Source organism: Streptomyces sp. NPDC043878, from assembly GCF_056435735.1.
This window is the reverse complement of record NZ_JBWKDW010000013.1, coordinates 79,111-122,712: the sequence shown is the minus strand read 5'-3', so window position 1 is coordinate 122,712 and position 43,602 is coordinate 79,111. Positions and strand designations below refer to the sequence as shown.

The 43,602-nt window shown below is 71.3% G+C and carries 35 protein-coding genes, 1 tRNA gene and 2 pseudogenes (1 of these 38 only partly in view); 19 read left to right on the top strand and 19 right to left on the bottom strand.

What is annotated here, in order from left to right:
- Nucleotides 1-636: 636 nt before the first annotated feature.
- Both AC07AZ_RS19605 and AC07AZ_RS19600 read left to right on the top strand, forming a co-directional pair.
- Nucleotides 637-1,995 carry a pyridoxal phosphate-dependent decarboxylase family protein gene (locus AC07AZ_RS19605; protein WP_478849330.1) on the top strand — a complete coding sequence of 453 codons (1,359 nt, stop codon included), beginning with the start codon at nucleotides 637-639 and terminating at the stop codon, nucleotides 1,993-1,995.
- On the top strand, nucleotides 1,992-3,428 hold the full coding sequence (locus AC07AZ_RS19600) for a lysine N(6)-hydroxylase/L-ornithine N(5)-oxygenase family protein (RefSeq protein WP_478849328.1): 1,437 nt from the start codon (nucleotides 1,992-1,994) through the stop codon (nucleotides 3,426-3,428). Before AC07AZ_RS19605 ends, AC07AZ_RS19600 begins: the two co-directional genes overlap by 4 nt.
- 63 nt (nucleotides 3,429-3,491) lie before the next feature.
- Here AC07AZ_RS19600 and AC07AZ_RS19595 read toward each other — a convergent pair whose 3' ends face one another.
- Nucleotides 3,492-5,297 carry a bifunctional metallophosphatase/5'-nucleotidase gene (locus tag AC07AZ_RS19595; RefSeq protein ID WP_478849550.1) on the bottom strand — a complete coding sequence of 602 codons (1,806 nt, stop codon included), beginning with the start codon at nucleotides 5,295-5,297 and terminating at the stop codon, nucleotides 3,492-3,494.
- A gap of 149 nt (nucleotides 5,298-5,446) precedes the next feature.
- Here AC07AZ_RS19595 and AC07AZ_RS19590 point away from each other — a divergent pair, with 149 nt between their 5' ends.
- The gene (locus tag AC07AZ_RS19590; RefSeq protein WP_478849326.1) at nucleotides 5,447-6,163 is read left to right on the top strand and encodes an SIMPL domain-containing protein; all 717 of its coding nucleotides are present in this window, start codon (nucleotides 5,447-5,449) and stop codon (nucleotides 6,161-6,163) included.
- 196 nt (nucleotides 6,164-6,359) lie between these two features.
- Nucleotides 6,360-7,796, top strand: coding sequence for a pyruvate kinase (gene pyk, locus AC07AZ_RS19585; RefSeq protein WP_478849324.1), 1,437 nt, complete (start codon nucleotides 6,360-6,362; stop codon nucleotides 7,794-7,796).
- A gap of 16 nt (nucleotides 7,797-7,812) precedes the next feature.
- Here pyk and AC07AZ_RS19580 read toward each other — a convergent pair whose 3' ends face one another.
- Entirely contained in the window at nucleotides 7,813-8,601 is a 789-nt protein-coding gene (locus AC07AZ_RS19580; RefSeq protein WP_478849322.1) for a helix-turn-helix domain-containing protein, read from the bottom strand.
- 82 nt (nucleotides 8,602-8,683) lie between these two features.
- Nucleotides 8,684-8,767: transfer RNA gene (locus tag AC07AZ_RS19575), tRNA-Leu, on the bottom strand.
- Nucleotides 8,768-8,869: 102 nt separating this feature from the next.
- On the opposite strand from AC07AZ_RS19575, the gene AC07AZ_RS19570 reads away from it, so the two are divergent.
- Complete coding sequence (locus AC07AZ_RS19570) at nucleotides 8,870-9,526, top strand: ANTAR domain-containing response regulator (RefSeq protein ID WP_371672180.1); 657 nt, start codon at nucleotides 8,870-8,872, stop codon at nucleotides 9,524-9,526.
- Nucleotides 9,527-9,608: 82 nt separating this feature from the next.
- On the opposite strand, the gene AC07AZ_RS19565 is transcribed toward AC07AZ_RS19570, so the two are convergent.
- The 9 genes from AC07AZ_RS19565 to AC07AZ_RS19525 all read right to left on the bottom strand — a co-directional run bounded on the left by AC07AZ_RS19565 (nucleotide 9,609) and on the right by AC07AZ_RS19525 (nucleotide 19,615).
- On the bottom strand, nucleotides 9,609-10,325 hold the full coding sequence (locus AC07AZ_RS19565; protein ID WP_478849320.1) for an ABC transporter ATP-binding protein: 717 nt from the start codon (nucleotides 10,323-10,325) through the stop codon (nucleotides 9,609-9,611).
- On the bottom strand, nucleotides 10,322-11,233 hold the full coding sequence (locus tag AC07AZ_RS19560; protein ID WP_478849318.1) for an ABC transporter ATP-binding protein: 912 nt from the start codon (nucleotides 11,231-11,233) through the stop codon (nucleotides 10,322-10,324). Before AC07AZ_RS19560 ends, AC07AZ_RS19565 begins: the two co-directional genes overlap by 4 nt.
- Before the next feature lie 5 nt (nucleotides 11,234-11,238).
- Entirely contained in the window at nucleotides 11,239-13,065 is a 1,827-nt protein-coding gene (locus AC07AZ_RS19555) for a branched-chain amino acid ABC transporter permease (RefSeq protein WP_478849316.1), read from the bottom strand.
- A gap of 5 nt (nucleotides 13,066-13,070) precedes the next feature.
- Complete coding sequence (locus AC07AZ_RS19550; RefSeq protein WP_478849314.1) at nucleotides 13,071-14,003, bottom strand: branched-chain amino acid ABC transporter permease; 933 nt, start codon at nucleotides 14,001-14,003, stop codon at nucleotides 13,071-13,073.
- 110 nt (nucleotides 14,004-14,113) lie between these two features.
- Nucleotides 14,114-15,343, bottom strand: coding sequence for a branched-chain amino acid ABC transporter substrate-binding protein (locus AC07AZ_RS19545; RefSeq protein ID WP_478849312.1), 1,230 nt, complete (start codon nucleotides 15,341-15,343; stop codon nucleotides 14,114-14,116).
- A 271-nt stretch (nucleotides 15,344-15,614) separates the two neighbouring features.
- Complete coding sequence (locus AC07AZ_RS19540) at nucleotides 15,615-16,250, bottom strand: Tat pathway signal sequence domain protein (protein WP_478849548.1); 636 nt, start codon at nucleotides 16,248-16,250, stop codon at nucleotides 15,615-15,617.
- The gene (locus AC07AZ_RS19535) at nucleotides 16,247-16,681 is read right to left on the bottom strand and encodes a hypothetical protein (protein WP_478849310.1); all 435 of its coding nucleotides are present in this window, start codon (nucleotides 16,679-16,681) and stop codon (nucleotides 16,247-16,249) included. Before AC07AZ_RS19535 ends, AC07AZ_RS19540 begins: the two co-directional genes overlap by 4 nt.
- Before the next feature lie 110 nt (nucleotides 16,682-16,791).
- Nucleotides 16,792-17,280 (bottom strand): PaaI family thioesterase, encoded by a 489-nt coding sequence (locus AC07AZ_RS19530; protein WP_478849308.1) that lies wholly within the window; start codon nucleotides 17,278-17,280, stop codon nucleotides 16,792-16,794.
- A 55-nt stretch (nucleotides 17,281-17,335) separates the two neighbouring features.
- Nucleotides 17,336-19,615: an FdhF/YdeP family oxidoreductase gene (locus AC07AZ_RS19525; protein WP_478849306.1), complete on the bottom strand. Its 2,280-nt coding sequence runs from the start codon at nucleotides 19,613-19,615 to the stop codon at nucleotides 17,336-17,338.
- A 231-nt stretch (nucleotides 19,616-19,846) separates the two neighbouring features.
- Here AC07AZ_RS19525 and polA point away from each other — a divergent pair, with 231 nt between their 5' ends.
- On the top strand, nucleotides 19,847-22,573 hold the full coding sequence (gene polA, locus AC07AZ_RS19520) for a DNA polymerase I (RefSeq protein ID WP_478849304.1): 2,727 nt from the start codon (nucleotides 19,847-19,849) through the stop codon (nucleotides 22,571-22,573).
- Nucleotides 22,574-23,587: 1,014 nt separating this feature from the next.
- Here the strand turns inward: polA and AC07AZ_RS19515 are convergent.
- The gene (locus tag AC07AZ_RS19515) at nucleotides 23,588-24,448 is read right to left on the bottom strand and encodes a DUF4184 family protein (RefSeq protein ID WP_478849302.1); all 861 of its coding nucleotides are present in this window, start codon (nucleotides 24,446-24,448) and stop codon (nucleotides 23,588-23,590) included.
- A 385-nt stretch (nucleotides 24,449-24,833) separates the two neighbouring features.
- Between AC07AZ_RS19515 and AC07AZ_RS19510 the strand changes: the two genes are divergently transcribed.
- The 3 genes from AC07AZ_RS19510 to pgfA all read left to right on the top strand — a co-directional run bounded on the left by AC07AZ_RS19510 (nucleotide 24,834) and on the right by pgfA (nucleotide 27,930).
- Nucleotides 24,834-26,594: a lytic transglycosylase domain-containing protein gene (locus AC07AZ_RS19510; protein ID WP_478849300.1), complete on the top strand. Its 1,761-nt coding sequence runs from the start codon at nucleotides 24,834-24,836 to the stop codon at nucleotides 26,592-26,594.
- Nucleotides 26,595-26,742: 148 nt separating this feature from the next.
- Entirely contained in the window at nucleotides 26,743-26,877 is a 135-nt protein-coding gene (locus tag AC07AZ_RS19505; protein WP_478849298.1) for an SPW_0924 family protein, read from the top strand.
- A 63-nt stretch (nucleotides 26,878-26,940) separates the two neighbouring features.
- Nucleotides 26,941-27,930, top strand: coding sequence for a cell envelope lipid trafficking protein PgfA (gene pgfA / locus AC07AZ_RS19500; protein ID WP_478849296.1), 990 nt, complete (start codon nucleotides 26,941-26,943; stop codon nucleotides 27,928-27,930).
- Here the strand turns inward: pgfA and AC07AZ_RS19495 are convergent.
- A complete protein-coding gene (locus tag AC07AZ_RS19495; RefSeq protein WP_478849294.1) occupies nucleotides 27,920-30,679 on the bottom strand; it encodes an ATP-dependent RNA helicase in 2,760 nt (919 codons plus the stop codon). The genes pgfA and AC07AZ_RS19495 overlap by 11 nt on opposite strands.
- Nucleotides 30,680-30,683: 4 nt before the next feature.
- Nucleotides 30,684-31,544, bottom strand: coding sequence for a class I SAM-dependent methyltransferase (locus tag AC07AZ_RS19490; protein WP_478849292.1), 861 nt, complete (start codon nucleotides 31,542-31,544; stop codon nucleotides 30,684-30,686).
- Nucleotides 31,545-31,861: 317 nt separating this feature from the next.
- Between AC07AZ_RS19490 and rpsA the strand changes: the two genes are divergently transcribed.
- The 4 genes from rpsA to AC07AZ_RS19470 all read left to right on the top strand — a co-directional run bounded on the left by rpsA (nucleotide 31,862) and on the right by AC07AZ_RS19470 (nucleotide 35,828).
- Nucleotides 31,862-33,370: a 30S ribosomal protein S1 gene (rpsA, locus tag AC07AZ_RS19485; RefSeq protein ID WP_478849290.1), complete on the top strand. Its 1,509-nt coding sequence runs from the start codon at nucleotides 31,862-31,864 to the stop codon at nucleotides 33,368-33,370.
- Between the two features lie 427 nt (nucleotides 33,371-33,797).
- Entirely contained in the window at nucleotides 33,798-34,736 is a 939-nt protein-coding gene (locus tag AC07AZ_RS19480; protein ID WP_356047266.1) for a PAC2 family protein, read from the top strand.
- A gap of 31 nt (nucleotides 34,737-34,767) precedes the next feature.
- Complete coding sequence (gene coaE / locus AC07AZ_RS19475; RefSeq protein ID WP_478849288.1) at nucleotides 34,768-35,397, top strand: dephospho-CoA kinase; 630 nt, start codon at nucleotides 34,768-34,770, stop codon at nucleotides 35,395-35,397.
- A gap of 50 nt (nucleotides 35,398-35,447) precedes the next feature.
- Nucleotides 35,448-35,828: a tetratricopeptide repeat protein gene (locus AC07AZ_RS19470; protein ID WP_478849286.1), complete on the top strand. Its 381-nt coding sequence runs from the start codon at nucleotides 35,448-35,450 to the stop codon at nucleotides 35,826-35,828.
- A 209-nt stretch (nucleotides 35,829-36,037) separates the two neighbouring features.
- Here the strand turns inward: AC07AZ_RS19470 and AC07AZ_RS19465 are convergent, their stop codons facing one another.
- Entirely contained in the window at nucleotides 36,038-36,343 is a 306-nt protein-coding gene (locus AC07AZ_RS19465) for a DUF6343 family protein (protein ID WP_478849284.1), read from the bottom strand.
- Between the two features lie 80 nt (nucleotides 36,344-36,423).
- Between AC07AZ_RS19465 and AC07AZ_RS19460 the strand changes: the two genes are divergently transcribed.
- The 3 genes from AC07AZ_RS19460 to AC07AZ_RS19450 all read left to right on the top strand — a co-directional run bounded on the left by AC07AZ_RS19460 (nucleotide 36,424) and on the right by AC07AZ_RS19450 (nucleotide 38,666).
- Complete coding sequence (locus AC07AZ_RS19460; protein ID WP_478849282.1) at nucleotides 36,424-37,323, top strand: acyltransferase domain-containing protein; 900 nt, start codon at nucleotides 36,424-36,426, stop codon at nucleotides 37,321-37,323.
- Between the two features lie 177 nt (nucleotides 37,324-37,500).
- Nucleotides 37,501-38,115 (top strand): class I SAM-dependent methyltransferase, encoded by a 615-nt coding sequence (locus AC07AZ_RS19455; RefSeq protein WP_478849280.1) that lies wholly within the window; start codon nucleotides 37,501-37,503, stop codon nucleotides 38,113-38,115.
- A 101-nt stretch (nucleotides 38,116-38,216) separates the two neighbouring features.
- A complete protein-coding gene (locus AC07AZ_RS19450) occupies nucleotides 38,217-38,666 on the top strand; it encodes a DoxX family protein (protein WP_478849278.1) in 450 nt (149 codons plus the stop codon).
- A gap of 314 nt (nucleotides 38,667-38,980) precedes the next feature.
- Here AC07AZ_RS19450 and AC07AZ_RS19445 read toward each other — a convergent pair whose 3' ends face one another.
- The gene (locus AC07AZ_RS19445; RefSeq protein WP_478849276.1) at nucleotides 38,981-39,727 is read right to left on the bottom strand and encodes an RNA-binding S4 domain-containing protein; all 747 of its coding nucleotides are present in this window, start codon (nucleotides 39,725-39,727) and stop codon (nucleotides 38,981-38,983) included.
- Between the two features lie 134 nt (nucleotides 39,728-39,861).
- Here AC07AZ_RS19445 and AC07AZ_RS19440 point away from each other — a divergent pair.
- Nucleotides 39,862-40,542 (top strand): annotated as a pseudogene (locus tag AC07AZ_RS19440) (uracil-DNA glycosylase); the annotation flags it as partial.
- A gap of 54 nt (nucleotides 40,543-40,596) precedes the next feature.
- Nucleotides 40,597-41,577, top strand: coding sequence for a prolyl aminopeptidase (gene pip / locus AC07AZ_RS19435; protein ID WP_478849546.1), 981 nt, complete (start codon nucleotides 40,597-40,599; stop codon nucleotides 41,575-41,577).
- Nucleotides 41,578-41,648: 71 nt separating this feature from the next.
- On the opposite strand, the pseudogene AC07AZ_RS19430 reads toward pip, so the two are convergent.
- A pseudogene (locus AC07AZ_RS19430) lies at nucleotides 41,649-41,825 on the bottom strand (FCD domain-containing protein); the annotation flags it as partial.
- A gap of 91 nt (nucleotides 41,826-41,916) precedes the next feature.
- Nucleotides 41,917-42,381: a GNAT family N-acetyltransferase gene (locus AC07AZ_RS19425; protein WP_478849274.1), complete on the bottom strand. Its 465-nt coding sequence runs from the start codon at nucleotides 42,379-42,381 to the stop codon at nucleotides 41,917-41,919.
- Nucleotides 42,382-42,730: 349 nt separating this feature from the next.
- Here AC07AZ_RS19425 and AC07AZ_RS19420 point away from each other — a divergent pair, with 349 nt between their 5' ends.
- Nucleotides 42,731-43,602 carry the beginning of an FUSC family protein gene (locus AC07AZ_RS19420; RefSeq protein ID WP_478849272.1) on the top strand. The gene runs 1,009 nt beyond the window's last position, so only the first 872 of its 1,881 coding nucleotides appear in the window; it begins with the start codon at nucleotides 42,731-42,733; its stop codon lies beyond the right edge, outside the window.

Genomic DNA, 43,602 nt, shown 5'->3' with positions numbered 1-43,602 from the left:
GCCCGGCCGGGGCCGACGCCGCACGCGCCGAAGACGATCCGCCGCCTCCGGTCCGTCCGCCCGGACGCCGTCGGCGCGGCCGGTCCGGCCCACCGCGCTGAACCAGGGCTTGCCCGAGCCGCGCGCGGATCTTGCCGAGCCGCGTGCGGACCCTGCCGAGCCGCGTGCGGGCCCTGCCGAGCCGCGTGCGGCGCCTGTTCCGAGCCCGAAGCCCCGGCCCCGCCCAGCGGCCCGCAGGGGCGGGCCGACGAGCCCCGCCGGGGTTCGCCCGAACTCCCACCCGGGGTCGCGGGAGTTGGGCCAAGGAGCCCGGTCGGGGTTCGCCGGAACTCCCTGCCCGGGGTCGCGGGAGCTGGGCCAAGGAGCCCCGCCGGGGTTCGTCCGAACTCCCCGCCCGGGGTCCGCAGGGGCAGCCCAAGGGGCCCCGCCGGGGTTCACCCGAACTCCCCGCCCGGGTCCGTCGGAGTGGCCCGAACGCCGCTCAGCGGGCGACGGCAGCGGGACGGCGCGCACGTCCCACACGCAATCCCCCCCCACCGACGTACCCCCTTCGAGTGCCGATCGTTCGACTGGCGGGCACGACACCGCATCCACGTACAAGCTGGAACTCCCTCTGCCCGCGCCCCGGAGGACACCATGAGCACGCCGCCCCTCGCCTCCGGCCCCCAAGGCCCCCACACCCTGCGGCCGTTGCTCGACACGGTGCTCGACGCACTCGGCGACGGCACCCGCGCCCGCGGAGGACCCCTGCCCGCCGGCGGACCGGACACCGTCGCCGCACGTCTGCGGGACGCCGTAGGAGACGTCCTGCCCGAGAACGGCCACCCGGACGCCCTCTACACCCTGGTCCGCGCGCTCGCCGAGGGCGCCGCCGACCCCGCGGACCCGCTGTGCGCCGCCCACCTGCACTGCCCGCCCCTCGCCGTCGCCACCGCCGCCGACCTGGCCGCCTCCGTCCTCAACCAGTCCCTCGACTCCTGGGACCAGGCCCCGGCCGCCTCCGCCCTGGAAGCCCTCGTCACCCGCGCCCTCGCCCGATACACCGGCGCGGCGGACGCCCTCGTCACCACCGGCGGCACCGAATCCAACCAACTCGCCCTGCTGCTCGCCCGCGAGAGACACGGAGCCGGCGTACGCCTCGTCCACGGCGCGGGCGCCCACCACTCACTGCCCCGCGCCGCCTGGACACTCGGCCTGCCCGACCCCGTCGTCGTCCCCGCCCCCGCCGGCACCCTCGACCCCGCCGCCCTCGACGAAGCCCTCACCACCCTCCCCGGCCCCCACCTGGTCGCCGCCACCGCCGGCACCACCGACGCCGGCCTCATCGACCCACTCCCCGAGATCGCCGCCCGCTGCGCGGCCCACGGCGCCCGCCTGCACGTCGACGCCGCCTACGGCGGGGGCCTCCTCTTCAGCGACCGCCACCGCGCCGCGCTCGCCGGCCTCGAAGCCGCCGACACCGTCACCCTCGACCTGCACAAACTCGGCTGGCAGCCGATCGCCGCCGGACTCCTCACCGTCCGCGACCCCCGCGACCTCGCCGCCCTCACCCAGCGCGCCGACTACCTCAACGCCGACGACGACACCGACGCCGGCCTCCCCGACCTCCTCGGCCGCTCCCCACGCACCAGCCGCCGCCCCGACATCCTCAAGATCGCCGTCACGCTGCGCACCCTCGGCCGCAGCGGCCTCGGCCGGCTCGTCGACCAGGTCTGCGACCACGCCCGCACGTTCGCCGCCCTCATCGACGACCACCCCCGCTTCGAACTCCACGCACAGCCCACCATCAGCACGGTCCTCTTCCGGCCCGCCCACGCCCACGACGACACCGTCGCCACCGTCCGCCGCACCCTGCTCACCGGCGGCCACGCCGTCCTGGGCCGCGCCCGCCCCGACGGCCGGCTCTGGCTCAAGGCCACCCTCCTCAACCCCCACATCCGGCCCGACGACCTGGCCGCCCTCCTGAACCTGGTGGAAGGACACACCCCCCGATGAACCACCCCCCGACCCCCCACCCCCCACACCGCCGACCCGATGCACCCCGCGACCTCGTCGGCATCGGCATCGGACCGTTCAACCTCTCCCTCGCCGCCCTCGCCCACCCCCTCACCGAACTCGACACCGTCTTCTACGACCAGCGCCCCGCCTTCGACTGGCACCCGGGGCTCCTCATCGACGGCGCCACCGTCCAAGTCCCCTTCCTCGCCGACCTCGTGACCCTCGTAGACCCCGCCAGCCCCTGGACCTACCTCAACCACCTCAGAGCCCGCGACCGACTCTTCCCCTTCTACTTCGGCGAGCGCTTCCACATCCGGCGCACCGAATACGACGCCTACTGCCGCTGGGTGTCCGAACAACTCCCCGGCCTGCACTTCTCCCACCAGGCCGACGCCATCCGCTGGAACCCCGAACGCGATCTGTTCGAGGTCGACTTCACCCAACTCGACGCCGACGGCGAAGCCGAAGCCCTCGGCCGCACCCACACCAGGAACATCGTCCTCGGCATCGGCACCGAACCCCACGTGCCCGAACCCCTCAAACCCCTCGTCGAAGCACCCGGCGTACCCGTCATCCACGCCTCCGACTACCTCGCCCACCGCGACGCGTTCCTCGCCGCCGGACACGTCACCGTCATCGGCTCCGGACAGTCAGGCGCCGAAGTCTTCCTCGACCTGCTGCGCGCCCGCCCCGCCGGCCGCGAAAAGCTCCACTGGCTCGGCCGCACCGAGGCGTTCGCCCCCATGGAGTACTCCAAACTCGGCCTCGAACACTTCACCCCCGACTACACGCGCTACTTCCACGCCCTCGCCGAACCCGTCCGCGACCGCCTCGTCCCCTCCCAGTGGCAACTCCACAAAGGCATCGACGCCGGCACCCTCGCCGCCATCCACGACGAGCTCTACCACCGCACCCTCCACGGCGACTGGCCCGACACCGTCCTCACCCCCGGCGTCCACGTCCGCACCGCCGGCCGCATCGCCACCACCAGGATCGAACTACACCTGGAACACCTCCAGCAAAGCACCCGCTCCCGCCTCACCACCGACGCCGTCGTCCTCGCCACCGGCTACCGCGAACGCCCCCTGGACCGCGTCCTCGCCGGACTCGACCCCTACCTACGCCGCGACAACAGCGAACGCCCCCGCGTCGACGAGCAGTTCCGCCTCATCCTCGACCCGTCCGTCTCCGCCACCGGCTGCCACGTCTACGTCCAGAACGCCGAACGCCACACCCACGGCATCGGCACCCCCGACCTCGGCCTCGCCGCCTGGCGCAGCGCCACCATCCTCAACTCCGTGACCGGCAAGGACACCTACCCCCTCCCCGCCCGCACCGCCTTCACCGCCTTCGGCCTCCAACAGCAACCACACATCCCCACCACCAGACGCCCAGCCCCCGTCCTCACCCCCCTGGCCGAAGGCCCCTGAACCACGCCGGCAAACACCGAGGGCCGGCAGCACACCGCCGCCGGCCCCCGAACCCCGCACCCCCTAGAACACCGGCGTACCGTCCCGCGTCAGCCTCCAGTCCACCGACGCGAAGTCCGCCGGATCCAGCACACCCTTCGCCGTCACCCACTCCGCGATCCGCGTCCGGATCTCCGTCGACTCCGACCACACCTGCGTCGCCGAAGCGACGAACGGGAACGCGCCACCGCCATTCGCCCGATAGTTGTTCACCGCCAGCACGAACCTCTGCGCGTCGTCCAGCGCCGCACCCCGATACGTCAGATTCCTGATCCGCGAACCCGCCGCCTGCGCGATGTCGATGTCGTACGACAACCCCGACACATAGTCGTAGTTGTAGTCCGGACGACCACCCGCGTTCGTCAGCTTCTCCACGTCGACCACCGCACCCGCCGCCGTCTGCACGAAGTACTCCGCCGAATACTCCAGGTACGCCCGCACCTGCGCACCCGTCATCAACTTCGCCACCAGCGTGTTGTCATACACATACAGACCCGACAGATCCCGGATCGACACATCCCCCGCCGGAATCTCCGACGTCCGCGAGAACGGCGACGCCTGCGCGATCACCGGCACCGACGCGTACTCCGTACCCGCCAACGCCGCCCTGACCACATCCTCCTGCACCCGCGTGATCAGATCGATGATCGGCGCGTCCTTGTACCGCGCCTCCACCGTCGTCAGCGTCTCCGTCGCCGAACCCACCACCTGGTTGACGTACTCCACGACCTTCGCGTGCTCGTCACCCAACAACTTCACGATCTTCGGATCGTCCGCAACCGCATTCGAGTTCAACACCTTCGACGACACCGACGCGACCGCCCACCGGCCCCTCTCGAACACCAACTCCACATCGAACACCGACAACCGCTCCGCGAACGCCAACGGCTCCGACAACACCACCGTCTTCCCGGTCTTCACGTTGACGACCCTCAACTCCGGGATCTCCAGATGCGCGTGCCCCACCAGAACCGCGTCGATGTCCGGCACCTGCTGCGCCACCAGCGCCGCCGAGTTCTCCACATACGGCAACTGATCACCGTACGACGACGTACCCGACGAACCCGAGTGCGCCGACACGATCACCACGTCCGCACCCAGCGACTTCAGCTTCGGCACCCACTTCGCCGCCTGCTCCTCCAACCCCGGGAACGCTAGCTTGCCCTGCACAAACGCCTTGTCCCAGATCGCGATACCCGGGTTGGTGAGCCCCAGCACCGCCACCTTCACCGGCGGCGCACCCTTCACACAGAACGTCTTCATGACATACGGCTGGAACGCCGGCCGCAGCGTCCGCGCGTCCACCGCGTTCGCCCCCAGCAACGGGAAACGCAGCTGCGACTCGAACTTCCGCAGCGTCTCGATCCCGTAGTTGAACTCGTGGTTGCCCAACGCCGCCGCGTCGTACCCGATCGCGTTCATCGCCTGCGCCATCGGATGCACCGGACCACCCTCCGCGGTGATCGGATCCACCTTCGCGTAGTAGTACGTCAGCGGCGTGCCCTGGATCGTGTCACCCGCGTCCACCAACAGCGTGTTCTCGCGCCCCTTCTCCTTGCGGATCTGGTTCACCAGGGTCGAGATCCGCGCCAGCCCCTGCGCGTTGCCCGCCGCGTCCTTGTACTCCGCGTCCTTGAAGTAGTCCCAGTTGAAGACATGACCGTGCAGGTCGGTCGTCCCCATCACCGTCAGCGCGTACCGCTTCGCCGGCCTCCCCGGCCGCTTCCCCTCCGCGGCCTCGGCCACCGGAGCCCCCGCGGCCCCCACCAGCGCGACCCCCGCCCCGGTCACAGCGGACTTCTTCAGGAACTTCCGGCGATTCAACGGCATGTCTGCTTCTCCTCGGGACAAGGCCAACAACGCGCGTAGATTCTGACCCGGACAGGACAGACGGCAACAGGTCCACGAGGTTGCGATCTGATGACCTCACCCCCCATCAGCACCGCTGCAACCAGGTATGACATGACAGAGTGGGACGTATGACCACCCCCACCACCCCCGACCCCCACCCCGCCGTCCCCTACGGCACCCCCGACGCACCCCGCATCGCCGTCCGCGGCGAAGCACACCTCGAAGTCGACCCCGAAATAGCCCGCATCGGCATCACCATCACCTCCCGCGGCAAAGACCGCCGCACCGCACTCGACGACCTCACCCGCCGCAACACCACCGCCCTCGACCTCATCAAGACCTACGGCGACGCCGTCGAACACCTCGAAACCGGCGCCTTCTCCCTCACCCCCCAACTCAGGGAACACGGCCGCGGCGAACGCGTCCACGCCCACCACGGCCACGTCCACATCACCGCCGAACTCACCGACTTCACCGCACTCGGAGAACTCACCACCCGCCTCGCCGACCTCGAACTCACCCGCGTCGACGGACCCTGGTGGGCCCTGCGCCCCGACTCACCCGCCCACCGCCAGGCCCGCCGGCAAGCCGTCCACGAAGCGGTCCAGCGCGCCCGCGAATACGCCGAAGCCCTCGGCACCACCCTCGCCGCCCTCGTCGAACTCGCCGACATCGACGCAGAGGCGCCCCGCCCCCACCCCGCCGCGGCCCCCGGCGCCCGCATGCGGTCCATGACCCGCACCGCCGCCGAGGACACCGCCGCCGCCCTCGACCTCGAACCCCAGCGCCAGCACGTCCACGCCCAGGTCAACGCCCGCTTCACCATGGCACCGCCCCGACTCTGACGGCCTACGGCGAAACAGATTCGACTATCGAATAAAAAGGCGAATTCTCTCGCTCCCCACCCACCCGGACAGCGGAATGCTCATCCGAGCGTCCCGGCGCACAATTCAACACCTGTCAACAATGCTTCACCCAGAGGTTGTCGGGTCGTCATTCCCCACCAATTCCCTACCCGCCGGTAAGTCTTAGGCTCAAACCATGCGCCGAGCAAAAATCGTCTGCACCCTGGGCCCCGCCACCGACTCGTACGACCAGATCAAAGCACTGGTCGACGCCGGAATGGACGTCGCCCGCCTCAACCTCAGCCACGGCACCCACGCCGAACACGACGAGCGCTACCAGCGCGTGCGCAAAGCCTCCGACGAAACCGGCCGCAGCGTCGGAATCCTCGCCGACCTCCAAGGCCCGAAGATCCGCCTCGGCCACTTCACCGAAGGCCCCGTACTCCTCGAACGCGGCGACACCTTCACCATCACCGTCGAAGAAGGCGCCGAAGGCGACCGCCAACAATGCGGAACCACCTACGCCGGCCTCGCAGCCGACGTCACCACCGGCGAACGCATCCTCGTCGACGACGGCAAGGTCTGCCTCGAAGTCACCGAGATCGACGGACCACGCGTCCACACCCGCGTCATCGAAGGCGGCATGATCTCCGACCACAAGGGGCTCAACCTCCCCGGCGTCGCAGTCTCCGTCCCCGCCCTGTCCAAAAAAGACGAAGACGACCTGCGCTGGGCACTCCGCACCGGCTGCGACGTCATCGCCCTCTCCTTCGTCCGCAACGGCAGAGACATCCTGGACGTCCACCGGATCATGGACGACGAAGGCCGCCGACTGCCGGTCATCGCCAAGGTCGAGAAACCCCAGGCCGTCGACAACATCGACGACATCGTCGCCGCCTTCGACGGCATCATGGTCGCCCGAGGAGACCTCGGCGTCGAAATGCCCCTCGAACAGGTCCCCCTCGTACAGAAACGCGCCATCAAACTGGCGAAACGCAACGCCAAACCGGTCATCGTCGCCACCCAGATGCTCGACTCCATGATCGAGAACTCCCGCCCCACCAGGGCAGAGGCCAGCGACGTCGCCAACGCCGTCATCGACGGCACCGACGCGGTGATGCTCTCCGGCGAGACGAGCGTGGGCAAGTACGCGGTCCAGACCGTCCTCACCATGGCGAAGATCGTGGAAGCGGCGGAGGAGGACATCCTCGCCAAAGGCCTCCCCGACCTGACCGAAAGCAACAAACCCCGCACCCAGGGCGGCGCCATCGCCCGCGCCGCAGCCGAACTGGGCGACTTCCTCGGCGCCAGGTTCCTCGTCGCCTTCACCCAGTCAGGCGACACCGTCCGCCGCCTCTCCCGCTACCGCTCCCCGATCCCCCTCCTCGCCTTCACCCCGGAACCGGCGACCCGCTCCCAGCTGAACCTGACCTGGGGCGTCGAGACGTTCCTCGGTCCACAGGTGAACTCCACGGACGCGATGGTCGACCAGGTGGACGAACTCCTCCTCAGGTACGGCCGCTGCCGGAAGGGCGACGTGGTGGTGATCACGGCCGGCTCACCCCCCGGGGTATCGGGCTCGACCAACCTGGTCCGCGTCCACCACGTCGGAGAGGACGACAGCCCCAAGTAGGGGACTGTCGTCCGGGTCAGTGCTTGGGGCCTACGTGGGTGTCGAGTAGGGCTACGGAGGCTTTGCGGGCGATTGAGATGTTGAACGGGTCGCTGCCGCGAGCAAGCGTGGTCCACTCGACGCTGACCTTGTCGAGGGTGTCGGTGAAGAGCTTCCGGATGTCGTCCGACTTGTTGGCGAAGAAGTAGCGCGGATATTCGTAGCGCTTGCGCTCACCGCCGACGGATTTCTCGGTCCAGTTGGTAATGCGACATCCGTCGGAGTGGATGAGTCCGCGGATGAACTCCCAGGGGCGCGCATCGACGATGGCCTGCTGCCAGGGGTCGAAAGTGATGCGACGTTCGTGCTTCTTACCAGGGCCGTGCTGGGGGAAGAGGCAGTGCAGGTGCTTCGAGTAGACCTTCACATTGCGGCAGCCCGTCCTGCGGACCCGGCAGACGGAGTTATCGGGGAAGACTGCGCGCATGGCTTGCTCGCATTCATCCATGAGGCCGGGCCATGATTCGGCGCAGGTGATCATGAGGTTGGGCACGCGGTGTTCTGAGTAGTGGCTGATGTGGCCGTCGCCGAGGTAGAGCCCGAGGAGGTAGCTGTATGCCGACTCGTTGAGTTCCCTCCCGTCGCACCAGGGGCACTTCGGATCATGCGAGCCAGGACATTCGCCGCGTTTTGCGCGGTCCATGTGCTTCCAGTAGCCGACTGTTCCAAGCGGAATGTTGAGGCCCCGGGCTACGGTTGCGTTGCTCACGCCGTCGCGCAGGAGAGTCAGGGCTTTCTGTCGCACTTCAGTGCCATGGAAGTTCATGCGGCCACTGTGTGTCACCGATGATGACCGCGTGTAGAAAAAAGCGGATGTTCACGAGAACGTGAACATCCGCTTTTCAGAGTGCCCGGTGTGGGATTCGAACCCACATGCCCGAAGGCACGGTGGTTTGAGCACCGCGAGTCTGACCAGATTCCTCCAACCGGGCAGGCCGTGGAACTCTGGGAAGTGTACCGGGTGACCACGTGATGCTGCAGCTGGGTAGGCTCTAGGTCAGCAGCACATGCCCGGCCCGTAACAAGGAGCCCCCGTGACCGCCCCCGAGTCGCCCCAGCCCGTAGACGCGCCCGACGACGACAAGTCGCACGTGCCTCCGCTGACGACCCGTGTCGTCATCGCCGAGGACGAGGCCCTGATCCGGCTCGACCTCAAGGAGATGCTGGAGGAGGAGGGCTACAGCGTCGTCGGCGAGGCCGGTGACGGCGAGGCGGCCGTCGAGCTCGCCCGTGAGCACAAGCCCGACCTGGTGATCCTCGATGTGAAGATGCCGAAGCTGGACGGCATCTCGGCGGCCGAGAAGATCGCCGAGGAGCGTATCGCGCCGGTGCTGATGCTGACCGCCTTCTCGCAGCGCGACCTGGTCGAGCGGGCGCGGGACGCCGGTGCGATGGCGTATCTGGTGAAGCCCTTCAGCAAGAGTGACGTCGTGCCGGCGATCGAGATGGCCGTGTCGCGGTTCACGGAGCTGCGGGAGCTGGAGAACGAGGTCGCGGATCTGACGCTGCGGCTGGAGACGCGCAAGCTGGTGGACCGGGCGAAGTCGATTCTGCAGACGGAGTACGGGCTGACGGAGCCGGCGGCGTTCCGGTGGATCCAGAAGACGTCGATGGATCGGCGGATGTCGATGCAGCAGGTGGCGGAGGCGGTCATTCAGGATGCCGACGAGAAGAAGGCGTCGAAGGGCTGAGCCGCAGCGCCTGACCCGGACATGCGTGAGGCCCGCGTCCCCTGAGCAGGGGGCGCGGGCCTCGTCGTTGCCGGGGTGTCGCTCAGTCCTCGCCGAGGTACGCCTTGCGTACGGATTCGTCGTGGAGGAGGTCCTGTCCGCTGCCGGAGAGGACGATGTTGCCGATCTCCATGACGTGGCCGTGGTCGGCGAGGGAGAGGGCTGCCTGGGCGTTCTGCTCGACGAGCAGGATGGTGGTGCCCTGGGACTTGAGTTCGGCGATGGTCGCCATGATCTTCTGCATCATGATCGGGGAGAGGCCCATGGAGGGCTCGTCGAGCATGAGGAGTTTGGGCTGGGACATGAGTGCGCGGCCCATGGCGAGCATCTGCTGTTCGCCGCCGGAGAGGGTGCCGGCGGCTTGTTTGCGGCGTTCTCCGAGGATGGGGAAGAGGTCGTAGGAGCGCTGGATGTCCTTCTCGATGCCGGCTCTGTCGTTGCGGAGGAAGGCGCCGAGGCGGAGGTTGTCCTCGATGGTCATGCGGGGGAAGATGTGCCGGCCCTCGGGGGAGTGGGCGAGTCCGAGGGAGACGATCTGGTGGGCGGGGGTCTTCTTGAGTGACTTGCCGTTGAACTTGATCTGGCCGCCGACGGGCTTGAGGAGGCCGGAGAGGGTGCGCAGGGTGGTGGTCTTGCCGGCGCCGTTGGTGCCGATGAGGGTGACGACCTCGCCTGCTTCGACCTTGAAGGAGATTCCCTTGACGGCTTCGATCTTGCCGTAGGCGACGCGGAGGTCCTCGACCTCGAGGAGTGCGGTCATCGGTCGTTCTCCTTGCCGGGCGCGGCGTCCGTCGTGGTGTCGGCGGTCGCTTCGGCGGCTTCGACTTCGGTGGTCTCGTCGGTGGCGGGGGTTTCTTCGAAGGGTTCGCCGAGGTAGGCGGCGATGACGCGTTCGTCGCCCTGGACGGTGGCGCTGTCGCCTTCGATGAGTTTTTCGCCCTGGACGAGGACGGCGACGCGGTCGCAGAGGTTGAAGATGAACCGCATGTCGTGCTCGATGACGAGGACGGCGATGCCCTTGTCGCGGATGGCGAAGACGAGTTCCTCGGTGGCGCGGGTTTCCTGCGGGTTCATGCCGGCGGTGGGTTCGTCGAGCAGCAGGAGGCCGGGGTCGCTGGCGAGGGCGCGGGCGATTTCCAGCTTGCGCTGTTCGCCGTAGGGGAGGTTGCGGGAGAGGTGTTCGGCTTTGCCTGCGAGGCCGACGAACTCGAGGAGTTCCATGGCGCGTTCGCGGGAGGCGTTTTCTGCGCGGTGGAAGCTGGGGAGGCGCAGGATGGCCGACCAGAAGCCTTCCTTGGTGCGGGTGTGGCGGCCGACGAGGACGTTTTCCAGGACCGTCATGTTGGCGAACAGGCGGATGTTCTGGAAGGTGCGGGCGATGCCGGCGGCGGTGACCTTGAATGATTTGGGTGGCAGGACGTTGCCTTTGTAGCGGACTTCTCCCTCGGTGGGGATGTAGAGGCCGGTGAGGCAGTTGAAGAAGGTGGTCTTGCCGGCGCCGTTGGGGCCGATGAGGCCGACGATCTCGCCGCTGTTGACGGTGAGGTTGACGTTGCGTACGGCGGTGAGGCCGCCGAAGCGCATGGTGACGCCGCGGGCGTCGAGGACGGTTTCGCCGGGGGCGGTGGCGCCCGGGGTGGCGTCCTTGGTGGTGGTGTCGGTGGTCATCGGTGTCAGGCCCCCGTCTTGCTCAGGACTGTGGGTGCTTCGGCGTCTTCGTGGAATTCGAGTTGGCGTCGCCGGTTGGGGATGAGGCCTTCTGGGCGGAAGCGCATCAGGAGGATGAGGGCGAGGCCGAAGGCGAAGAGTTGGTAGTCGCCGAGGAACTGGAGCTTGTTGGGGATGAGGAAGAGCAGGGAGGCGCCGATGAGGGGGCCGCTGATGGTGCCCATGCCGCCGAGGACGACGGCGGCGAGCAGGAAGGCGGAGTTGGGGGGGATGGGGCCGGCGAAGACGTATTGCTCGGGGGTCACGGTGTAGGTGACGTGGGCTTGTACGGTGCCGGCGAGGCCGGCGAGGGAGGCGCCGACGGCGAAGGCGATGAGTTTGACGCGGAAGCCGTTGATGCCCATGGCGAGGGCGGCGGTCTCGTCCTCGCGGATGGCGACCCAGGCGCGGCCGATGCGGGAGTCGCCGCTGCGTCGGAACACGGTCACGACGATGGCGGTGATGATCAGCATCAGGAAGAAGTAGTTGGCGAAGCGGCCGATGGAGAAGCCGGCGATGTCGTGGACGGCGCCGAAGTCGAATCCGAGGATGTCGAGGTTCGGGATGGAGGAGATGCCGTTGGAGCCGTTGGTGATGTCGGGGCCGGAGGTGCCGTCGAGGTTGTTGGCGGTGATGCGGAAGATTTCGCCGAAGCCGAGGGTGACGATGGCGAGGTAGTCGCCGCGCAGTCGCAGGGTGGGGGCGCCGATGAGGACGCCGAAGATGAGGGATGCGCCGGTGCCGACGAGGGCGGCTGCCCAGAAGGGGAAGTGGACGCCGAAGGGGGAGCTGGGGGAGCCGGAGACGAGTGAGGCGGCGTAGGCGCCGACGCCGAGGAAGGCGACGTAGCCGAGGTCGAGGAGTCCGGCGAGGCCGACGACGATGTTCAGGCCGAGGGCGACGGTGGCGAAGATGAGGATGTAGACGCCTACGGTCGCGTACTGGTCGTCGGTCTGGGTGAAGGGGAACATCGCGGCGGCGACGAACGCGCCGCAGGTGGTGATGTTCTGGTGGCGGGCGGTGATCTGGCTTGCCTGGGCGACGAGGCCGGACTTGTTGAGGGCGGCGAAGCCGAGGCCGGCGGTGATGAGGAAGCCGACGAACAGTTCGTCGTACTCGGTGCCGATGCCGTAGGTGAAGACGGTGAGGCCGAGGGCGAGGACCGCGACGATGACGAGGATCTCGGCGTAGGAGGGGAGCTTGCCGACGGGTCGGGCTGGGCCGGCGGCGAAGGCTGCCTTGACGGTCTCCCACTGGTGGGCGGCCCGGTGCTTGGTGTGCTCCCACGAGGTGTCGTCGGGGTCGATCGGGTCGGGGGCGGGGTGCTCGAAGGGCAGGGCGAGGGCGCCGAGGAGGGCGAGGAGGCTGCCGATGGCGACGATGAAGCCGCCGGGTTCGAGGTTGACGACGCCGCCGAGGTTGGTGGTGATCGCGATGACCGTGTACCAGCTGGTGGCGAAGGTGGCGAGGGCGGCGAACTTGATGGCGCCGTCGGCGCCGGCGGGGATGAGCCAGCCGAGGCCCTTGATGCCGTAGGAGGCGAGGGCGAAGAGGGTGGTGAGGGCGGCGCCTATGAGGACGAGGACTTGGAGGCCGCCGGGGTAGCCGTAGACGGTGAGGTCACCGGGGAAGGCGGAGGTCCAGGTCCAGGCGAGGAAGGTGGAGATGATGGTGAGGATGCCGCCGCCGGTGGCGAGGGCGCGGCCGATGTGCGCCGGGATGCCGATGAGGCCGGCGGGTGCGGAGGCGGTGTTGCCGAGCGGCGCTTCGGGTGCGGTGGTCTGTGTCGTCATCGGTGTCACGCCCTGTCGGCGACGCGCTCGCCCAGCAGGCCCTGGGGGCGCAGTAGGAGTACGAGGATGAGGAGTACGAAGGCCCAGACGTCGGCCCAGGCGTTGCTGCCGAACTGGCTCATGCCGGGGATGTCTGCGATGTAGGCGGTGGCGAGGGTTTCGACGACGCCGAGGACGATGCCGCCGATCATGGCTCCGTAGATGTTGCCGATGCCGCCGAGGACGGCTGCGGTGAAGGCCTTGAGTCCGAGGAGGAAGCCCATGGTGAAGGAGATCTGGCCGTATTTGAGGCCGTAGGCGACGCCTCCGATGGCGGCGAAGGCGGCGCCGAGGGCGAAGGCGATCACGATGATGCGGTCGGTGTTGACGCCCATGAGTTTGGCGGTGTCGGGGTCCTGGGCGGTGGCCTGCATGCCGCGTCCGGTGCGGGTCTTCATGACGAAGTAGCCGAGGAAGGCCATGCTGATGGGGGCGGCGATGAGGAGGAAGACGTCGCCGGTCTGGATGGTGACGTTTCCGATGTCGAAGGGGCCGCCGTCGATCTGGGGGAAGACGCGGGCGGACTTGGCTTCGGGGTACCAGGCCCAGACGGCCTGCTGGAGGGCGAGGGAGAGGCCGATGGCGGTGATGAGGGGGGCGAGGCGTGGTGCGTTTCGGAGGGGACGGTAGGCGAATCGTTCCGCTCCCACGGCGACGGTCACGGAGACCATCACGGCTCCGACGAGCATCAGGGGCAGGGCTATCGCCATGGAGGTGCCGTCGGGCAGTACGTACGCGTAGACCGTGAGAGCGCCGAACGCTCCGGTCATGAAGATCTCGCCGTGGGCGAAGTTGATGAGCTGGACAATGCCATAGACCATTGTGTAGCCGATGGCGACAAGGCCGTACATGGATCCCAGTAGCAGGCCGTTGACCAGCTGCTGCGGCAGTTCGTTCACCGCATGTCCTCCGAGACGGTTCGGATGTTCGACGGGGGGCCGGATGTGAGTCCGCGCGGGGCGCCTGTGGAACAGCGCCCCGCGCGGCTCAGTTGTGGTGCGGGTGGGTGTCAGCCGGTGTAGGTGCCGGACTTGACGGCCTTCCAGGCACCGTTCTCGATGGCGTAGACGGTGAGCTGCTTGTTGGTGGCGTCGCCGTACTCGTCGAAGGAGACCTTGCCGGTCACGCCGTCGAAGGAGACGTTCTGGACGGCGGCGGTGATCTTCGCGCGGGCGTCGTCGGGGAGCTTGCCGCTGTTGTCGTCGACGACCTTCTTGACGGCTTCGATGATCGACCAGGCGGAGTCGTAGGAGTAGCCGCCGTAGGCGCCGTACTCCTCCTTGTAGCCGCCGGCCTTGTAGTCGGCGACGAACTTCTTGGCGGAGGCGAGGGTCTCGACGGGTGCGCCGACCGAGGTGGCGAGGTCGCCGGTGGCGGAGGTGCCGGCCAGCTTGATGTAGTCCTCGGCGTAGATGCCGTCGCCACCGACGACGGGGATCTTGGAGCCGGCGGCCTTGATCTGCTTGCTGAGGGGGCCGGCCTGCGGGTACTCGCCGCCGTAGTAGACGACGTCGGCGCCGGAGTTCTTCACCTGGGTGGCGACGGCGGAGAAGTCCTTGCTGTCCGGGTTGATGTGCTGGGTGCCGGCGATCTTGCCGCCGAGCTTCTTGAACTCCGCGGTGAAGGTGCCTGCGAGGCCGGCGCCGTAGGTCTTCTTGTCGTCGATGACGAAGACCTTCTTCTTCTTGGCGTCGTTGAAGACGTACTGGGCGGCGAACGGGCCCTGGATGGCGTCCGTGGTCGCGGTACGGAAGTACGACGAGTAGGTGCGCTTCTTCGCGGTCGCCCAGTCGGTGCCCTGGGTGAGCGCCGGGTTGGTGTTGGCCGGGGAGACCTCGACCAGCTTGGCGTCGTCGAAGACCTTCTGCATCGACTCGGCGACGGAGGAGTTCAGCGGGCCGACGACGCCGAGGACGCTCTTGTCGGCGACCAGGGCGGTGGCGTTCTGCTGGCCCGCGGAGGGCTGTGCCTGGTCGTCCTTGGCGATGATCTTGAAGGTGACGCCGTCGACGTACTTCTGCTTGTTGGCCGTCTTGGCGGCGAGGTCGACGGAGTTCTTGATGCCGAGGCCCAGCGCGGACAGGTCGCCGGTCAGCGGGGCGTCGACGCCGATGGTGACGGTGGTGCCGCCGCCGGAGTCGGAGCCCTTGTCGTCGCTGTTACGCGAGCCGCAGGCGGTGAGGGTGAGAGCTCCCGCAGACAGCGCGGCGGTAATGGCGATGAGCGAACGTTGACGCACGTTCCAGTCCTTTCCCTGGGCGGCCCTCCCCCCTGGAAGAGGCCGAGTCGAGCGCTGAACCGAAGGGGTATTCCAGCTGCGCGGTGACTGGGCGTGACTCTAAGCGGGCGAAGGTGACAGGGAGGAGGGTCTGACCCATGCTGTGACGCTCTTGTTATGACACGAGGTAATGCAGAGCGGTACTTGGTGGGTGGAACGGCAGAATTCAGGCCGGTTCGCCCTGTCCGCATGTTGAGAACGTGCAGGACGGCCCCGGGTGGGTTCAGGCGTCTCAGGCGTTTTGGTGATTACCTGAATCGTTGCCGCAGGCTACATGTACGGCCTCGGAGAGATCGTGCGCGTAACGTGTGCCCAGGATGTAACTCTGAACTTGTATTGCGCGTGCATTACGTAGAGTTACGTCAAGAAAAGGAAGCCCGGCGTCTTTCGGGGCTCTACGGCAGTCCGTCACGTGCATGGTGACGACGATCTTCCGGCTGGTGCCCGCCTTCGTCCGGAACGGGGCCAGGGGGGCCGAGGTCAGGGAAATTCCGGCGTAGGGCTGCGACACATGGGTCACCGTGACCGGCGGGCCGGACTCCATGCTCAGCAGGACCGCGAAGCTGAAGCTCCTCGGCCGCACCCCTTTCGGCGTGGCCACGCCGTCGAGGTAGGTGATGTCGACGACCTGGGAAGGGTACGCCGCCTCGGGCGGCGGCGGCTTCCGCGGCCGGGTCGCGTAGAGCCAGCCGCCGCCGGCGAGGAGGATCACGGCCAGTGCCGCGGCGAGGACGGGGCGACGGTGCCCGGTGTACCAGCGGACGAGACGCCCGTCCGAACGGCGGCGCGGCGCCGAGGAGTTGGGCGGGCCCGTGATGTCCTGTGCGCGCGTGCCCTCGCCCGGCTCGACCGGGCCGACGCCGCTCACTGCCACGGCCCGTCGCCCGGGCCGCCGCCGCGGTACCACGCCGTGCAGCCCGCGCGCGCCTGACGGTCGATCAACTCGTCGGCCGCCCGGGGGCCTTGGCGTTTCCTCTCGGTCCGTGCCGCGTCCACCACGTCCCGCAGGATCTCGTACTGGCCGTTGGACAGGCCCATCGACTGGTAGTCGCCATAGGTGTGTTGGTTGAGCATCTCGCGCGACCAGTGGCCGACGATCCGCGCGCACAGGTCCTCGGGGGAGGTGGTGGCGGACGCGGACGCGCCGGGTGTCCCGGTCGCGGGGGTGGTGCGCCGGGCCGTCGTGGTGTCCGTGCCGGCCGGTCCCGCGCATCCGGTGGCCAGGGCGGCCGTCGTCAGCGCCAGCGCCAGGGCGAAGCCGCGCGCGGCCCCCGGTCGCGGGGGTCCTCCGGTGTCCATACGCATGACGCTAGGGCCTGTCCGGGGGATCGGGCCAGGGGCAGGGCCGCGCGGCGCGCCGGTGGTCCGGTGCCGCCGCCGCGGGGAGCGGGGCCGGCCGCCGTGTCCGGTCAGCCGGTCGTGGCCACCCGCTGCTCGTCGCTCGAGGTCACGTCCCGCAGGAGGCAGGTGAGCCGGGCGCTGCACACGCGCCGGCCCTCCTCGTCGCTGATCACGATCTCGTACGTCGCCGTGGAGCGCCCCCGGTGCACGGGGGTGGCCACTCCGGTGACCAGGCCGGAGCGGGCCCCGCGGTGGTGGGTGCAGTTCAGGTCGACGCCGACGGCGATCTTGGAGCTGCCGCCGTGCAGCATCGAGCCGACCGAGCCCAGCGTCTCCGCCAGCACCGCGGAGGCGCCGCCGTGCAGCAGGCCGTAGGGCTGGGTGTTGCCCTCGACCGGCATGGTGCCGACCACGCGCTCCGCGGACGCCTCCACGATCTGCACGCCCATGCGCGTCCCGAGATGCCCCGCGGAGAACAGGGCGGGCAGGTCGACGCCGAGCGCGGCGTACTCCTCGACGACCTCTTGCGGGAACTTCACGTGGTGCTGCTCGCCCATGGGTCCGGCTCCGTTTCTCGTGACCAGTACGGCTGCTCGTCCACTGAGCGAACGCTCAGTCGGTCGCCGATTGTTCCAGACGCACCACCACGGACTTGCTGGCCGGGGTGTTGCTGGTGTCGGCGGTGGCGTCCAGCGGGACCAGCACGTTGGTCTCGGGGTAGTACGCGGCGGCGCAGCCCCGGGCGGTCGGGTAGTGCACGACGCGGAAACCGGGCGCCCGCCGCTCCACGCCGTCCTTCCACTCGCTCACCAGGTCGACGTACGAGCCCTCGGCCACCTGCAGCGCGCGGGCGTCCTCCGGGTTCACGAGGACCACCCGGCGGCCGTTGGTGATGCCCCGGTAGCGGTCGTCGAGGCCGTAGATCGTGGTGTTGTACTGGTCGTGCGAGCGCAGCGTCTGCAGCAGCAGCCGGCCCTCGGGCAGCGCGGGGTACTCGACCGGGGCGGCGGTGAAGTTGGCCTTCCCGGTCGCGGTCGGGAAGCGGCGCTCGTCGCGCGGGGCGTGCGGCAGGGCGAAGCCGCCCGGATCGGCCACGCGCGCGTTGAAGTCCTCGAAGCCCGGGATCACCCGCGCGATGCGGTCGCGGATCGTGGCGTAGTCCTTCTCGAACTCCTCCCAGCCGACCTTGCTGTTCGCGCCGAGCACCCGGCGCGCCAGCCGGCAGACGATGGCCGGCTCGGACAGCAGGTGCGTGCTCGCCGGCTCCAGGCGGCCCCGGGAGGCGTGCACCATGCCCATGGAGTCCTCGACGGTCACGAACTGCTCGCCGCCGCTCTGGAGATCGCGCTCGGTGCGTCCGAGGGTCGGCAGGATCAGCGCGCGGGCGCCGGTGACGACGTGGGAGCGGTTGAGCTTGGTCGACACGTGCACGGTCAGCCGTGCGCGCCGCATGGCGGCCTCGGTGACCTCCGTGTCGGGGGAGGCGGAGACGAAGTTGCCGCCCATGGCGAAGAAGACCTTGGCGTCGCCGTCGCGCAGGGCGCGGATCGCGCCTACGACGTCGTAGCCGTGCTCGCGCGGCGGCGCGAAGCCGAACTCCTTCTCCAGGGCGTCCAGGAAGGCGGGGGCGGGGCGTTCGAAGATGCCCATCGTGCGGTCGCCCTGCACGTTGGAGTGGCCGCGCACCGGGCACACGCCCGCCCCCGGGCGGCCGATGTTGCCGCGCAGCAGAAGGAAGTTGACGACCTCGCGGATCGTCGGCACGGAGTGCTTGTGCTGGGTGAGGCCCATCGCCCAGCACACGATGGTGCGCCGCGAGGCGAGCACCATGCGCAGGGCCTCCTCGATCTCCGCGCGCGTGAGGCCGGTCGCGGTGAGGGTCTGGTCCCAGTCCGCCTCGCGGGCGCAAGCGGCGAACTCCTCGAAGCCGTGGGTGTGTTCGCGGACGAACTCCTCGTCCACCGCGCCCTCTGCCTCGAGGATCAGCTTGTTGAGGAGACGGAACAGGGCCTGGTCGCCGCCGATACGGATCTGCAGGAACAGGTCGGTGAGGGCGGCACCCCTGAGCATGCCCTGCGGGGTCTGCGGGTTCTTGAAGCGTTCCAGGCCCGCCTCGGGCAGCGGGTTGACGCTGATGATCCTCGCGCCGTTGGCCTTCGCCTTCTCCAGGGCGGACAGCATGCGCGGGTGGTTGGTGCCGGGGTTCTGGCCGGCGACGACGATCAGGTCGGCCTTGTAGAGGTCCTCCAGCAGGACGCTGCCCTTGCCGACGCCGATGGTCTCCGACAGGGCCGAGCCGGACGACTCGTGGCACATGTTCGAGCAGTCCGGCAGGTTGTTGGTGCCGAGCTCACGCGCGAACAGCTGGTAGAGGAAGGCGGCCTCGTTGCTGGTGCGTCCCGAGGTGTAGAACAGCGCCTCGTCGGGGGAGCCGAGGGCGGCGAGTTCCTCGGCGACGATGTCGAAGGCCCGCTCCCACGTCACCGGTTCGTAGTGCTCCGCCCCCTCGGGCAGGTACATGGGGTGTGTCAGGCGGCCCTGCTGGCCCAGCCAGTAGCCGCTGCGGCCGGCGAGGTCGGCGACGGGACGCGCGGCGAAGAACTCCGGGGTGACCCGGCGCAGCGTGGCCTCCTCCGCGACCGCCTTCGCGCCGTTCTCGCAGAACTCCGCCGCGTGCCGGTGCGCCGGCTCCGGCCAGGCGCAGCCCGGGCAGTCGAAGCCGTCCTTCTGGTTGACGCGCAGCAGGGTCAGCGCGGTGCGCTTCACCCCCATCTGCTGCTGGGCGATGCGCAGGGTGTGACCGATGGCCGGGAGCCCCGCCGCCGCGTGCTTGGGGCGGGTGACCTGCGGCGCGTCCTGAACCGGATCACCCTTGGGGGACTTGGCTGCCATCGGGGCGCTCTCCTTCGCATTCGCCGGCGCGTGTGCCGCGTCCTTCGGGGGGCACCCCGGGGACCTGCACGCCGTCGATACTCGCACGCGCCGGCGACATCGATCCCGGTCGGGCGGGCCCGGGACAGGGGCGACGACCGCGGTGCGCGGGCGGTGCGGCGGGGGGTGCGGGGCCCTGGTCGCGGGTGGGGCCGGGTCCGGCTGTCAGTGGGGCGTGGCAGGATCGGGGGCGTGGCAGAGACAGCATCGAAGAAGACGGACAGGCCCTCAGGAGACAGCCGCCCGCGGCTCATGCTCATGGACGGGCACTCGCTGGCCTACCGCGCGTTCTTCGCGCTGCCCGCGGAGAACTTCACCACCGCGACCGGCCAGCCGACGAACGCGATCTACGGCTTCGCGTCGATGCTGGCCAACACGCTGCGTGACGAGTCGCCCACGCACTTCGCGGTGGCCTTCGACGTGTCCCGCAAGACCTGGCGGTCCGAGGAGTTCACGGAGTACAAGGCCAACCGCTCCAAGACGCCGGACGAGTTCAAGGGCCAGGTCGAACTGATCGGAGAGCTCCTCGACGCGATGCACGTCTCGCGGTTCGCGATCGACGGCTTCGAGGCGGACGACGTCATCGCCACGCTCGCCACCCGGGCCGAGGCCGAGGGCTTCGACGTGCTGATCGTCACCGGCGACCGGGACTCCTTCCAGCTGGTGTCCGAGCACACCACGGTGCTGTATCCGACCAAGGGCGTCTCCGAGCTCACCCGGTTCACCCCGGAGAAGGTCTTCGAGAAGTACGGGTTGACGCCCGCCCAGTACCCCGACTTCGCGGCCCTGCGCGGCGACCCGTCCGACAACCTCCCCGGCATCCCCGGCGTCGGCGAGAAGACCGCCGCGAAGTGGATCAACCAGTTCGGGTCGTTCGCGGAACTCGTCGAGCGGGTCGAGGAGGTCAAGGGCAAGGCCGGGCAGAACCTCCGCGACCACCTGGAGTCCGTCAAGCTCAACCGGCGGCTGACCGAGATGGTGCGGACCGTGGAACTGCCCGGCACGGTCACCGACCTCCAGCGCGCCCCGTACGACCGCCAGGGCGTCGCGATGGTCCTCGACACCCTGGAGATCAGGAACCCCTCGCTGCGCGAACGGCTGCTGGCCGTCGACCCGGGCGCCGAGGAGGCCGAGGAGGCCCCGGTGCTCCTGGCCGGTGTCGAGCTCGACACCAGCGTCCTCGGCACCGGCGAGGTCGCGCCCTGGCTCGCCGAGCACGCCACCGAGCCTCTCGGGCTCGCCACGGTCGACACCTGGGCTCTCGGCACCGGCTCGGTCGCGGAGGTCGCGCTCGCCGCGGCGGGGGGAGCGGCGGCCTGGTTCGACCCCTCCCAGCTGGACGAGAGCGACGAGGGCGCGTTCGCCGCGTGGCTCGCCGACGACGCCAGTCCCAAGGTGCTGCACAACGCCAAGGCCGTGATGCGGGTCGCCGCCGAGCACGGCTGGCGCGTCGCCGGCGTCACCATGGACACCGCGCTCGCCGCCTATTTGGTCAAGCCCGGCCGCCGCTCCTTCGACCTGGACGCGCTGTCCACGGAGTACCTGGGCCGGGAGCTGGCGCCCGCCGCCACGGCCGACGGCCAGCTCGCCTTCGGAGCCGACGACGGCGCGGAGGCCGAGGCGCTGATGGTGCAGGCCCGCGCCGTCCTGGACCTCGGGGCGGCCTTCACGAGCCGTCTGGAGGAGGTCGGCGCGGCGGACCTCCTGCGTGACGTGGAACTGCCCACCTCCGCGCTCCTGGCCCGGCTGGAGCGGTACGGCATCGCCGCCGACAAGGCCCACCTGGAGGCCATGGAGCAGATGTTCGCGGGCGCCGTCCAGCAGGCAGTGAAGGAGGCGCACGCGGCGGCCGGGCACGAGTTCAACCTCGGCTCGCCCAAGCAGCTCCAGGAGGTCCTGTTCGGCGAGCTCGGCCTGCCGAAGACGAAGAAGACCAAGACGGGCTACACCACCGACGCCGACGCCCTGGCCTGGCTGGCCGCCCAGACCGACAACGAACTCCCCGTCGTCATGCTCCGCCACCGCGAGCAGGCGAAGCTGCGCGTCACGGTCGAGGGCCTGATCAAGACGGTCGCGGCGGACGGCCGTATCCACACGACCTTCAACCAGACCGTCGCCGCGACCGGCCGTCTGTCCTCGACGGACCCGAACCTGCAGAACATCCCCGTCCGCACGGACGAGGGCCGGGCGATCCGTCGCGGCTTCGTCGTCGGCGAGGGCTTCGAGTCGCTGATGACGGCCGACTACAGCCAGATCGAACTCCGCGTCATGGCGCACCTCTCCGAGGACGCCGGCCTGATCGAGGCCTTCACCTCCGGCGAGGACCTGCACACCACGGCGGCCTCGCAGGTGTTCGCGGTCGAGCGCTCCGCGGTGGACGCGGAGATGCGGCGCAAGATCAAGGCGATGTCCTACGGCCTGGCGTACGGCCTGTCGGCCTTCGGCCTCTCCCAGCAGCTGAACATCGAGGCGGCCGAGGCCCGCGCCCTCATGGACGCCTACTTCGAGCGCTTCGGCGGCGTACGGGACTATCTGCGCCGGGCCGTCGACGAGGCCAGGGCGACCGGCTACACCGCGACGCTCTTCGGACGCCGCCGCTACCTCCCCGACCTCAACAGTGACAACCGCCAGCGCCGCGAGGCGGCCGAGCGCATGGCGCTGAACGCGCCCATCCAGGGCACCGCGGCGGACATCGTCAAGATCGCCATGCTCCACGTGGACCGGGCGCTGCGCGAGGCGGACCTCACCTCCCGCATGCTCCTCCAGGTGCACGACGAAATCGTCCTGGAGATCGCCCCCGGCGAGCGCACGGCCGTGGAAGAACTCGTCCGCCGGGAAATGGCCGGCGCGGTCCGGCTCCGCGCCCCCCTGGACGTCTCGGTAGGGGTAGGCCCCGACTGGGAATCAGCAGCCCACTGACCCCGAACACGACCGCCCCGCGCCCCGAAAGGGACGCGGGCCGGTCGTGCCCCAGGGGGGAACGGCGGGAAGCCCCCGAAGGGGCGCGGGGAACGGCGCGACATGCCACGACGTTCCGGCACTCGGCGACGCTGGCAAGCCCCTGAAGGGGCGCCCACTCGGCGACGCTGGCAAGCCCCCGAAGGGACGCGGGGAACTGCGCGACAAGCCCCGATGCACCGCCCAAGCCCACCGGCGCAAGCGGCCTCCAGGGGCGCGGGGAACGGCGCGACCAGCCACCACCCACCCGCAGCCACCCCACCGCCCGAGCGGCCGAGCTCCCCGCAGCGCCCGTCACTCCGCTGGCCCCCGCGAAGAAGCCTCCCCGAGGCCACCCCCGTGAGGATGCGGCCATGGGTATACGCATGCTCCACCGCCGGACGGCCCAGGCAAGGACGCACGCCCAGGCGAACGCCGACGCGCCCCCGCCCACGCCCCGCCCACCGGTCCCGGTCTTCGCGGCGGCCGCAAGCACCGCCCGCGTCCCCGCCGGCCCCCTGGCCGCGCCACGCCACGCCACCGCGGTCCTGCGCGCCCGGCTCGCGCCCGCACGGGACGCCGTACGCCTGCACGCGGCGCCCGACTGGCGCCTGTGGGCCGACCTGGGCCGCGGCTACCTGACCCTCGCCCTGACCAGGCTCTCGCGGCCACGCCCACCCGCGACCGTCACGGTCTTCGTCGCACCCCCGCTCCCCGCCAGGACCCCCGGGCCCCCCGCGACCACCGGCCCCCGGACCCGAGACCCCGGAACCCCCGGCCAGGCCACGGGCACCCCGAGCGCCCCCGCAGCGGTGGACCCGAACGCCCCCGCACCAGCGGGTCCGAACGCCCCCGCAATAGCGGGTCCCAACGCCGCACCGGCGAACCCGAACACCCCGGCCACCGCGCCCCCCGCCGCACCGGCGGACCCGAACGCCCCCGCCACCGCGCCCCCGAACAGCCCCGGCGCCCCCGCCAGGAACCAGACCGGCCCCGTCAACGGGGACTCGACCGGGTCCGTTCCCGTTCGGCCTCTCCCCGAGCGTCGTCCGACCCCCCGGCCGGACGCCACAGCCTGATCCCGGCGGCGTACAACACCACGCCCAGGACCAGTCCCGCGCCCACCCCGAAGCACAGGGTCGGGATCACCTCCCAGGTCCTGGCCCCGGACCGCCGGTGCTCCCACCACCGTGTCACCCGCTGTACCGCTCCCAGCAGCGCGCAGCCGCCGACCACGGCGGCGGCCCCGTACCGGTCCCGTACCGACAGGGCCGCGAGGCCCGCCGGTTCGGCGGCCGCCGGTGCCCGCCGCAGGGCACGCACCAGGAACGCGACGACCACGACGGCGCCCACCACGGAACTGCCGTACTGGAGGTACCAGTACACGGGGGAGCCCCTCATCTCCCGGCCCAGGACGGGCAGCAGGCGTACCCCCCACCGGTCGTGGTGCGTGAAGGCGTCCCACACGACGTGGGTCAGCGCGCCGAGCGCCGCGGACAGGTACCACCACACCACCGACGACGGCCGTACCCGCGTGCGCGGCGCCCCGCAGCGCAGCAACGCGGCCGGCGGGCCCTGACGGGCTCGCGGCAGCAGCGCCACCAGCGGCTCGCGCACCAGCAGCCACAGTCCCGTCAGCGCCCAGGCGATGAGCACGTCGACGGTGAAGACACCCGCGACGGAGTGCGTGAAGCTGCCGAACTCCATTCCTCCGGACAGGACACTCGCCGCGAAGTAGGTCATGTCGGGTGCGAAGGAACCGGCCACGAGCACGGCCGGCACCAGGCGGCCCCGGCCGGTTCCGTCGGGGCGCAGGGCGGGCAGGACGGCCGCCGCGTGGCTGAGTGTGAAGGGCAACGGAGCTCCTCGGGGCGGACTTCGGCCGGGTGTTCGGCCAGGAGATCACTCCGGGCCAGTATGGGCGACGCCGCCCCGCCCCAACATGACATGGCCAACCGGTGAAAACCGGGCGCGAACGGGTGCCCGAGGAAAGGAAGTTGTCGTAGGGTCGCCTGGGCCCCCGTGCCGGGCGGTGACGTCGAACCGACCGAACACGGAACCTACAGGCGCCACCGGGGCAACCAGCACCGCGAGTCGATCGTCACAACAGAACGAGCACACCTCACCGCAGGGCGCGGCGGGAGTCACGGCAGGCGGGAAGACGGCACGGCGGGGCGCGGAGAGCGCTCAGGCAGCGGCAGACAGAGACGGGCGCTCGGGCGTCCACGGGAGGGTTCGGTTTATGGCGGCGCAATTCGGCAGCAGGCTGCGCAAGGGAGCTGCGACGACCGCTGTGGCCGCGGTCGCGGTCGCGGCTCTGTCCGCGTCCCAGGCTCCGGGGGTGACGGTCGACGACACCGGCAGACAGACCACCGGCGCCCAGCCCGCGGCGGACGCGACCACCGCTGACGGCGGCGCCGCGACCGGCAACTCGCCGTACTACACGGACCTTCCGCCGCTGAAGAGCCCGAGTCCCGCGCCGATCATCGGCACCCCCGTCTCGCAGGCGGAGGCCGAGGCGGGCATACCCGCGACCGTCCTGGACGCGTACAAGAAGGCCGAGGCCGAGCTGCGCGAGACGAAGCCGGGCTGCAACCTGCCCTGGCAACTGCTCGCCGCCATCGGCAAGGTCGAGTCGGGCCAGGCCCGCGGTGGCCGCGTCGACGCGAACGGCACCACGATCGGCAGGATCCTCGGCCCGCAGCTCGACGGCAACGGCTTCGCGCTGATCGCGGACACCGACAACGGCGCCTACGACGGCAACAGCAGCTACGACCAGGCCGTCGGCCCCATGCAGTTCATCCCGTCCACCTGGGGGTGGGCGGGCCGCGACGGCAACGACGACGGCAAGAAGGACCCCAACAACGTCTACGACGCAGCGCTCGCCGCGGGCCACTACCTCTGCCGCTATGACTGGGACCTGTCCACCCAGGGCGACCTGAACCGGGCGATCCTCAGCTACAACAACTCGACGGACTACCTGAACACGGTCCTGTCGTGGCTGGAGTACTACCGCGAGGGCACCCACGAGATCCCGGACGGCACCGGCACCCTCCCCTCCGGCCGCAGTGACGAGGGCACCGGTGCGAGCCCCGAGCCGTCGCCGCCGGCCTCGCAGACCCCCGAGCACAAGCCCGGCAAGCCCGCGGACCCGAAGCCGACCCCGCCGCCCACCACCCCGGACAAGCCGGGCAAGCCGGGTGAGCCCGGCAAGCCGCCCACCGCCACCGACACCGTGGACCACCTGGAGGACGCGGGCACCGGGAAGCTCACGGCGACCGCCGGCCAGGCGTTCACCCGGAAGATCAGCACCAGGGCCGAGACCAAGGCCGGCAAGTCCGTGGCCAAGGTCCGCATCCGGTTCACGATCACCGGTGGCACCGACACGACGTTCGCCGGCGGCGAGAGCGTCGCCACGGTCGCCACCAACGGCTCCGGTGTGGCCGTGGCGCCCGCGCTGCAGGCAGGCGAGAAGACGGGCGACGTCACCGTCCGTGCCGCCGTCGTCGGCCGCGGCACGGTGAGCGGTGTCGACTACACGGCCACCGTCACCGAGCGGACCGCCGACGCCCTCGCCCGCACCACCGACACGGCGCAGACGACCGCCCCGGGCGGCGAGTTCGCGAACCAGATCGAGGTGAAGGCCACCTACAAGGGCGCCGCCGCCGGCAAGGTCGCGGCCACCGCCACGCTGGTCACGTCGGCGGCCGACGCGACCGTGAACGACAAGGGCCCCTACTTCAAGGACGCGGACGGCAAGACCGTCCGCACCCTGACCGGTCTCGTCACGGACGCGAACGGCCTGCTGAAACTGCCGAAGCTGTACGCCGACGACACCGCCGGCACGTTCCTGCTGCGCATCACCACCGCGGGCGGCGCGACGCTGACGGTCGAACTGACGGTGGCCGCCGCCGAGACGACGCCGCCCGGCACCGACCCGAGCGCCTCTCCGAGCACCTCGCCCAGCACGACCCCCAGCACGTCGGCGAGCCCCTCCGCGTAGCGCTGGCGGCAGTACCCGTCCGCACACCGGCGGCGCCCCTCACGGAGAGGGGCGCCGCCGGTGTCGTACGACGTGTTCTCATCTCGTCCGCCCGTTGCTACCGTGCCCGACCTGACGACCTATCAGTTGTGTTCGCAGGGAGGTCCGTATGCGCGCCCTGATCGCCGCCGCGACCGGTCTCGCGCTCGCGTTCGCCCTGGTCCTCACGCTCACCGCGCTGGGCACGCCGACAGGGACGACCTCCCCGAAGCCCCTGCTGACGACGGTGCCGGCGCACCCGTGAACCGCCCGCGAACCGTCCGCCCCCACCGCCCGGCCGTCCGGGCCGCCCGCCAAGGAGGCCGAGATGCGTCGTAAGGCCGCCCTGGTCCTGCTCGCCCTCGCCGTGTTCTTCGCGGCGCTGTCCCCGCTGCTGCGCTGGTACGCCTTCCCGCGTCTGGCGAAGATCCCGGCGAACCAGTACCAGGACATGGTGCTGGAGGCCAAGGACGCGACCGTCCTCGACGCCTCGATGAAGGCCAGGAAGGTCTCCAAGGTCACCATCGTGCAGACCCTCAAGGGCAACGTGGAGGCGTCGGAGGCCATCGAACGGACCGCGCACCGGGACGTGGTCGTCTGGGACGGCCTGTCCTACGCCCAGGGCCCCGACGGCAAGATGATCTCCAAGATCCCCGAGCGCTACATCTTCGACGCCCACTCCCAGGAACCCGTCCACGCCACCGGCGAGATGGTCGACGGCGACCCGGTCAGACGCCAGGGCATCGAGTTCAAGTGGCCGTTCCTGACGGAGAAGCGGGACTACCAGTACTTCGACGCGCAGACCCGGACGACGTCCCCCATCCACTACAAGGGCACCCGCGACTTCCGGGGCATCGGCGTCTACTACTTCGAGCAGACCGTCCCGTGGACCCAGGTCAGGTTCCCCAAGATCATGCCGGTCGCGGGCATCACCCCCGAGTCCGTCGCCAAGACCGGCATGACCATCTGGTACACCACCGTCCGCAGGTTCTGGGTCGAACCGCTGACCGGCGCCCCCGTCTACGGCGAGGAGATCCACAAGGAGGAGCTGCGCGGCGGCACGCTGCTCGGCGGCCGGGGGAAGGTGACCGCGTTCGCCGGCCACGTGAAGATGCGTGAGGACTACATCGAGCACACCGTCGCCCTCGTCAAGTCCAACCGCACCCTGGTCCTGCTGATGACGTCCTACCTGCCGTGGGGCTTCCTGGCCCTCGGCGTACTGCTGCTGTCCCTCTCCCTGTGGCTGGAGGCGCGCGGACGGCACCCGGCCGACCCGGCACCCGCACGGGACAGCGAACCGGAACCGGTCACCGCCTGAGCCGGGCGTTGGTGTGCCGCGTCGGTTCGGCCGTGGCCGGGTCCTCGGGCCAGGGGTGCTTGGGATACCGGCCCCGCAGCTCCGCGCGTACCCCCTTGTAGCCGTCCTTCCAGAAGGAGGCGAGGTCGGCGGTGACGGCGGCGGGCCGGCCGGCCGGGGAGAGCAGATGGACGAGAACGGGTACGCCCGCGACGGCCGGCGACTCCTGGAGCCCGAACATCTCCTGCAGTTTCACCGCGAGGACGGGCTGCTCGGGGCGGGAGTAGTCGATCCGGACCGCCGAGCCGCTGGGCACGGTGATCCGTTCGGGCGCCAGCTCGTCGAGGCGCGCGGCCTCACCGGACGCCCACGGCAGCAGCCGGGTGAGCCCCTTCCCGGCGTCGATCCGCGCGAGACCGGCGCGCCGCCGCGCCCGGCCCAGCTCGGGCTCCAGCCACTCGTCCACGCGCGCGTGGAGGGCGTCGTCGGACACGTCCGGCCACGGGTCGCCCAGGTGCAGGTGCAGAAAAGCGAGCCGCCGGCGCAGTACGTCCGCCTCGGCCGACCACCTCAGCAGCCCGAGCCCCTCGCGCCGCAGCCCGTCGAGCAGCGCCTCGCGTACGAGGGCGGGGTCGGCGTCGGCCAGGGGCCGCACCGCCAGTTCCACCGCGCCCAGCCGTTCGACCCGCCGCGCGACGACGTCCCCGCCGCCCCAGCGCACCTCGTCCCGCTCCTCGACCAGGGCGCCGGCCGCGTACCGGGCGACCTCCTCGTCGACGACGGCACCGAGCTGCACGCGCGCGTGCCCCTTGCCCACGGGCCTGTCGGCGACGGCCACCGCGACCCAGGAGGCGGCGCCCAGGGCGGAGCCCTCGCGCACCTCGGCACGGGTCCCGGAAACCATCAGCAGCGAACCGCCGTCGGCCCTGGCCAGCCGCTCGGGAAAGGCCAACGCGGCCACGACCCCGACGGCCCCGTCCTCTCCGGCCCCCACCGACGACCAGGCCGACGCCGGCCCGGCGCTCCCCTCCCGGGCGCCGGCGACGACCTGGGGCGCGGACCGGGTGCCGGCGGCGGGGCCGGTCGCGGCGCGGGCGGTACGGCTCGCGGGGGCGGCGGCGGTGCGGGCGTCATGGCTCGCGGGGCCTGTCGCGCCGCGGGCGGTACGGCTGCCGGGTTCGGTCGCGGCGCGGGCGTCACGGTTCCCGGGGCCATGTGCGGTCCCGGTGTCCCCGTCCGCCCGCTCCCCGGTGCCCCCGCTCGCCCGCTCCGGTGCGAGGGTGCGTAGGCGGCGTGTCTCCGTCCGCCAACGTCCCGCGTAGGCGTCGCCTCCGCGCCGGGCGGTCCGCAGGGCGGCCGCCAGGTCGTCGCCGTACTCCCGCGGCGCCTCCTCGCTGAGCAGCGCGACGACCTCGGCGGCCCGGTCCGCGCCGATCAGGGGCGCCGAGTCCAGCAGCGCCCGGCCCAGCCGTGGATGCAGGCCCAGCCGGGCCAGCCGCACGCCCCGCCCGGTGGCCCGGCCCGCGGAGTCGACCGCCCCGATCGCCGACAGCACACCGCGTGCCGCCGCCATCGCCCCGGCCGGCGGCGGGTCCAGCAGGGCGAGACCGGACGCCTCCGGATCACCCCAGCAGGCCGTCTGCAGGGCGAACGCCGTCAGGTCGGCCACCTTGATCTCGGGGGACGGGAAACGCGGCAGACGCGCGTCCTCCGCCTCCGCCCAGCACCGGTACACCACGCCCGGCGCCTCACGGCCGGCACGCCCGGCCCGCTGCCGGCCCGCCGCCTGGGAGGCGCGTACCGTCGCCAGCGCGCTCAGCCCGCGCGCGTGGTCGACCCGCGGCTCCCGCGCCAGCCCCGAGTCCACGACGAGTCTTACCCCCGGCACCGTCAGCGAGGACTCGGCCACCGAGGTCGCCAGCACCACCCGCCGCCGTTCGGCCGGGGCCAGCACCGCGTCCTGCACGGCCGCCGGAGCCCGCCCGTGCACCTGGAGCACATCCACGGCACCGAGGCCCCCGAGCTGCCCGGCGACCCGGGCGATCTCGCCGACGCCCGGCAGGAAGCACAGGACGTCCCCCGCGTGCTCGGCCAGCGCCCGCCGCACCACCGACGCGACGTGTGACAGCAGCGCCGGGTCGACCCGCATGCCGTGCGGCGGCCGTACGGGACGCGGCGGCGGCGCCCACACCACCTCGACGTCGTACGACGCGCCCCGCGCCTCGATCACCGGCGCACCGCCCAGCAGCCGCGCCCAGCCCTGCGCGTCGGTGGTCGCCGACGCGGCCACCAGCCGCAGGTCCGGCCGCAGCGTCTCGCGCACGTCCCACAGGAACGCCGCCGCCGTGTCCGCGTCGAGATGCCGCTCGTGGCACTCGTCCAGCACCACCACGTCGACGCCCGCGAGCTCCTGGTCCCGCTGGAGGCGTTGCAGCAGCACACCGGTCGTGACGACCTCCACGCGCGTGCGCGGTCCCACCACCCGCTCGCCGCGCACGGTGTGGCCGACGCTGTCGCCGGCCCGCTCGCCCAGCAGCCACGCCATCCGCCGTGCCGCCGCCCGGGCCGCGATCCGCCGCGGCTCGGCCACCACCACCCGGCGCGTCGGCCCGTCACCGAGCAGCCCGGCCAGCGCCAGCGGCACCAGCGTCGTCTTGCCGGTGCCCGGCGGCGCCACCAGGACGGCGGTTCCGTGGTCCTCCAGGGCGCCGCGCAGCGCGGGCAGGGCACCGCGTACGGGCAGCGCCCCGAGGGCGTCGTGACGGATCACGCGCTCAGTCCCGTACGCACACGAAGATCGCCGATCCCGGGATCAGGTTCCCGCGCAGCGGCGACCAGCCGCCCCACTCCGAGGTGTTCCAGGCCGGCCACCGCGGCTCCACCAGGTCCACCAGCCGCAGGTCCGCCGCGACGACGTCCCGGACGCGGTCGCCGATCGTGCGGTGGTGCTCGACGTACACCGCGCGACCTTCGTCGTCCTGCTCGACGTAGGGCGTGCGGTCGAAGTAGGAGCTGGACACGGTCAGCCCCTCGGGTCCCGGCTCGTCGGGGAACGCCCAGCGGATCGGGTGCGTGACGGAGAAGACGAAACGGCCGCCGGGCCGCAGCACCCGCCGCACCTCGCGCAGCACCAGCACCGGGTCCGCGACGAACGGCAGCGCCCCGTACGCCGAGCACGCCAGATCGAAGGAACCGTCCGCGAAGGGCAGCGCGCCCGCGTCGGCGCACACCAGGGGGAAGGAACCGCCGATGCGCAGCGCGTGCTGGAGCTGGCGGTGGGAGAGGTCGAGGGCGACCGGGCGCGCGCCGTGGGCCGCGAGCCAGCGCGAGCACTGGGCCGCGCCGGCGCCGATCTCCAGGACGTCCCGGCCGGCCAGCTCCTCCGCCGGGCCGAGCAGCTCGGCCTCCACCTCGTCGAGGCCCTCGGGGCCCCAGACGAACCGGTCGTCACCCAGGAAGGTGCCGTGTTCGACCTGGTACTCGTCCGCGTTGCGGTCCCACCAGCCCCGGTTGGCCCGGGAGCTTTCCGTGACGCCCGCGTCCCGCCGGGTCGCTTCGGGTTCGAAGGCTTCGGACTCTTGGATGATCGGCTCCCTCGTCGTACTCTTCCGTTCAACCCGTCGTGCCGGCGTCACGAATGGGACACCGCCGGGCCCTCGTGGCCTCGTGGGACAGGTTTGGTGCCGGGTATGCGGTGATCCGCCCCGGGTGTGCGCCTTCGCGCATTGACCCTGTCCGGCTGCCCCCGTATGCTACAAGTTGCGCTGCGGGCCTGCGCACCTCAGACGTAGCAGGCTGCGCTCGCATCTGTTGCATGTCCCCTCGGTTGTCGAGGCGCCATCACCAGTTCCTGGTGAGGCGCTTCCTTGGCTGTCCGGCTTCTTCAGAGCGACACGGGCTCCCGGCGTAGCAGTACCTACGACTCTCTGTCCGTACCGGAGCCCTTTCCCACATGACGAGCAGCACCGAGACCACCTCTACCACGCCGCAGGTAGCGGTCAACGACATCGGTAACGAGGAAGCCTTCCTCGCCGCGATCGACGAGACGATCAAGTACTTCAACGACGGCGACATCGTCGACGGCGTCATCGTGAAGGTCGACCGGGACGAGGTCCTGCTCGACATCGGTTACAAGACCGAAGGTGTCATCCCGAGCCGCGAGCTCTCGATCAAGCACGACGTCGACCCCAACGAGGTCGTCAAGGTCGGCGACGAGATCGAAGCCCTTGTTCTCCAGAAGGAGGACAAGGAAGGCCGCCTGATCCTCTCGAAGAAGCGCGCCCAGTACGAGCGCGCCTGGGGCACCATCGAGAAGATCAAGGAAGAGGACGGCATCGTCACCGGCACCGTCATCGAGGTGGTCAAGGGTGGTCTCATCCTTGACATCGGCCTCCGTGGCTTCCTGCCGGCTTCCCTCGTCGAGATGCGCCGCGTCCGCGACCTCCAGCCCTACGTGGGCAAGGAGCTCGAGGCCAAGATCATCGAGCTGGACAAGAACCGCAACAACGTGGTCCTGTCCCGCCGTGCCTGGCTGGAGCAGACCCAGTCCGAGGTCCGCCAGACGTTCCTCACCACCCTGCAGAAGGGTCAGGTCCGTTCCGGCGTCGTCTCCTCGATCGTCAACTTCGGTGCCTTCGTGGACCTGGGTGGCGTCGACGGTCTCGTGCACGTCTCGGAGCTCTCCTGGAAGCACATCGACCACCCGTCCGAGGTTGTCGAGGTCGGCCAGGAAGTCACCGTCGAGGTCCTCGACGTGGACATGGACCGCGAGCGTGTCTCCCTGTCGCTGAAGGCGACGCAGGAAGACCCGTGGCAGCAGTTCGCCCGCACCCACCAGATCGGCCAGGTCGTGCCCGGCAAGGTCACGAAGCTGGTTCCGTTCGGTGCGTTCGTCCGCGTGGACGAGGGCATCGAGGGTCTGGTGCACATCTCCGAGCTGGCCGAGCGCCACGTGGAGATCCCGGAGCAGGTCGTCCAGGTCAACGACGAGATCTTCGTCAAGGTCATCGACATCGACCTCGAGCGCCGTCGCATCAGCCTCTCGCTGAAGCAGGCCAACGAGTCCTTCGGTTCCGACCCGGCCTCGGTCGAGTTCGACCCGACGCTGTACGGCATGGCCGCGTCGTACGACGACCAGGGCAACTACATCTACCCCGAGGGCTTCGACCCCGAGACCAACGACTGGCTCGAGGGCTACGAGTCCCAGCGTGAGGTGTGGGAGAACCAGTACGCCGAGGCGCAGACGCGCTTCGAGCAGCACCAGGCGCAGGTCATCAAGTCCCGCGAAGCGGACGAGAAGGCCGCTGCCGAGGGCGGCGACACCGCGGGTGCGGCTCCGGCCGCGTCCGGTGGCGGCGGTGGTGGCTCGTACTCCTCCGAGGGTGCCGACACCTCCGGCGCGCTGGCCTCGGACGAGGCGCTTGCCGCGCTGCGCGAGAAGCTGGCCGGCGGCCAGAGCTGATCGCAGGCCCGCTGAGGCCCGGTAGGTAACTGAGGGACCGCACCTTTCGAGGTGCGGTCCCTCGGTCGTGTCCGGGGGGCCGGGGCTGGCGAGGTGTGGGCCGGTGCTCGGGGGCGACCTGGCCCGTGGCCGATCGCTGGTCGTCCGCAGGCCGACCGCGGCGCGGTGAAGTCCGGGTACGTGGGGCGCTGGGGGCGTGCCGCGGCGGGAAACGTACCGGACACCCGGGTAACCGGCGGGCCGTAACGATCCGTTGTGAGGCTTCCCCCGTCGTCCATGACCGGAGAGGGGGACTCGGTGCGTGTCCCGTCGCACGGCGTCGCCGTGCGTGAAAAGCCGCTGAGAGCAGCCTGATCAGAGGCGTGAGCGGGAATGCTCCCGCCCCGCACCGCGTTGTGCAGTACGAACACGAGGAGGAGCGGTCACTGTGCTTGATCCGCAGGGTTTGTACGCATGGGAGCCGAAGGGCCTGGCCGTCGTCGACATGGCGCTGGCGCAGGAGTCGGCCGGTCTTGTCATGCTCTACCACTTCGACGGATACATCGACGCGGGCGAGACCGGCGACCAGATCGTCGACCGGCTGCTCGACTCGCTGCCCCACCAGGTCGTGGCGCGTTTCGACCACGACCGGCTCGTGGACTACCGGGCCCGCCGTCCGCTGCTGACCTTCAAGCGTGACCGCTGGACCGAGTACGAGGAGCCCACCCTCGACGTGCGGCTCGTCCAGGACGCCACCGGCGCGCCCTTCCTGCTCCTGTCCGGACCCGAGCCGGACGTCGAGTGGGAGCGTTTCGCCGTGGCCGTCCAGCAGATCGTGGAGCGGCTCGGTGTGCGCCTGTCCGTGAACTTCCACGGCATCCCCATGGGTGTCCCGCACACCCGTCCCGTGGGCCTCACCCCGCACGGCAACCGCACCGACCTGGTCCCCGGCCACCGCAGCCCCTTCGACGAGGCGCAGGTCCCCGGCAGCGCCGAGTCGCTCGTCGAGTACCGCCTCATGGAGGCCGGACACGACGTCCTCGGTGTCGCCGCGCACGTACCGCACTACATCGCCCGCTCTCCGTACCCGGACGCGGCCCTGACCGTGCTGGAGTCCATCACCGCGGCGACCGGCCTGGTCCTGCCCGGCATCGCGCACGCCCTGCGCACGGACGCCCACCGCACGCAGACGGAGATCGACCGGCAGGTCCAGGAGGGGGACGAGGAGCTCGTCGCCCTGGTCCAGGGCCTGGAGCACCAGTACGACGCCGCCGCCGGAGCCGACACCCGGGGCAACATGCTCGCCGAACCCGCGGACATCCCGTCGGCGGACGAGATCGGCCTGGAGTTCGAGCGTTTCCTGGCGGAACGCGAGGGCGACAACTGACCCCCGTGGTACAGGGCCTAGGCTTCCGCTCATGCTGAAGGTGGGCCTGACCGGCGGGATCGGCGCCGGCAAGAGCGAGGTGTCGCGGCTGCTCGTCGAGCACGGAGCCGTGCTGATCGACGCGGACCGCATCGCGCGCGAGGTCGTCGCGCCGGGAACAGACGGACTGGCCGCGGTCGTCGAGGCCTTCGGACCGGAGGTGCTCGCCGCCGACGGCAGCCTCGACCGGCCCGGCCTCGGAGCGATCGTCTTCGCCGACCCGGAGAAGCTCGCCGTCCTGAACGCGATCGTGCACCCCCTGGTCGGCGCCCGCTCCCGCGCACTCGAATCGGCCGCCGACCCCGACGCGGTCGTCGTCCACGACGTCCCGCTCCTCGCCGAGAACAGCCTGGCACCGCTCTACGACGTCGTACTCGTCGTCGACGCGAGCACCGAGACCCAGCTCGACCGGCTGGTGCGACTGCGCGGGATGACCGAGCAGGACGCACGCGCACGCATGGCCGCCCAGGCGACCCGCGAGAAGCGCCTGGAGATCGCCGACGTCGTCATCGACAACGACGTACCGCTGGCGGAGCTGCGGCGGCGCGTGGCGGACGTGTGGTCCGATCTCGTGCGCAGAGCCCACGCCCGCCGCGACGCGCCCGGCCCGGCCGAGGAATAGCGGCCGCGCGGCCGGGCGTTGAACACGCCCAGAGAGGGAAGGACTGTGCCGTGCCCGAGACCAGCGGACCCATCGGACGTACTCCGGAAACGCATGTCATCGACTTCCGTGCCGCCGAGCAACTGCTCGCCGCACGGGACCCGCGGGGCGCGGTGAAGCTGCTCGACCAGGTCATCGCCGCGCACCCCGAGAACACCGCGGCCCGTCTGCTGCGCGCGCGTGCCTTCTTCGCGGGCGCGCAACTGCGTCCCGCCGAGCTGGAGTTCACCATCGTCCTGGAGCGGGAGCCGGACAACGCGTTCGCGCACTTCGCCCTCGCCCGGACCTACGAGCGTCAGGGCCGGCCGGAGCTGGCCGTGCGCCACTTCCGTCTGGCGGCGGCGCTGGACCCGAACCCGGAGTACCTGAAGGCGGCCCGCTTCGACTCGTGAGCCGGTACGCGGGGACGCGTCGACGCGCTCGCGGGCTGGTACGCGGGGATACCCGCGTCGAGTCGTGGACCGGTACGCGGGGACGTGCCGCTCGTGGGTCGGTACGCGGGGACGCGCCGACCCGCTCGTCAGCCGGCAGGCGGGAGAGGGGCGACCCGCTCGTGCATGCGCCGATCCGTTCGTCAGCCGGCACCCGTGAGCCGCGCCGGTCAGGAGCCGGGGCGCTCTGGCGGTCGGCGCGTCGGGCGGCGCCGGTCCGCCGGCTCGTACGGCGGGATGTCCGGGCCGGGCTGGTAGTGCGGGCCCTGGCGGATGTGCCGGAGGACCACCACCATGTCCACGGTCACGACCAGCCACAGCAGCCCGCACGCGACGGCCCACCAGGGGCGTCCGGCGAGGACGAAGGCGACCGTGCCGAAGAGTGTCCAGACCAGGCCCCACAGGCTCAGCCAGAACCGCGCCCGCAGCGCGCTGCGGGCCGTCCTCGGTTCACTTCCCGTACGCATACCGATCATCGCTCCTCTCCTTGCAACGTACTCTTCGCTCCGGACGTTCTCCAAGCGTCACCCAGACCGTCCGAAGAGGGGATCACCGCGTGCTGCCGGATGCCGACGAACTGGCCGAGGTCCTGCTCGACCTCGGAGTACCGCACGAGGACATCGACGAACTCGTCCGCATGAGCCGGCGCGTCCGCGACGATCCCGAGCTGCGGAGCTTCCTCGAACACTCCGTCGCCGAGCTCGTCGCCGGGACGGGTGGGATCCACGGCAGGACCGACCTGCCCGAGCTGGACTGGCCGGCGGGCCCGCTCCAGCGTTTCTTCCCGGTGTACGTGTTCGTCGCGGCGCTGCCGCACACCCGCGCCCACCACCGGGAGCACGGCATCCCCGCCGACATCTCCCGCCGCACCCTCGCCGACCTGGGCCGGAACATCGCCGTGCACCGCAGGCGGCACGGGCGGGGCGGCGTGCAGGCCCCGCGGTGGCTGACCCACCACTTCCGCGGCGAGCTGTACCAGCTGGGGCGGCTGCAGTTCGAACGCTCCCGGGTCGGTCGGCACACCGCCGAGGTCCTCACGGCCGCCGGACTGGACGCCGAGCCGGGCGAGCCGTGCCTGAACGTCCACATCCCCGACTTCCTCGGCCCGCTGTCCCCGGCCGCCTGCGACCGCTCCCTGGCGCAGGCCCGGGAGTTCTTCGCCCTGCACTACCCGTCGGAGCGCCACCGGGCCGTCGTGTGCCACTCCTGGCTGCTCGACCCGCAGCTGCGGGAGTACCTGCCGGCGCGCTCCAACATCGTCCGCTTCCAGGAACGCTTCCGGGTGCTCCGCGAGGACCCGGAGCCGGTGGACACCGAACCGGTGCAGTACGTCTTCGGCGACCCGGAGCTGTTGGTGGCGGACCTGCCCCGGCGCACCTCCCTGGAACGGGCCGTCGGCGACCATCTGCGGGCCGGCGGCCACTGGTACATCGGGCACGGCTGGTTCCCGCTGTGAGCGAGAGGACGGCCTAACTCGTACGGGTGAACGGGGTGGGGGTGGGAACGGCTGTGCGGACGTGGTCCGTTGTGCGGTCATGGGACTGAAAATGCGAGCGGGACATCAGGGGAGGGGCCGGGGGCAATCACACCGGACGGCTGCGCGGTCGAGCTGTACTCACGTCTGTCCGTCGGGGTGGAGCCGGACATCATCGCGGCGGCCGCCCCGCCGGGGGCGAGCATCCTGGAGCTGGGCTGCGGCGTGGGCCGCATGACCCACCCGTTACTGGAGCGCGGGTACACGGTCACGGCGGTGGACGAGTCCGCCGACATGCTGGAACGCGTCCGCGGCGCGCGCACGGTCCTTTCGCCGATCGAGGACCTCGACCTGGGCGAGACGTTCGACGTGGTGCTGCTCGCCTCCTTCCTCGTGCACACCGCGGACCTGGAGGTGCGGCGGGCGCTGCTGCGCACCTGCGCACGCCACCTCGCGGACGGCGGGCAGGTGCTGATCCAGCGGGAGGGCGCGGACTACCACACGAACGTGCCGCGTGAGCGCGTCGATCCTGCCGGCCACACCGTGCGCATCGTGTCGTCCGAACCGGTCGCCGAGGGGGTCAACTCGGTCCTCGCGGAGTACGTCTTCCCGGACGCCACCTGGACACAGACCTTCCGCGTACGGCCGCTGACACGGGGGCAGTTCGAGGACGCGCTGGCGGAGGCGGGCCTGAGAGTGGACAAGTACCTGACGCCGGACGGGATATGGGTGCGCGCCCTCGCCGCGACGGCCGGGAGCCGAGGGGAGAACTGAGCGAAGGAAACCGCGCGGGCGTTCCGGGCGTCGATGAGTTCCGCGGCGAGGGCCGGTCTACCTCTGCGACAGCACACGGACCGCTTCACAAGGAGACCCTCATGTCCGAGACCACCGTTCCCGTCACCTCCACCGGCACGGTCGTCGCCGGCCCCGCGACCGCCCGCGGCCGGCGAGCCCGCGTCGCCCTGCGCGGACTCCAGGTGCTGATCGCCCTCTTCTACGCCGTTGCCAGCGCGCTGCCCAAACTGATCGCACACCCCTCGGCCGCCGAGTCCTTCGACAAGATGGGCTGGGGCAGCGCGGGCATGTACACCATCGGCGCGCTCGAACTGGCGGGAGCGATCGCCCTGTTGGTCCCGGTGCTCCAGTCGGTGGCCGCGGTGGCGCTGAGCGCGCTGATGGTGGGCGCGTTCATCGTCCAGCTCACCGTCTTCGACGGGGAGAACGCGGCGACCCCGCTCATCCTGATCGTGCCGCTCGCCCTGATCGCCTGGACCCGGCGGGGACACAACACGGACCTGCTGCACCTGATACGCCGACAGGCCTGACCGGTGACGTCGACGGGGGATCGGTGTGAGGGGGATCGGTGTGAGCGGCGATGCGGGTGCCGATGTTGGTGCGGATTGGGTGTCGGCGCCGGTGCGGCGGGTGATGCGGGTGGCTGGTCGGCCGTGCCGAGACGGACGCGGGGCCCGGTCGGTGCGGAGACCGCTGCCGGTTCCGGTGTCGGTGCCTTCACCGCTACCGGCGTGGCTACCGATCCTGCCGCCGAAGTCGACGTGCAGGGCGCCGGCGGTCGGTGGGCTGAGGGGCCCGGGCCGGACGCCGGCGCCGTGCACCTCGGCAGGGCACGGCCGGAGACTCAGCGGCCTCCGCGCCTGGGGCGGCCGCCGGGCGAGCCGAACGGGCCCGGTGCGCCCGGACCACCCCTCGGGGCCGGACCGCCCCGTGTACCCGGGCCTCCTGTCGCCCCCGGACCACCCGTGCTCCCCGGTGGTCCGCCCAGCCCGCGCAGGCGTTCCATGTCACGGCGGTCCCGCTTGGTCGGCCGGCCCGTACCGCGGTCGCGGATGCCGGCCGGGGCGACGGCCTCGCGCGGCGGGGGCGGCGGGCTGTTGTCGACGTAGCACTGCGCGGCCACCGGGGCGCCCACCCGCTTGCGGATCAGGCGCTTGACGACGACGACCCGTTCCCAGCCCTCCTGCCGGACCCGCACCTCGTCGCCGACGCGCAGGGAGTGGGCGGGCTTGACCCGTTCGCCGTTCACCCGCACATGACCGCCCCGGCAGGCGGTGGCGCCCATGGAGCGGGTCTTGACCAGCCGGACCGACCAGATCCAGCTGTCGATGCGCACGCTCTCGCCGTGCTGCGGACCGGCCGCCTCGGCGGCGGCCACCGCGGCGGCGGTCTTTGCGTCCACGCCGTCGGGGCCCTCGGGGCCGTCAGGTTCCCCGGTCGCCTGGTTCTGGGGACCGTCGTTTCCCGGGGCGGTCCCGGCGGGCCGGTCACCCTGCGGACCCTGCGGATTCCGCTGGCTGTCGGGTCCGCCGGCGTCCGTGGCGCCGCCGTCGGCCCCGTCGTGGTCGTGGTCCGGGTGCTCAGAAGCCATGCCGCCGACTTTAGTCCCCGGAGCGGCGAGGACCGGCCGGGTTTTCGGGGCCCGGCGCGGAGGCGGGCGAGGACAGGGGTGCGGCGGGGGAGGGGCCTGCCCGGCCAGGTGGATCACGGCCTTACGGTGGACCCATGCACAGCCTGGAGGATCTGGACGCGCGGATCAGCGGTTGCAGCGCCTGTCCCCGGCTCGTGGCGTGGCGTGAGGAGGTGGCGCGGACCAGGCGGGCCGCCTTCGCCGACGAGACGTACTGGGGCAGGCCGGTGCCGGGCTTCGGTCCGGCGGACGCCCGGCTGCTGATCGTCGGCCTCGCCCCCGCCGCCCACGGCGGCAACCGCACGGGCCGTATGTTCACCGGTGACCGTTCCGGAGACGTGCTGTACCAGGCGCTGTACGACGTCGGGCTCGCCTCGCAGCCGACGTCGGTCCGTGCCGGTGACGGCCTGGAACTGCACGGCGTGCGGGTCACCTCGCCCGTGCACTGCGCCCCGCCCGCCAACAAGCCCACCCCGGGTGAACGGGACACCTGCCGGCCCTGGCTCGTCCGGGAACTGGGGCTGCTGCGGCCGAGCCTGCGGGCGGTGGTCGTGCTCGGCGCCTTCGGCTGGCAGGCCGCGCTGCCCGCGTTCGCCGAGGCGGGCTGGACCGTGCCCCGCCCGAGGCCGCCCTTCGCCCACGGGGCCCGTGTCCCGCTCGGCGGACTCGACCTCTTCGGGTGCTTCCACGTCAGCCAGCGCAACACCTTCACCGGCAAGCTCACGCCCGCGATGCTGCGGGACGTGCTGCGCACGGCGGCGGAGGCGGCGGGGCTGGAGGGGGCCGGAAACCGGGGCGACCGGACCGTCGTAGGGCGGTACGGTGCGCCGATGACCTTGTATCCGCAGATCGCACCGCATGACCACGGCATGCTCGATGTCGGTGACGGCAACCATGTGTACTGGGAGATCTGCGGCAATCCGCGCGGCAAGCCCGCGGTCGTGCTGCACGGGGGGCCGGGCTCGGGAGCCAACGCGTACTTCCCGCGCCTGTTCGATCCGGCCGCGTACCGGATCGTGCTGCTCGACCAGCGGGGGGCGGGGCGTTCGACGCCGCCGGCGAGCGCGTACGACACCGACATGAGCGTCAACACGACCGCTCACCTCATCGCCGACCTGGAGTCGCTGCGGCGGCACCTGGACATCGAACGGTGGCTGGTGTGGGGCGTGTCCTGGGGGTCGGTGCTGGGGCTGCGGTACGCGCAGACGCATCCCGGGGTGGTGTCGGAGCTGGTCCTGACCGGGATCGCGACCGGCTCGAACGCCGAAGTCGCCCTGCTGACCAGGGGACTGGGGAAGATCTTCCCGGAGGCGTTCGAGCGGTTCGCCGCCGAACTGCCCGAGGGGGAGCGGGACGGAAACCTCGCGGCCGCCTACAACCGGCTGCTGGAGTCGCCCGATCCCGAGGTGCGCGAGCGGGCCGCGCGGGCCTGGACCGACTGGGAGACCGCCATGGCGCCCGCGCCGCCCCGGTCGATCGCCCGCTACGAGGACCCGGTGTTCCGGATGGGCTTCGCCCGCACCGTCACGCACTACTGGGGCAACGACCACTTCCTGGGGGAGAGTGAGGACGACAGCGTCGGTGTCGTACTGCGGGACGCGCCGGCGCTGAAGGACATTCCCGGCACCCTCGTGCAGGGCGCTCTCGACTTCGGCAATCTCCTCGGTACCGTCTGGCGGCTCCATCACGCCTGGCCGGGCAGCGAGTTGGTGGTGGTCGACGACGCCGGCCACAACGCGGGGGCGCCCGGCGTGGCCGAGGCGCTGGTGGCGGCGACGGACAGGTACGCCCGCCGCGGACAGGGCGCCTGACCTCCCCCGGCCACGCCCTCCGCCCCCTCCCCTTCTCCCGCCCGCACCCCTTCTCCCTCCCCTTCCTGCATCCCGAACAGGTGCCGCACCGTCGAGCGGTAGTTGGCCTGTACGTGGCTGAGGGCGTGGGCGCGGGCGCGTTCCGGGTCGCCGGAGGCGATCGCGTCGTACAACGCACGGTGTTCGGTGAGGAGTTGGGGCCACTCCTCGTTCTGCCGGGTGAGCCGGCGCAGGCGGCCGTCGACGGGTCCATGACCGAGATCAGCGGGACACCCGCGCCGCCGGGCAGAACACCCGCTCCACGGCGCGACGTTCCGCGCCACGGCAGGACCCTCCGCCCTACGGCTGCCACACGTACCGCACATCCGGCTCCCGTTCCTCGTTCGAGCTGCCGTCGGTGCGCTCGGCGACGACGAAACCGTGCCGCTCGTAGAAGCGGTGGGCGGGCTCGTTCACCTGGAAGGTCCACAGCCGCACCCCCCGCGGGCTGCGTTCCTTGGCCAGCGCGACGAACCGGTCGCCGATGCCCCGCCCCCGCCACTCGGGGGCGAGGTACAGCTGGGACAACAGGTCGCCGTCGAGCACCATCAGCCCGACGATCCCGCCCCCGTCCACCGCCTCGGCCACCCACGTCTCGCGCGACGGCACCACCACGTCCCGGATGTACGCCCGCACCTCGTCGTCGGACCGGGGCCTGACCACCGTGGGCAGCGCGGCACCGAACGACCGCAGCCACACGTCGGCCGCGGCGGAGGCGTCGGCGGCACCGGCCCGGCGCAGCACGACGGCCGCCTGACCCCTCACGCCGCCACCACCGCGGGGACGACAGCGGGCGCCGAGACCGCCGAGCGGGCCGGAGGGCGGGGGAGGACGGCGATACGCTGGATCACGGGGGCTCCTGACCTGGACACCGGGCGACCCGCCGATCATCCGGGGCCGCGCGGGCCAGCGCATCCGAATATGCGCGATCTCCGCCCCGGCGTCCGGGGTTGCGTTCATAAAGAACGCGGCCTCCGTGGCAACCGTCACCTCGCCGAAACGCAACCACCCCCTCTTCCCGGGGAACGCGATCTACCGTGGAGAGCACAGTCCGCAGCCCGGCCGCCGTCGCCCGAAGGCTCATCTCCGCCCTCGTCGAGACGACAGGAGTCCCGTGTCGCGCCCCGCTCTGACCCTTCCGCCCTGGCTCGCCCACGCGCTCCGCGCCCAGCGGGGACCGGTGCCGTGGAGTGCGGTGGTGCGGGGGGCGCTGGCCGCCGGCCCGCTGCTGCTCGTCGCCGTGCTCGTCGGCCGGACCTCGCTCGGGGTCGTCGCCGCGATCGCCGCCATGCTCGCCGGGATCAACGACCGGCCCGGCAGCCGGCGCGTCTCCGTAAGACGGCTCGGTGTGCCCGCGCTCGCGGGGGCGGGCGGGCTGCTGGCCGGGACGTACGCCGGTGACCATGCCGGGGCCGTCACACTGACCGTGCTGTTCACCCTCGTCGGTCTCGTCGCGGGCAGCCTCAGCGCGGTCGGGACCGTCGCCTCCGGGGCCGGCACGCAGCTGCTCGTTGCCTCCGCCATCGGGGCCGGGATGCCGTTGCCGGAACCCGGATGGCAGCGCGCCCTCGCCTTCCTCGCCGGGGCCGGGTGGCTGCTCGCGCTGCGGCTGCTGCTGCCCACACCCAAGGCCATGGCCGGCGGCGACTACCGGTTCGACGGGGAGCGGGACGCCGTGGCCGCCGTCTACGACGCCGTCGCCGACCTCCTCGACGCCGCCGGGACACAGGAGGCGACCGCGCGCCGGGCCGCGCTCACCGCCGCCCTCGACCACGCGCAGGACGCCCTCGCCGGACCCCGCCTGCGGCGCTACGCGAGCTCCGCGGCCGAACGGCGGCTGCACGCGCGGTACGCCGCCGCGCTGCCGCTCGCCGAGGCCGCGACCGCCCTCGCCTGGGCCGGGGAGGCGGTCGCCGGCCGGGCGTCCGAGGGGCCGCGCCGGCTCGCCGCCGCAGTCCGTGGCAGCACCCACACCGGACCGCTGCC

What these genes read in the sequence shown, in the direction of transcription:
- AC07AZ_RS19605 (WP_478849330.1), top strand. Translation starts at nt 637, where the DNA reads ATGAGCACGCCGCCCCTCGCCTCCGGCCCCCAAGGCCCCCACACCCTG.
- AC07AZ_RS19600 (WP_478849328.1), top strand. Translation starts at nt 1,992, where the DNA reads ATGAACCACCCCCCGACCCCCCACCCCCCACACCGCCGACCCGATGCA.
- AC07AZ_RS19595 (WP_478849550.1), bottom strand. Translation starts at nt 5,297, where the DNA reads ATGCCGTTGAATCGCCGGAAGTTCCTGAAGAAGTCCGCTGTGACCGGG.
- AC07AZ_RS19590 (WP_478849326.1), top strand. Translation starts at nt 5,447, where the DNA reads ATGACCACCCCCACCACCCCCGACCCCCACCCCGCCGTCCCCTACGGC.
- pyk (WP_478849324.1), top strand. Translation starts at nt 6,360, where the DNA reads ATGCGCCGAGCAAAAATCGTCTGCACCCTGGGCCCCGCCACCGACTCG.
- AC07AZ_RS19580 (WP_478849322.1), bottom strand. Translation starts at nt 8,601, where the DNA reads ATGAACTTCCATGGCACTGAAGTGCGACAGAAAGCCCTGACTCTCCTG.
- AC07AZ_RS19565 (WP_478849320.1), bottom strand. Translation starts at nt 10,325, where the DNA reads ATGACCGCACTCCTCGAGGTCGAGGACCTCCGCGTCGCCTACGGCAAG.
- AC07AZ_RS19560 (WP_478849318.1), bottom strand. Translation starts at nt 11,233, where the DNA reads ATGACCACCGACACCACCACCAAGGACGCCACCCCGGGCGCCACCGCC.
- AC07AZ_RS19555 (WP_478849316.1), bottom strand. Translation starts at nt 13,065, where the DNA reads ATGACGACACAGACCACCGCACCCGAAGCGCCGCTCGGCAACACCGCC.
- AC07AZ_RS19535 (WP_478849310.1), bottom strand. Translation starts at nt 16,681, where the DNA reads ATGGACACCGGAGGACCCCCGCGACCGGGGGCCGCGCGCGGCTTCGCC.
- AC07AZ_RS19530 (WP_478849308.1), bottom strand. Translation starts at nt 17,280, where the DNA reads ATGGGCGAGCAGCACCACGTGAAGTTCCCGCAAGAGGTCGTCGAGGAG.
- AC07AZ_RS19525 (WP_478849306.1), bottom strand. Translation starts at nt 19,615, where the DNA reads ATGGCAGCCAAGTCCCCCAAGGGTGATCCGGTTCAGGACGCGCCGCAG.
- AC07AZ_RS19510 (WP_478849300.1), top strand. Translation starts at nt 24,834, where the DNA reads ATGGCGGCGCAATTCGGCAGCAGGCTGCGCAAGGGAGCTGCGACGACC.
- AC07AZ_RS19505 (WP_478849298.1), top strand. Translation starts at nt 26,743, where the DNA reads ATGCGCGCCCTGATCGCCGCCGCGACCGGTCTCGCGCTCGCGTTCGCC.
- pgfA (WP_478849296.1), top strand. Translation starts at nt 26,941, where the DNA reads ATGCGTCGTAAGGCCGCCCTGGTCCTGCTCGCCCTCGCCGTGTTCTTC.
- rpsA (WP_478849290.1), top strand. Translation starts at nt 31,862, where the DNA reads ATGACGAGCAGCACCGAGACCACCTCTACCACGCCGCAGGTAGCGGTC.
- coaE (WP_478849288.1), top strand. Translation starts at nt 34,768, where the DNA reads ATGCTGAAGGTGGGCCTGACCGGCGGGATCGGCGCCGGCAAGAGCGAG.
- AC07AZ_RS19465 (WP_478849284.1), bottom strand. Translation starts at nt 36,343, where the DNA reads ATGATCGGTATGCGTACGGGAAGTGAACCGAGGACGGCCCGCAGCGCG.
- AC07AZ_RS19450 (WP_478849278.1), top strand. Translation starts at nt 38,217, where the DNA reads ATGTCCGAGACCACCGTTCCCGTCACCTCCACCGGCACGGTCGTCGCC.
- AC07AZ_RS19445 (WP_478849276.1), bottom strand. Translation starts at nt 39,727, where the DNA reads ATGGCTTCTGAGCACCCGGACCACGACCACGACGGGGCCGACGGCGGC.
- pip (WP_478849546.1), top strand. Translation starts at nt 40,597, where the DNA reads ATGACCTTGTATCCGCAGATCGCACCGCATGACCACGGCATGCTCGAT.